Here is a 57,671-nt window from a genome sequence, read left to right on the forward strand (position 1 = left end):
ACCGACGTCGACGTCGAACGCGGACTCGCGGCGGCGGCGACCTACGGTGCAGCCGAACGGTTCCGAGTCCTCGACGTCCGCGACGAAGATGCATGGGAGTCGGTGGCCGCCGACATGGCCGCGGAGGGAACGCCCCTGACAGTCCTCGTCAACTCGGCTGGAGCGGCGATCAAGGCCCCGATAGCGGAGACGACGGTGGGCTCGTTCCGGCGCATGCTCGACCTCAACCTCGTCGGAACCTTCCTCGGCGTGCGCACGGCTGCACGACACATGAACAAAGGCGGTGCGGTGGTGAACATCTCGTCGCTGCGCGGCGTGCTCGCGACCGCCGAACTCGGCGCCTATGGCGCCTCCAAGTTCGGGGTGCGTGCTCTCACCCGGGTGGCCGCGATCGAACTGGCGGAACGCGGCATCCGCGTCAACGATGTCTGTCCGGGCAGCATCGACACCGAGATCACTGCGACACCCGACTTCGCCGCCGACGACATGGACAGCTATGTCCGAAGCATCCCGATGCAGCGACGCGGCACACCCACCGAAGTGGCCGAGGTGATCGTGTTCCTCGCGGAGCCCCGCAGCAGTTACATCACCGGGGTCGACCTCCTTGTCGACGGCGGCACCGGGGCCGGAGCACGAACACCCAAGAAGAATGCGGAGACCTCCTCGTGACATCACATTTCGCAGTGAACGGTCTGGTGAAGAAGTACGGCGAGAACGTCGTGGTCGACGATCTCGAACTACCCATCGAAGACGGCGAATTCCTGGTGCTGCTCGGCCCGAGCGGTTGTGGAAAGACGACGACGCTGCGCTGCCTCGCCGGCTTGGAGACGCCGCAAGGCGGAACCATCGCGTTCAAGGACAACATCGTCTTCGATGCCGACAACAAGGTGAATGTTCCTGCGCACAAGCGAAACATCGGCATGGTCTTCCAGTCGTACGCACTCTGGCCGCATATGACGGTGCGTAAGAACATCGGCTATCCGCTGAAGGTCCGCAAGATGCGGGACGCGTTGCGCGGCGGCTCGGTCGAGGAGGCCGCGCGCATGGTCGACTGTGAGGGGCTGCTCGACCGATATCCGTCCCAGCTCAGCGGCGGACAGCAGCAGCGTGTCGCGGTTGCCCGTGGGCTGGTCTCGCGTCCGGATCTGGTGCTCTTCGACGAGCCGTTGTCGAACCTCGATGCCCGGCTGCGTGATCAGGTGCGCTCCCAGATCCACCAGTTGCACCGCAGACTGGGCTTCACCGCGGTGTTCGTCACCCACGATCAGTCCGAGGCCTTCGCCCTCGGCGATCGCATAGCGATCATGAAGGCCGGCAAGATCGAGCAATACGACGAGCCCGATCAGGTCTTCGAGTTCCCGGTGTCGGAATACGTCGCGGCGTTCATCGGCATGGCCAACCGAATCGAACTCCGACGCAACCACAACGGGTGGGAAACCACCACGGGTGAACCTGTTGACCTGTCGCGTGCGATCGTTCGCGACGTGCCCGAGGGTGGTACCGAGGCCGTGGCGCGGCTACGTCCCGACGACCTCCATCTCCACAGCGGCGAGAACGAGGTACCTGCGGGAAACATCGTCTTGCACGCCGAACTCGTCGATTTCGAGTACGGCGGCCGCTACTACGACGTCGCCGTTCGCACCGGCGACGACCAACTCATGCTGCGTGCCCCGGCCACGGAACATGCCGGGGCGCTGAAGAAGAGCGCACCGGGTGACAAGGTGGTGGTCAGCTTCGCGCCGTCGGCGCTTCGTGTCTTCGCCGCGACAGCCGATGCCACGGTGGATCGGGTCTCGGCGACCGCGAAGTCCGCGTCGAAGGTCGCATCATGACAGTCGCGACGCCGACCGGTCCGGTCTCCTCGACATCGGCTCGGTCGTTTGCGATCCCCGCGCACTGGCGGTCCAGGATCGGCTACACGGTTCTGCTCGCCGTGCTGGCCTACCTCGTCGTGCTGCCGATGATCAGGCTGCAGGCGCTCGCCTTCGAGGATGGCGCACAGGGCTACAAGAGCGAATACGGTCGTTTCGACATCGCCGAGACGATCTGGACCACCATCGCCCTCGCGCTGGGGTCACTGATCATCGCCATGGTGCTGGGGACATTCCTCGCCTTCGCGGCCAGCCGGCTTCCCGCCCGGATGGGCTTCCTCAAGATCGTGCCCATCCTCCCGATCGTCATGCCGGCGGTCGCCAACATCGTGGGCTGGGCGTTCCTGTTGTCACCGGGACCGGGCTACCTCAACGTGCTCCTGCGAAAGCTGCCCTGGTGGAGCGGTTCCGACAGCGGACCCATCGACGTGTACACCGTGCCCTGGATCATCATTCTCACCGGCTTCGGGCTGACCTCTTTCGTCTATCTGTTCGTGAGCGCAGGCATGCAGAACATCAGTTCCGAACACCTCGAGGCCGCCCAGATCAGCGGGTCGTCGACCACGGGGGTCTTCTTCCGCGTGGTGCTCCCACTGCTACGGCCGTCCTTGATCTACGGCGGCGGAATCGCGTTGCTTCTCGGACTCGGGCAGTTCACCGGACCGCTGTTGTTGGGCCAGAACACCGGCGTCAACGTCCTGACCACCGACATGTACCGTCGGGTCTCGGAGTCGCCGAGCGACTTCGCCGCCGCCGCGGCCGCGGGATCACCCCTGGTGATCCTCGGGATCATCGTGGTCCTCGTCCAGAAGTTCCTCCTGGGCAACCAGAGTCGGTTCGTCACCCATGGCGGCAAGGCGTTCGCGCCGACCGGGGGAAAGGCGCGTTGGGCGACCGCGACGCTGGTGATCTACTCGCTGGTGGCGCTGGTGATCCCGCTGATCGGGTTGATCATCGTCTCCTTGACTCCCTATTGGTCTAGTTCGCTCTCATGGAGCCTGTTCACCCTGGACAACTTCCGAGATCTCTTCGACACGCCGGCGGTGATCGAATCCGTGATCACCAGTGTGGTGACCTCGTTCGGTGCGGTGATCATCCTGATCCCGATCGGCTACGTCATGGCCAATCTGCTGGTCCGCGGCAGGCGGCATCGGGTCCTGGGGATGATCGGCGACCTCATCACGGCGCTTCCCCTGGGCATCCCCGCGGTGATCTTCGGTGTCGGCTTCCTTCTCACCTACACCGAGCCGCCGCTGATCCTGTACGGCACAAGGACAGTCATCGTCCTGGTGTACATCGTGCTGATGCTGCCGTTCGCGACGCGCATGCAGATGACAGCGATGCTCGCACTGGGAAACACCTACACCGAGGCCTCGGCGACCAGTGGGGCGTCGCCGATGGTGACCAACATCCGGATCATGTTGCCACTCATGCGTCCTGCCATTCTCAGCGCCGTGGCACTGATGTTCATCCTGCTCACCCACGAGTTCGCGGCATCTCTGCTCGTCCGCGCATCCACCACGCAGGTCATGGGGACCCTGCTCTACGACATGTGGCAGAACGGGTCCTACCCGCAGGTCGCCGCGATGGCACTGCTGATGACGGCGGTGACCACGGTGGGCGTTGGTGCGGCCATGGCGGTCGGTGGTCGCAACGTGCTGAGCAAGCTCTAGGCCGACAACTCGCATACGCGGAAGGACGACATGGGTGTAGGGGCAAGCCGACTCGACGGGAAGGTCGCATTGGTGACCGGTGCGACCGGCGGTATCGGGGTCGAGATCGTGCGCAGATTGGCTGACGAAGGGGCATCGGTGATGATCAGTGATGTCGCGGGCACGGCGACGGACGCCTTGCGAGCCGGGTTGCAGGAGCCGGCACGTCACGATGTCGCCGATCTCGACATCGCCGACGAACTCGAGTGGCATCGAATCGTCGACACCGTCAGCAAACGCTTCGGGCGGCTGGACATCCTCGTCAACAACGGCGCGATCGGCAGTCTCGGGAGCGTTGTGGACGAGGATCTCGAGAAGTACCAGCGAGTCATCGACATCAGTCAGACGGGTACCTGGCTCGGCATGAAACATGCCGGCGCCCAGATCGAGAACACCGGCGGAGGATCGATTGTCAACCTGTGTTCGATCCTGGGCACGGTTGGCGGCCTGGGCAACAGCGTTGCCTACGCCGCGGCGAAGGGGGCTGTGCGAACGATGACGAAGAACGCGGCCCTGTACTGGGCCGAGAGAGGAGTCCGGGTCAACTCGGTGCACCCGGGCTTCATCGGAACCGAACAGTTGCTCTCCCGCTACGAAGGAACCGAACGGCACGCGGCGATGGTGGCCAAGACCCCGATGGGGCGACTGGGCACAGCTGCGGATGTCGCTGCGGCAGTAGCGTTTCTGTCTGGTGATGACGCTCTGTTCGTCACCGGTAGCGAACTCTACGTCGATGGAGGATGGACATGCGCGTGAAGTCTCTCCTCGGCGCTGTCGCCGCATCGGTGCTCATGGCTGCGACCGCGGCCTGCGGATCATCGGAATCGACATCCGTTCCCGTGGAGGGTGACTGGTCCCAGGTGGTGTCGGCGGCGGAGCAGGAGGGCAGCGTCTACCTCTACTCCACCCAGCATCCGGACAATCTCGCCAAGCTGAAGGCCGCATTCGAGGCGAAGTACCCGAAGATCACCCTCGACTACACGCGCGGCACCGACGTTGAGATCAATCCTCGGGTGGAGACCGAGAGCCGAACCGGCAAGGGCACCGCCGACGTTCACATGTCCTCCGACCCGGCGTGGATCACCGCCGCAGCCGAGTCCGGTGCGTATTCGACGCCGATCGTCGGACCCGCTTTCGATGATGCCGCCTACGAGCGCGACAAGAGCATCATCAACGACCGGTTCTTCCTCGTCAGTGCGGCCGTGTTCGCGCTGGGATGGAACACCAATGAACTCCCCGCAGGACTGAAGGCACCGGATGACCTGTTGAGCGAGTCGCTGCGCGGGAAGATCGGCGTCATCAACCCTGCCGGGTTCGCCGCTGTCGTCGACGAGTACCGGTTCTTCGACAAGAACTGGGGTTCGGACTTCAACGCACGCCTCGCCGCACTGAATCCCCGCGTGTATCCGAGCGCACTCGGTGTCGCGCAGGCGTTGAACTCCGGTGAGATCGCTGCGACGCCGATGGTGCAGCCGCTCGTGCGTGAACAGGCCGCCGGAGCACCCGTCGGCTGGATTCTGCCGAAACCTGCTTGGGGAACACCGTGGTACAGCCACGTACTCAGCGCGGCACCGCACCCCAACGCCGCACAGGTGCTGGCGGACTTCCTGGTAACGAAAGAAGGCCAGACCGCATTGTCGACCGGTTACGCGTCGGCGCTACCCGACATCCCTGGAGCAGTCGCGCGTGCGCAGGATATCCCGCTGCCCGACACTGCGACGCTCACCCCGGGGTCGATCACGAGGTTCCAGCAGGACTGGCGGGCCTCGTTCACCCCGTGAGGGGCATACGTGCGGCAGCCAGGTGAGCCGAGTCCTCTGGTGGAGCCGTCCGATCAGGAAAGGAAATAACACGATGGAAAGAATGATCACACCGGTTATCGACGACCGGGTGGCCATCGAGGACGTGCTCTACCGCTATGCATCCGCGGTCGACTCCGCCCAGATGGACCAACTGCACGACGTGCTGCACCCCGACATCTGGGCCCAGTACGGTAACGCCGACCCGGTGCAGGGCGCCGACACGGTGATCGGGTGGATGACCGACTTCACCAAGACCTGCGAGTGGCAGCACCACATGCTCAGCGTCTATCACGTCGATATCGACGGCGACCTCGCGAACGCCCTCGTGTACCACAATTCATACGAGAAGTTCGCAGGCGATGACGACGTGTGCTACCTGATCGCGCGGTATCACAACGAGCTGACCCGGCACGAGGGCACATGGAAGATCTCTCGCCTCGTCTTCGAGATCGTCTGGGGCGAAAAGCGTCCCGCCAACACCGAGTACATCACGGCAGTTGGCGGTCGCGGACCAGCAGTCCCGGGATGGCCGTGAGCTGAGTCCTGTTTCACCACACACCGTTGTCGGGGACCGAGAGGAGATAAAGATGACCATCGAGGAAATGCTCGAGATCGAGACCATCAAGCAGCTCCGCATCCGAGGTTCGGCCTACCTCGACGCGGGCAAACTCGACGAACTCGTCGAGTTGTACCACCCTGACGCCGTCTGCGAGTTCGGCCCGTACGGGAGTTGGACCGACCGCAACGAGTTCGCGTCGAACTTCGCCGAGGCCGAGAAGCCCTTCTACGCAAGCGGATACTTCTCCAATCTGCATGTGGTGGTGAACCACGTCGTCGAGCTGACCGGCGACGACACCGCCACCGGTCTGGTGTACCTGCTGGACTTCGTCACCGGCGACCAGATGCGTGAGGGCGGCAACCCTCTGTACTGGCTCGGCGTCTACGAGGAGTCATACGCGCGCACCGACGAAGGATGGAAGATCCTCCGCCAGAGCCTCAACTTCATCTGGCCGCAGCGCATGCTCGGCGACGGCTTCCTGGATCGCCAGGCCGGATGACCCCCTAGACCCTCATCGATCACCGGAACGGAATGACACCATGACAATTCAATCGATCCAGGTCGACCGCACCGCCGATGTCGAGGACATCCGGATGCTGTCGGCTCGGTACGCACGCGGCCTTGACACCTTCGACATGGACGCACTGATGGAACCGTATGCGCCTGACGCGGTCTTCGATGCCGGACCCATGGGTCTCGAAAGCTACGCGGGCACCGATGCGATCCGGGAGTTCTTCGCCCACAACCAGGAAGTGATGGCAGATCAGATGCATCTGTTCAGCAACTTCATCATCGAGTTCGACGGCGACGACGCCGCGCATGGCAGCAACTATCTCCTGCAGGACGGCCACAACAAGGACGGCGCCACCGTCAAATGCTTCTGCATGAACACCGACACCTACCGTCGCACCGCCGACGGGTGGCGCATCGCCACCCGACGCATCAGCCCGCTGATGCCGCCGCAACTCGACGCGTACTGAAAGACGGTCGCCGGCGGTCACGAGCACACCGTGAGCGCCGGCGACGTCGTAGGAGCAGATCCATGTCACCGAACAGTCAGTTCCCCGAAGTCTTCTCGCCCCTGCAACTGGGGGACATCTCGCTCAAGAACCGCCTCGTTGCTTTGCCTGCAGGTACAAGCCTCGTCGAGGGCGGCGTCCCCACGCATGGCGACGTGGAGCATTTCGACCGTCTCGCCGCCGGTGGAGTCGGTTTGATCGTCGGCGGTGCGACCGTGGTGCACCCCACGACCACGCTTCGGTCTCGCAAACTCGTGGAGGCCTACCAGGAGGCCGTGATCCCGGCAACGGCCGAAAAGGTCGCAGCCGTGCATCGGCACGGTGCGCGGATGATCACCCAACTGGTCCACCTCGGCAGGGAGTTCATCGGGGGCGAGTCCGACTCACCACCCGTTGCGCCGTCGCCGATCAAGACGGTTCGCGACGCCTATCCGCCGCACGAGCTGTCGATCGGCGAGATCGAGGACATCGTCGAGGGGTGGCGGCTGTCGGCGGAGAACCTGATGGCGGCGGGCGTGGACGGACTCGAGATCCATGCCGCTCACGGATATCTGGTCGCGCAGTTCATGTCGCCGCTGACCAACCGTCGCGACGACTGCTTCGGCGGGACATTCGAGAACAGGATGCGCTTCGGCCGGATGGTGGTGGAGGCGATGCGGTCGGCAATGCCGCCCGGCAAGGCGCTCGGCGTCCGGCTCAGCGGGGAGGAGGAGATCCCCGGCGGAATGACCATCGACGACTGCGTCCCGATCGCCGAATACTTCGCCAGCCTCGGCGTGGACTACCTCAGTATCACTCACGGCACCCGTGGTTCGTACGTCAAGGACTCGACACAGCCGGACGCGGTCGCGGTTCCCTCGGCGTCGCGCATACGAGCGGCGACCGGGCTGACTACGTTGGTGGGACAGCGAATCCGAGATGCGGCCACAGCAGAACACATCATCAAACACGGGCATGCCGATCTCGTCGGCATGGCGCGCGCGTTGATCGCAGACCCGGAGCTACCCAACAAGTCTGCCGGCAACCGCCTGCGGGAGATCCGCGGGTGTCTGGGTGTCAACCAGGATTGTCGGGCGTTCGATCCTCACCTGCATTGTGCGGTCAACGCCGAGGTCGGTCGGGGGCGCCATCCGAATGTGGGTTCGGTGGCCACCTCACCGAAGGACGTCTACATCATCGGTGGTGGTCCGGCCGGTCTCGAGGCAGCACGCGTCGCGGCCGAGCGGGGTCACCGGGTGTCGGTGTTCGAGAAGACGCCTGAGCTCGGCGGCTCGGTGCGGACCGCGGCCGCATCACCACATCGCAGCTCGCTCATCGATGTCATCGACTACCTGGGCAGCGAGATGCGCCGCCTCAAGGTCGACGTGAATCTCGCAGCGGGGATCAGCGCCGATGATCTCGCCGAGATCCGGTCCATCGCAGATCATGTCGTGCTGGCGACCGGATCGGTCGCCGCGCCACCGCCGCTCTGGCTCGATGGCTGCGTCACTGCGACGGTGGATGAGGTGATCGTCGGCGATCCACTCGGCGTCGACGTGCGCGACGTCGTCGTGGTCGACGACGGGGACGGCTTCTGGCCCGCGTACAACGCCGCCGAGGCCTTGGCCGCACGCGGTTGGCGTGTGACGCTGACGACCCCGTTGACAGCGCTCTGCTCGCGTGTCCCCGCGGAGAGTGCAGGTCCGCTCCTGCGACGACTCGGATCTGCCGGAGTGCGCCTGCGGGTTGCGCATTCGCTGACCCCGGTGACGGGTTCGGGTGCGCTCGAACTTGAGCCGGTCTTCGGGGGAGAGTCGACAGTGTTGCCCGAATCGCTTGTGGTCTGGCATCAGTCGCGCGTTCCGGTCCTCGATCTCGGAGTCACCAGCGCAGAGAAGTCGCTCGACGTGATCGGCGACTGCGTGACACCCCGCCGGATCGGGCACGCGATCGCCGAGGGCTACCGGGTCGGGGCCGAGATCTGACGGCCTGCCCAGCACTACGACATGGAAGGAGACAAGGTGTCGGAGTTCGCAGGCGTGTTCGCCGTGGTGACCGGAGCAGGATCGGGTATCGGTGCTGCGACCGCTCGTGCCCTGGCCGAGCGTGGAGCTGAACGCGTCTACCTGCTCGACGTGGTCGAAGAGGCAGTAGACGCAGTGGCCCGGGACATCCCCGCCTCGATCGCGTTGGCAGTGGATGTGTCGGACCCGGGACTCGTGGCGAAAGCGTTCGACACCGTGGTGGCTGACTGCGGCCGAATCGATGTGGTGGTCCACGCGGCAGGCATCGACGACCCGGTCAGCAAGCAATGGATCGCCGAAGCCGGCGACACGGGTGAACCTGTCGATGTCATCGGGCGCCTGACCGACGACATGTGGCGACGGGTGATGGCGATCAATCTCGACGGGACGTTTCACGTCCTGCGTGAAGCCGTGCGGGTGATGCGCGGCCGCGGTGGTGGTTCGGTCGTCACTGTCGGGTCGTCGTCGGCCTTCGACACCCTCATCGGCTATCCCCATTACTCAGCATCGAAGGCGGCCGTCCACGCATTGACCCAGTCGGTGGCCAAAGAGGTTCTGCCGTTCGGAATCCGGGTGAACACGGTGGCACCTGGTCCGGTCGACACCGGTATGGCCGCACGGACTCCGGCCCCTGTGCGGGCGTCGATGGCAGCCGGCCCTGCACGCGGATACGCCTCCCCGGAGGAACTGGCCGATACGATCCTCTATCTGGCGTCTGCCGGCGCGGCCAACGTCGTGGGGGCAGTGGTGCTGAGCAACGGCGGGCGATTCACGGTCTGACCGGATCAGACAACGGGCCGATCACTCTCGAGCGACCATCCGGAGAACACTGTCGGAGACCTGTCGGGTGAGGTCGTCGAGCGACAGCGGACCGCCGGGGCGGTACCACCGCCAGACACTGACCACGACACCGAGGACCAGGCGGGCGTACAAGACCGGATCGCCGTCGACGAAGACGCCGCTGTCCATTCCGCGTTTGATCAATGCGGCCCAGTTCTTCTCGATCTCGGCGACGACCTCACGGGAACGAAGCCGCTCGGCCTCCTCTTTGTCGGACTGGCGAGGAGTGCTGAGGATGTCCATGTGGTTCTGCAGGATTCGACGCTGTAGGGCATCGATGGGCTCGCCGGCGAGGGAGGCGGCCACTGCTGCGCGCAGGGCGCCCTCGGGGTCTGTGATCCCGGCGATCCCGGCCTGGAAGCGGCCGACCGAGTCGGTCAACTCGAGCCGCATGATGGTGAGGAGACAGTGGGCTTTCGACTCGAAGTAATGGTAGAGGGCCGTCTGGCCGATGCCCACCTCGCCGGCGACGGACGCCCACTTGGTGTGTTCGTAGCCGACCTTGCCGAACTGTTCGATGGCGACGGTGAGGATTCGTGCGCGCTTGGAGCGGGGGCCGTCCTCGCGCACCTCGGTGGCCACAGGCATGGCTACCTCCTTCTGCTGTCGATTGCCGCAGTATACGTCCAGTGAGGTGAATTCGGGTCAGGCTACTCCGGAGCGGTCCGGAAAAGCCAACGCCGCGATGCGTTGTCGGTGCGCGAACGGACCGTCGAGCAGACTCTCGTTGGTGAGGACGCGCCGGTAATAGCTGTGCGCCGGATGTTCCCAGGTGAATCCGATCCCGCCGTGCAACTGGATGGCCTCGGTGGCCACCCTGACAGCGGCGTCGCCCGTCACCGCCCCGGCGACGGAAGCAGCAACCTCCAGCCGTGCGAGAGCGGACGCGTCGGCACAGTCCGACGAATCGGACAATGCGGCAGCGTAACGAGCCGCAGACCGGGCTCGCTCGACATCGAGGAACATGTCGGCCAAACGGTGTTTGATCGCCTGGAACGACGCGATGGTCCGTCCGAACTGCTGCCGGGACTTCGTGTAGTCACACGTCATCTCGAACAACCGGTCGGCGATGCCGACGTTTTCTGCGGCGAGAGCGATGATTCCGCGTGTCCGGAGATATCTGATCACGGCCTCGTGATCGCCGGAAGCCGTCAGCAATGCCGCCGAGGCTCCGGCACATCGGAGTTCTGCCCGAGGTCGCGTCGGATCTATCGACGTCAGCCTGGTGACTTGTGCACCGCCACCTATCTGAACTGCGAACAGTGCACGGCCGGAGTCGATCTCGGCGGTCACGATGGCGACGTCGGCGCTCGGGATATCGATGAGGCGCGTGGTGCCGTCGACTGTCCACCCGGAGGAGGACCCCGAGGCCGTGAGCTGGTCGGAGGCAGTCGTCAACGGCGACGTTGTGACTATCGCTCGTCCGCTCAACGCGTCGCGACGCAGATCCGCGACATCGGATCCCGCATCGGTCAGCAACGCGGGCGCGCCGAGCACTGCCGAGGCCAGGACGGGTTCCGGCCTCAGTGCCCGCCCACATTCCTCGACGACGGCGCACAGGTAGCGGAATCCGAAACCCAGGCCACCGAACGTCTCCGGCGCCGTCATGGTGGTCACCGCGATCGAGTCGGTGAGTTGGCGCCAGACCTCCGCGGAGAACCCCTGCACGGTGTCGGCGACACGTCGAACATCCTCGATGTCACCGGCCGACGCGAGGAGTTCGCGTACTGCCGAGCGGAGGTCGGTCTCCTCGTCGTCGGGAAGGACGTGGACCGAGTTGTCGACCGCCCACGTCGCGGTCACGATGCGGGCCGCTCGGGGACGAGGGTCACGCGCTCGACCGGGTAGGTGTCGAAATGGCTGATGAAGCCGACGTTGTCGGCGACGGCCTCGGCCCATTCGGCTGTCGTCGACAGCTGGGCGAATGCGTCGGCGGACTCGAAACACATGACCGCGAACGCATCCGGACGGGGCGCACTGTTGCCGTCGCGCTGCGGATCGGTGTTCAGGAAGGCGTAGTACCAGGCGACTCCGGGAATCCTCTTGCCGATCCCGACGTGATGATCGAGATAGTGCGCACGGAACTCCTCGGGAGTGGTTCCGGCCCATCGGTACAGGCCGAAGAGTACGACGGGCTGATTGTCATTGGGGGGCATCGTGAGTCTCTCCTGGGTGGAATGTGGTCGGTGAGTCAGGCAAGCGACGAGCTGAGTGAGTCGACCGCGTATCGGAGTCGATCGTCGGGTCCGCGTCGGTAGACGATCGAGTACTTTCCCTCATCGCGGATGGGTTGGCCGTCCGGGCCGGTCAGTTCCATGCGGTAGCTGCCGAGCTCGACGACGAGCGCAGGCTGGTCCTCCACGATCCGGTCGGTGGTCATCTCCGCTGATCGGAAGCCGTTGTCGAAGAACGTCTTCCACCATTGGCCGAGGGCTTCCCGGCCGACGACGGCGGGACCGCCCGGTGCGAGGAGCGCTCCGTCCTCGGTGTAGCAGTCGAGTACGCCGTTGACGTCCTGTGCGTCGAGTGCCGCGATCAGTCGCCGGTTGAAGTCGTCGATGTCGTCCTGGGTGCTCATGGTCGAAGTACTCCCGGTGGTCGCAAGAAAACAAAATGAACTCACTTCAATATGCGCATGCACACGCGTGTTCGTCAAGGTTCGGATTGGTCCGTGATGGAAGACCGCCGTTGACTAAGGGAAAAACCTGAACTAACTTCAATTCATCGGAAGGAGTTCAGATGACCATCGAGGACGAGATCGCCACAGGAAACAAGGAGTTCTGCGCCGCTCTGGGTGCGCACGACCTCGACGGGCTGATGGCGTGCTACGACGACGACGTCGTCCTGTTGCTGCCCGGCGTGCCGATCATCCACGGCGCCGATGGGGCCCGCGCCTATTACGACCAGGTGATGAAGGCCGGGGTCACCGGTGCGACCATGACGACCGATACGGTCGTCGAGCGTGCGGACTGCGTTGTCGAGGTCGGCGGATACACGATGGATGTGGCACCACCGGAAGGTGACCCGGTCCATGACGCCGGAAAGTATCAGATCGTCTATCGCCGTGATGATTCCGGTCGATTGAGAATCTGGTTCGACATGTTCCATTCCGACGCCGCCGCGGCGAACTGATCGGGGCCGAAGATGTATCGCGTGCTGTTCGTCGTCCATCGCAAACCGGAACTGAGCCGCGCCGAGTTCTTGGCGCACTATCGCGACGTGCATTTCCCGATCGCGACGACCTTTCCCGATCTCCTGTCGTATGAGGTCTTTCCGCTACCGGCCACCGAATCCGACGACACCGACCCGGATGCGTTCGCGGTCATGACTTTCGAGAGCGCACAGGCGTTCGAGTCGGCCGTCGCGAGTCCGCAGTTCGCCGAGGCGGTCGCCGACAACGAGAGCTTCGTCGCGTCTTTCGATACCTTCACCGTCGACCACTACAAGGTGGTGTGATGACGCCGGCACCCTCGGGGGAGGCCACGTTCCTCGCATCCCGTGACGATCGTGAGCTGATCGCGCGCACCCTGTATGCCTACGCCGCCGGCTGTGACACCTTCGACCGGGAGGCGATCCGCGCCACCGTGGCCGACGATGTCTGGGCGCAGTACGGCAACGGTGAGCCGATCATCGGCGGTGACGCACTTGCGGACTGGATATCCGGTATGACGTCCGCGATCACCTGGCAGCAACACACCCTCACCGTCTACACGATCGATGTCGACGGTGATCACGCCGATGCCCTGACCTATCTGCACTCATATCAAGGGTTCGCCGACGACCCGGATACGGCGCTCGTGATGGCGGGCCGGTACCACGACGAGTTCCGTCGAACCGACGTCGGATGGCGGATCAGCCGGAGGACCATGGACTACCTGTGGGCCACGGAGTCCTCGATCAGTTCGACGTTCATGCCGCTGCTGGGCGGACTCGGGCCCGGTGTCTGGAGCCGCGACCGCTGAACCCGCTGCTCAGACCGCCAACACGCCCTTCATCAGATACGCCATCTGAGCGCCGAACTCGGGCCGGTGCACGCCGCGACGCATGCGGATCGCGTCGTTGACGATCGACAGCGCGGCGTGGACGGTGACCGCGGCCCGTTCGCGGGAGATGCCAGGATCGGCTTGCATGAGCAGGTCCATCCAGCGGGCCACGTAACGGCGCTGGATGTCCACGAGATCCGATGCGGTCGGCTGTCCGGCGAGCGCGTGAGAGTTGTTGAACGATGCCGACAGGTCCTGCGTGGAGGTGATCACGTTGACATACGAATCGACCAGCAGTGCAAGGAGTTTGGCCGGATCGGCGGTGGAGGTGTAGGCGGCCATCACACCGGCCTCGAGCCGGGCCGCGCTGCGATGGCCGATCCCGGCCAGGATCGCGAGCTTGGAGCTGAAGTGTTTGTACACGCTGGGGCCGGTGATGCCGACGGCGGCGCCGATGTCGTCGACGCCCACGTCGGCGTAACCGCGATCGGCGAAGAGTTCGGCTGCGGCGTCGAGGATCTCGTCGCGGCGGGTCGGCTCGCCGACGCCGGCGGGCGGCATGGTGGGCAGCGGTGGCGCGGAAGCGGGACGCAGGGCGATCACACGACGCACGAGCGTGTCGATCTCGCCGAGTGCGCGCGTCGTCGGGATCCGGGTGTTGTGCACCGACAAGCTGCCCGCCACGCTGAGAACCGCCCAGGCCAGGGTCACCGCCTCGCGTTCGGAGAGATCGGTGCCCTCGGCGAGTGCGCCGGCCCAGCGATGGAGGATGCCTCGGGTCCTCAGCACCACCTCCCGGTTCTGTTCGTCGGTCAGGTGCTGACTCGCCCAGCGCCACAGCGACGTGGACTGCGGTCGGCGTACACCGAGAGCGCAGACCGTCGAGATCAGATCCGCGGTCGGCGGACCGTCGTCCCTCAGTGCGCGATCCGTGCAGGCCTCGAGGTCGTCGACGCCGGCGAGAACGGCGGCGGCGAGCAGGGAACGCTTGTCGTCGAAGTGCCGGTACACCGACGGCGCGGTCACCCCGGCCGCGCGGGCGATGTCGGCCAGCGACACCTGCGTGTACCCGCGGTCGGCGAACAGCGCGGCGGCATGCTCGACGAGCTGCGCCTTGCGGTCGGCCGGCCGTGTGCGCCGGGTCGGTTTCTCGGAAGCCATGGTGAATCGACCATAGCGCATCTTCAGTGGTGCGAGTGACTACCTGACCACCCGGTATAGCCAAACAAGTTATTCCGCGTTAGCCTCGTGGGGTAACCACACATGGTTCATGCGAAAGGAACACTCAACGTGGCTGATCAAGCATTCATCTACGAGGCGATCCGTACGCCCCGTGGCAAGCAGCGCGGCGGCTCGCTGCACAGCATCAAGCCGGTCGACCTGGTCTCCGGACTGATCGACGAGGTCCTGTCCCGCCACGGCGGCCTCGACCCGGCCGACATCAACGACGTCGTCCTCGGCGTGGTGTCGCCGGTGGGTGAGCAGGGTGCGGTCATCTCCCGCACCGCTGCACTGAACAGTGGTCTGCCCGAGAGCGTCCCCGGCACCCAGATCAACCGCTTCTGCGCATCCGGCCTCGAGGCCACCAACCTCGCCGCCGCCAAGGTCGCATCCGGTTTCGACGACCTCGTGCTCGCCGGTGGCGTCGAGTCCATGTCCCGCGTGCCGATGGGCAGCGACGGCGGTGCACTGTTCACCGACCCGGCCACCGCGTACGACAACTACATCGTTCCCCAGGGCATCGGTGCCGACCTGATCGCCACCATCGAGGGCTTCAGCCGCGAGGACGTCGACGCCTTCGCTGCCGAGTCGCAGGCACGTGCCGAGAAGGCGTGGACCTCCGGCTATTTCGCGAAGTCCGTCGTCCCCGTGCGCGACATCAACGGCGTCATCGTCCTGGACCAGGACGAGCACCGTCGCCCCGGCAGCACCGTCGAGAGCCTCGGCAAGCTCAAGGCCGCCTTCCAGGCCCTGGCCGACATGGCCGGCTTCGACGACGTGGCGCTGCAGAAGTACCACTCGGTCGAGAAGATCAACCACGTGCACACCGGCGGCAACAGCTCCGGCATCGTCGACGGCTCCGGTCTGGTGCTGCTCGGTAGCGAAGAGGCCGGCAAGCGCAACGGGCTCACCCCGCGCGGCCGGGTCGTGACCTTCGCCGAGATCGGCAGCGAGCCGACCATCATGCTCACCGGCCCCACCCCGGCCACCGAGCTGGCGCTGAAGAAGGCCGGTCTGACCGTCGACGACATCGACGTCTTCGAGCTCAACGAGGCGTTCGCATCAGTCGTCATGAAGTGGATGAAGGATCTGAAGATCCCGCACGAGAAGGTCAACGTCAACGGCGGCGCGATCGCCATGGGCCACCCGCTCGGCGCGACCGGCGCGATGATCTTCGGCACCTGCCTCGACGAGCTCGAGCGCACCGGCGGCCGCTACGGCCTGGTCACCCTGTGCATCGGCGGCGGCATGGGCGTCGCGACCATCATCGAGCGTCTCTGATCTTCCACTTCGCCGTCTCCGACCCTTCGTGACGCCTCGCTCGTTCCTCGCGGGGCTCCTCAGGGATCGGGGAGGCACGACAGAAAGAATCTTCGAAACACCATGAGTGACAACATGTTCAACTGGGAGAAGGACGCCGACGGGGTTGTCGTCCTGACCATGGACGACCCGAACCAGGGCGCCAACACCATGAACGAACTGTTCATGACCTCGCTGCCGACGATCGTGGAGCGTCTCGAGGCCGAGAAGGACGACATCACCGGTGTCGTGCTGACCTCGGCGAAGAAGACCTTCTTCGCCGGTGGCGACCTCAAGGACATGACCGCCGAGCGGACCCAGTCCAAGGAGGAGATCGCGACCGCGATCACCGAGCGCACCAACAACATGAAGAAGGTGATGCGCCGGCTGGAGACCCTGGGCAAGCCGGTCGTCGCGGCCATCAACGGCGCCGCTCTCGGTGGCGGTCTCGAGATCGCCCTGCACACCCACTACCGCGTCGCAGCCGACGTCAAGGGTGTCCAGATCGGTCTGCCCGAGGCCACTCTCGGTCTGCTCCCCGGCGGCGGCGGCGTCGTCCGTACCGTCCGCCTTCTCGGCATCCAGAACGCCCTGATGGGTGTGCTGCTGCAGGGCCAGCGGTTCAACCCGACCAAGGCCAAGGAGACCGGTCTGGTCGACGAGGTCGTCGGTTCGGTCGAGGAGCTCCTGCCTGCTGCCAAGGCGTGGATCAAGGAGAACCCGGAAGCCGCGCAGCCGTGGGACAAGAAGGGTTACAAGATCCCGGGTGGTGCCCCCACCAACCCGGCGTTCGCCGCGAACCTCCCCGCGCTCCCGGCGCTGCTGCGCAAGCAGATCAAGGGCGCGAACATGCCTGCGCCGCGGGCCATTCTGGCCGCCGCCGTTGAGGGCGCGTACGTCGACGTCGACACCGCCGACATCATCGAGACCCGCTACTTCGTCTCGCTGGTGACCGGTCAGGTCGCGCAGAACATGATCAAGGCGTTCTTCTTCGATCTGCAGCACATCAACAATGGCGGCTCGCGTCCCGAGGGCTACCCGAAGTACCAGGCCAAGAAGGTCGGTGTCATCGGCGCGGGCATGATGGGCGCAGCCATCGCCTATGTGTCGGCCAAGGCCGGTATCGAGGTGGTACTCAAGGACATCGACATCGATGCGGCCAAGCGCGGCAAGGGCTACTCCGAGAAGCTCGAGGAGAAGGCACTCGCCAAGGGCAAGACCACGCAGGAGAAGAGCGACGCTCTGCTCGCGCGGATCACGCCGACCGTCGACGCCGCCGACTTCAAGGGTGTCGACCTCGTCATCGAGGCCGCCTTCGAGTCGGTCGAGGTGAAGCACAAGGTGTTCCAGGAGATCGAGGACGTCGTCGAGCCCGACGCCGTGCTCGGCTCCAACACCTCGACGCTGCCCATCACCAGCCTCGCGCAGGGTGTGAAGCGCCAAGAGGACTTCATCGGTATCCACTTCTTCTCGCCGGTCGACAAGATGCCGCTGGTGGAGATCATCCGTGGTGAGAAGACCTCCGACGAGGTGCTCGCAAAGGTCATCGACTACACCCTCGCGATCCGCAAGACGCCGATCGTGGTGAACGACAGCCGCGGCTTCTTCACCAGCCGCGTCATCGGCACCTTCATCAACGAGGCCGTCGCGGCCGTTGGCGAGGGAGTGGAGCCGGCGTTCATCGAGCATGCGGGCACCCAGGCCGGTTACCCGGCCGCGCCGCTGCAGCTGATGGACGAGCTGACCCTCACGCTGCCGCAGAAGATCCGCAAGGAGACCGAGGCCGCACTGAAGGCGGAGGGCAAGTCGATCCCGGAACACGGCAGCAACGCCGTCGTCGACTGGATGGTCGAGAACGGCCGCACCGCCAAGAAGGACGGCAAGGGCTTCTACGAGTACGACGAGAACGGCAAGCGTGCCGGCCTGTGGCCGGGTCTGCGTGAGCACTTCAAGTCCGGCACCACCGAGATCCCGTTCGAGGACATGCAGGAGCGCATGCTCTTCGCCGAGGCCCTCGAAACCGTGAAGTGCTTCGACGAGGGTGTGCTCACCTCCGTCGAGGACGCCAACATCGGTTCGATCTTCGGCATCGGATTCCCGGCATGGACCGGTGGCGTCATCCAGTACATCAACCAGTACGAGGGTGGCCTGCAGGGCTTCGTCGATCGTGCCAAAGACCTCGCGTCCAAGTACGGCAAGCACTTCGAGCCGCCGCAGTCGCTCGTCGACAAGGCAGCCAAGGGCGAGAAGTTCTGAGCTGAGGTCGAGCTGAGCTAGCTGATCTCGAGCTGACGAGGGGCCCCGACCGACATGGTCGGGGCCCCTTGCTAATTCGCTCCCGATCAGCGCTGCAGGAACGCCCGCACCGCGGACTCGAACGCCGCCTTGGCCTCGATCATCACCCAGTGGCCGCAGTTCGGGAAGATGTGCAGCTCGGCATTAGGGATGAGACGCATCGGCACCATCGCCATGTCGGGTGGGCTGACCCGGTCGTCGCGACCCCAGGTGAGCAGCGTCGGGCAGGCGACCTTGTGCATCATCGACCAGTAGGGCGGGGTGTCGGAGGCGGCCATGAACTGCTGCTGCATCTCGAAAGCCGCAGAGCCGTACATCATCTGGGCGGTCTTCTGGGCGTCGGGATGGATGGCGGCCTGCCAGCGTTCCTCGATCAGCTCGTCGGTGACGAGCGCACGGTCGTAGACCATGGCGCGCAACCAGCGCACTAACTTGTCCCGGTCGGGGTCGTCGGTGAACTCCTGCAGCAGCCGCAGGCCCTCGCTGGGGCTGGGGCTGAAGACATTCGGTCCGACGCCGCCGATCGTGACGAGCTTCTCCACGCGGTCGGGCTTCTTGATCGCCAGGTTGACGCCGACGACACCGCCCATGGAGTTGCCGATCATCGGCGCCTTGTCGATGTCGAGCGCGTCCATGAACCGGATCACCGACGACCCGGCGGTGAGCACGGGGTGCCCCTCGACCGGGTCGCTCACCCCGAAGCCGGGGAACTCGACGACGTAGCAATGGTGGGTCTCGGCGAAGACGCCGAGGTTGCCGCGGTAGTTGCGCCAGCCGGTGACGCCGGGGCCGGAGCCGTGCAGCAGGATCAGCGGCGGGGCGTCGGCGTCGCCGGCCTCGTGGTAACGCAAGGTGCCCTGGTCGGTGGTCAGTTCGCGTCTGGTCGCGTCGAAGGTCACATCCACCTGATCAGGTTAGAACGTGTTCTATTTTCTTGTCACCGGGTGGGTACCTATTGCTCTGGACGTGAGAGCCGGTCCAGGTCGGGTTCGTGGTGCGGCCGACATCTGTTCATGTGAACATATGTGGGGACAGACACTCGTGCGGTGTCGGACGGGATGGGGCAGCGATGACGATGCGACGGCCGCGGTGGATCGCGGGGACGGCAGTGGCCGCAGTGGCGGTGAGCGTGATCGCCGGGTGCGGAGGAACGAGCGGCTCGTCGTCGGGGTCGTCCGACACGATCGTGCTCGGCGAGAGTCAGGAACTCGGCGACTTCAGCCCGATCATGGGGTACGGCCAGCAGGGCGTGTCGCCGATCTACGAGGGTCTGCTCCGGCCCGCCGCCGACGGTGACTCACGCGTACCCGACCTGATCCCCGCACTCGCCGACGACGCACCGCAGCCGGTGGTCGATCGAGTGTGGCGAGTGCCGCTGCGGGCCGGGGTCACCTTCTCCGACGGCAGCGCCTTCGACTCCGCCGATGTCGTCGCCACCTATCGAGCGGTGCGTGACCCCAGGGTCGCGTCGGAGATCTCCACCGATTTCGCGCCGATCGTCGACGTCACGGCCGATGGACCCACGGCGGTCACCGTGCGCATGAACACCTCGGCCGATCCTTCCCCGTACCTGCTGCTGGGTATCGCGCCGTCGGAGAAGATCGAGGCGAAGCCGGCGGCCGAGTGGGCGCTGAACACCCGGCCGGTCGGCACCGGCCCCTATCGGCTCGACTCGCTGCAGCCGGACCAGGCCGTGCTGGTCGCACGGGACGACTACCGGGGTGGCACGCCGCAGGTGACGAGGATCGTCTACAGCTACGTCCCCGACGACAACACGCGTGCCCAGCGGATCACCGCCGACGAGATCGACGGCACCACATTGCCGCCGAAGCTCGCCCAGAGCCTCGACGGTCGGCCGGGAGTCGATGTGGTCGCCGTGAAGTCGGCCGATTGGCGCGGAGTGTCGCTGCCCTCGGCGAATCCCTTCACCGCCGACGTCCAGGCGCGCAAGGCCATGAATCTCGGTGTGGACCGAGCCGCCGTCGTCCGTGACGTGCTCGACGGCCGGGGTGAACCGGCAAGCACTCCGATCGCCCCGGTGTACGGGCCGGCCTACAACGCCGACGCCCAGTTCGCCTTCGACACAGCACAGGCCGGGCAGATCCTCGACCGCGCGGGATGGCGCGCGGGCCCCGACGGGGTGCGTGTGCGAGGTACCGATCGCGCGTCGTTCACCCTTCTCTACAACGCCGAGGACACGCTGCGACGGGACCTGGCCGTCGCGTTCGCCGCCTCGATGAGGCCGTTGGGTGTCGAGGTGAATCCCCGTGGGACCAGCTGGGACGAGATCGACACCCGCCTGAACTCCGACGCCGTGTTGCTGGGCGGGGGAGCGACGCCGTACAGCATCGACTCGCAGGTGTACGACCCGCTGCACACCCGTGTGGCGGATTCGTCGCCGTACTCCAATCCGGGCGACTTCACCGCACCCGGGCTCGACGCGCTGCTGGACGAGACCCGCCAGAGCGCGTCCGGTGCAGCCAACGATGCGCGCTACCGCGAGATCCAGACGGTCTACGAAACCGCGCCGTCGGCGGTGTATCTCGCGTTCCTGCACCACACCTACGCCGTGCGCAGTGACGGCTGGACCTACGACGCACCCATCCTCGAACCCCACTCGCACGGCGTCGCGTGGGGGCCGTGGTGGAACCTGCCCTCGTGGCGGAGCGACACGCCGTGACCCTGACCGTGTCGGCGCCGGTGGACACCGGAACCGCCGGCGGTCGACGATCCCGGCTGCGCCCGGCCGCACGGCTCCTCGGCCGCCGATGCCTCGTCGCCGTCCCGACCGTGGTCCTGGTGTCCCTCGGTGTCTTCGCGATCGCGGCGGCGTCCCCGTTCGAACCTCTCGCAGCGCATCTCGGTGCCAACTATCAGTCGGCGACCCAGTCGCAGCGCGACGCCGTCCGTGCGGCCTACGACCTCGATCAGAATTGGTTCCAGGCCTGGCTGAGCTGGTGGGGGCACCTGCTGACCGGGGACCTCGGCTGGTCGACGACTCGCAGTCAACCCGTCTCCGACGTGATCGCCGAGCGGCTGCCCTTCACCCTGGGCATGGCATCGGCCGCCTTGCTCAGCGCGGCGGTGATCTCGGTCGTACTCGGTGCGGTCATCGGCATGCGGCGCGGCGGGTTCCTCGACCGGTGTGTCACCGCGCTGGCCGCGATGCTCGCCGCGACACCACCATTCGTGGTCTCACTGCTGCTGGTGAGTGTCTTCGCGGTGTCTCTCGGCGCGTTCCCGACATCCGGCGCACGCCGCCCGGGCGATCCGTACACCGTCGAGGGCATCGTGTCCCATGCCGTGCTGCCGTTCATCGCGCTGACCGTGTCGATGATCCCGTGGCTGCTGCTGACGATGCGATCTGCCGTGGTCGAGGCGGTGGCGTCGGACGCCGTCCGCGCGGCGCGTGCGAGGGGGATCGGCGGATGGGTGCTGCTGCGCGGACACGTGGTCGGGGTCTCGGTGTTGCCGACGCTCGCCTTGCTCGGCACGCGACTCCCCGAGCTGATCGCGGGCGCCGCGATCGTGGAGACCGTGTTCGGGTGGCCGGGACTCGCACAGGCGCTGGTGGATTCCGCTGTTGCCCTTGACTTCCCGTTGTTGGCGGCGTTGGCCGTGGGTGCGGCCGTGCTAGTACTCGTCGGCTCCGCGCTCTCCGATGCCGCCGCCGTGTGGCTCGATCCCCGGATCGGGATGACGGCGTGATCGCCCGGCTGCCGACCGCCCGCTCGACGGACCGCCCGACCACCCGCCCGGCGGACCGCTCGACCACCCGCCCGACGTCCCCGCCCACCGCGCCGACGACCACGCGCCGCGCGACGTGGATCTTCCGCCTCGGAGTGCTCGCACCCTGGCTGGTGCTGGCCGTCGTCGCCACCATCGCCGTCGGATTGCCACTGCTGGCCGGCGATCAGGCCCCCGACTTCGCCGATTCGTTGCGTGGCCCGGGGGCCGACCATCTTCTCGGTACCGACCATTCCGGGTACGACCTCGCCGTGCGGACCGCCCAGGGGCTGCAGATCTCGCTGGTGATCGCCGCTGCATGCGCGGTGGTGGCGACCTTGCTCGGAGTGGTGATCGGCGTCGGTTCGATCTCGGTCGGCGGCTGGGTCGATGCCGTGGTCATGCGGGTCGTCGACGGGGTCAACGCGCTACCGCACCTGGTGGTGGGGGTCGTCATCGCCGCGATGTGGCGCGGCGAACCGCTTGCGATCATCGCGTCGATCGCGCTGACCCATTGGCCCGCGGTCGCGCGGGTGGTGCGCGCCGAACTGCTCGACAACACCTCGGCCGGGTGGGTCGAGACCGCACGGCTGGCCGGCGCGTCGCGGACCTTCATCGCGACCCAACACCTGTTGCCCGCGGTGATCGGGCAGGCGCTGGTCGCGATGACAGTGCTGCTCCCGCACGCGGTGTGGCACGAGACGACGCTGTCCTTCCTCGGCGTGGGGTTGTCGCCCGACGAGGCGAGCCTCGGCACACTTCTCGGCCAGGCTCGTGGCGACGTCCTGTCCGGTGCCTGGTGGACGCTGGCGGTCCCCGGCGTCGCACTCATGATCACGGCTCTGGCATGCGCCGCGGCGGCCTCCTCGCTGCGCCGGACGAGCCTGCCGCCGGCCGGGGAGGTGTGGCGGTGACCGGCGCGGATACGGTTCGTCGGTCCGCACCGGCCAGGATCGAGCACCTCACCGTCGACATCACGTCCCGACACCGGTGGCAGCGGAGACAGGTACGGGTCCTCGACGACGCCGATCTCGCCGTGCCCGCGGGATCGGTCACCGCTCTGGTCGGCGAATCCGGCTGTGGCAAGTCCATGATCGCCGCGGCGCTGACCGGTCTGCTGCCGCCGGGATCACGGACCGACGGGGCGGTCGTCGTCGGCGACGTGGAACTCGCCGCCGACGACGCGCGCTGGCCGGATGTGCGTGGACGCCGCATCGGTCTGGTGCCGCAGTCGCCGTCGACCTCGTTCACACCGGTACGGACCCTCGGTTCTCAGCTCGACGAGGTCGTCCGCCGGCTGCGCGGCCCACGGTCGGCGGCCGAACTCTGCCGCGATGTGCACCTGTCGTCGGCGATCCTCGACCAGTACCCCCATGAGCTCTCCGGTGGAATGGCGCAACGTGCCGCCGTCGCCGCGGCGCTGGCGGGCGACCCACCGATCATCGTGGCCGACGAGCCGACGTCGGCGCTCGACAGCGGGCTGGCCGGCGACATCTGGGAGCTCTTCGCCGCGGCCGCCGCCGACGGTAAGGCCGTTCTCATCATCACCCACGACATCGACACCTTGCGGCACGGGCGATGCGACTCGATCGCGGTGATGCGCGCCGGACGGATCGTCGCCGAAGACACCCCCGATGCGTTGCTCGCCGCATCGGATCGCTACGTCGCCGACTTCTTCGAGCCGGTCGTATGAGCTACCACTCCCGCGCCTCCCACACTCCCGCCCCGACCACACCGGTCTCCGTCGTCGGTCGCGGACTCGAAATGCGCTACGGCGACACCGTGGTGTTCACGGGCGTCGACGTGACGGTCGCACCGGGGCACATGACCGGTGTGCTCGGCCCGTCGGGCAGCGGAAAGACGACCCTGCTCCGCGTCCTGGCCGGACTGGCCGAACCGAGCGGTGGAATCGTCGAGCGGCCGACGTTGGCGCCGGGCGCGATGGGCATGCTCGCTCAGGTCCCGCGCACAGTCGCCAACCCACGGTGGCCGCTGCGGCGGATCATCGCCGAACCCGCCGCCATCGGTCGTCGCCGATGCGAGGTCGAACCGGTCGCCGAGCGTGTCGGACTCGACGTCGCGCTCCTCGATCGCTTCCCGGCACAGGTCAGCGACGGGCAGTTGCAACGGGCATGTCTGGGGAGGCTGCTCGTCCAGGCGCCCCGGTTCGTCTTCTGCGACGAGCCGACATCGATGCTCGACCCGGTGTCGGCGCGGATGGTCGTCGACGTGCTGCAACGGCTCGTCGACGACGGCACCGCCATGCTCCTGGTCAGCCACAACCGGCCGTTGATCGAGCGGCGGTGCGACCGGGTCGTCGAGTTGCGTCGACCGTCATGACGCGGTCACCGCAGGCCGCGGCGTCCGAACGGATCGACGACGGTCAGCCGCGACCCAGCGCGTTCAGGTCTTCCTCGCCGAACTGTTCCTCGAGGGCCTCCGGGGAGTAGTCGAGGTCGATCTCGGCGACCGGACGGCCGCGAGCCGACTCGATGGCACTGAGTCGGCGTTGCGCCCGGTCGGCGGCGTAGGCGATGAACTCGTTGTTGTCGAGGCCGAACGGCTGCTCGTCGAACTGCTCGTTGACCCAGTTGATCATCCCCAGCGCCAACGGCATGAGCTGTTCCATCCGCTCGGTGACGACCGCCCACATCGTGTCGTCGGCGGCGACGTGCCGACGACACGTGAAGGTGCCCCAAGCCATGTGACGTCGTTCGTCGTTGCCGATGAACCGGATCAGCTTCTGCATGCCGGGGAAGATGTCGTAGCGGGTGCACACGGTCTGCCAGGCGTGATAGCCGGTCAGGGCGAGGCTGCCCTCGATGACGTGGTTGTAGGTGACGCTGGCCCGGACCTGATTGCGTGGTGACGGGTCGTGATCGAGTGCGTGCAGCGACGCAGGCAACTCTTCGTAGAACAGTTGCCGATAGTAGGGGTTGTCCGCGACGAAGGCCTGCAGGTCGCCGGTGAGGCCCACCGAATCCATCCACATCCGGAAGACCTGCGTGTGCTTGGCCTCCTCGAAGCAGAACTGCGTCAGGTACATCTCGTCGCCGAAGCGCCCCTCGGCGGCCATCGCGTTCATGAAGGGTTGGATGTCCTGGGTGACGGCTTCCTCACCGGCGATGAACTGACTCACCAGATAGGTGGTGCTGCGACGCTGCTCGTCGGTGATCTCGGTCCAGTCCAGCGCATCGCGTCCGAAGTCGATCGCCACCGGATCCCAAAAGCGCGCATTGCCTTTGACGAAGAGCCGCAACGGAAACGAGTCCCAGTTGAGACCTCCGGTGCGCAAGGAGGCGAAGTCTTCACGTCCCTGGGCTTTGTGTTCGGCGAGAGTCATCGAGATCACCTGCTGACCATCATGTGGGTGCGATGAATCGACGCTAGTCCGTGCGAGGACGAAACATCTTGGATTCACCGAACTCTCAGGATCGCGATTTGGTTTCGGCAGTGGGTGCCGCGATGGCCGAGATGTCCGATTCGGCCGGCTTCGGTGGCGAAATGCTCAGCGGGACAACGAACTCGGCCACCACACGCGCTTGCCGATGTCCAGCGTGAGGGCAGGCACCAGCAACGTCCGCACGATGAGTGTGTCCACAAGGACACCGAAGGCGACCAGGAACGCGACCTGCGCCAGGAACAACAGCGGGATCACCCCGAGCGCGGCGAACGTGGCGGCGAGGACAACACCGGCCGACGTGATAACGCCGCCCGTGGCGGTGAGGCCGCGGATCATGCCCGAGTGCGTGCCGTGCACCTTCGCCTCCTCACGGACGCGGGTCATGAGGAAGATGTTGTAGTCGATGCCCAGGGCCACGAGGAACACGAACGCGAACAGGGGCACGACGGGATCGGCACCGGCGAAATCGAACGGACCGTTGAACAGCAGGGCCGCGACGCCCAGGGTGGTGCCGAACGAGAGCACCGTCGTCGCCAGCAGGATCAGCGGGGCGACGATGCTGCGCAGCAACAGCATCAGGACCGCGAGCACGACCAGCAGGACGATCGGGATGATCAGGTTGCGGTCGTGGATGGCGGTCGTCCGGGTGTCGAGGTCGATGGCCGTGGTCCCGCCGACCAGCGCATCGGCGCCGTCGATCGGGTGCACGGCGTCGCGGATGCGGACCACGGTGTCCTGGGCGGCCAACGAGTCGGCGTTGTCGGTGAGCGTCGCCTGAACTGCGACCTTGCCGTCGACGACGGCGGGCTGCCCGGCGCGTTCGACGAGCGCGGCGTCGGCGACCCCGTCGACGTCGCGGACGGCGGTCAGCACGGCATCACCCTGGGACTGGTCGGAGATGATCCAGGTCGGTGAGCCGCTGCCGGCGTCGAAGTGTTTCGCCTGGATCTCGGCACCCTCGACGGAGTCGACCGAGCCGAGGAAGTAGTCGGTCTGGGCGATGCCGTCGGACTTGAACGTCGGCGCGAAGGCGGCGCCGACCAGCAGGACGATCAGGGTGGCGATCCAGATCGTGCGCGGGCGTGCGGCGACGCGATCGGCGATACCCGCCCAGAAGCGGTGAGTACTGCCTGGCTGGACCGAGGACGTGTCGTCGGCGAGCTTGGGGCGCAGCGGCCAGAACGCGGTCCGGCCGAGCAGGGCGAGTGCTGCCGGGAGGAACGTCATCGAGGCGAGGAAGGAGGCGCCGATACCGATCGCGGCCACCGGGCCCAGGCTGCGATTGGAGTTGAGGTCGGAGAACAGCAGACACAGCACGCCCAGGATCACGGTGCCGGCCGACGCCGACACGGGCTCGATGGTCGCGCGCCAGGCCGAGCGCAGGGCCGCGTACTTGTCGTCGACGGTCGTGAGCTCCTCGCGGAATCGGGAGACGAGTAGCAGGGCGTAGTCGGTCGCCGCGCCGAACACCAGGATGAACAGGATGCCCTGGCTCTGGCCGTTGAGTTCGAGGACGTCGTTGTCGGCGAGCAGATAGACCAGGCCCGACGCCAGGCCGAGGGCGAACACCGCGGAGATGATCACCACGAACGGCAGGATCGGACTCCGGTAGACCACGATCAGGATCAGGATGACCACGGACCCGGCGACGAGCAGGAGCAGTCCGTCGATGCCGCTGAAGGCCTCGCCGAGATCGGCGATCTGACCGGCCGGACCGGTCACCTTCACTGTGAGGCCGTCCGGCGGCGAGCGCAGTGCGTCGCGCAGATTCTCGACGGTGTCCGCCGGCTCACCCGCCGACGAGATCGGGATGAACATCTGCGCGGCCTGCCCGTCTTGGGACGGAATGGGTGGCGAGAACTGATCGGCGAAGCCCTCGGTCCCCGCGAGCGGGCCGGTCGCCTCGGTGAGGAACGCCGTGTCGGCGGGGGTCAGTCCCGACGGGCGCTCGGCGATGACGACGGCGGGCACGCTGTCGGTGTCCGAGAATCCGTCGAGCATGTTGTTGACCTCGGTCGATTCGGCCGACGCCGGCAGGAATGCGCTGTTGTCGTTGGTGGCGACCCCCGACAGCTTGCCGGCGAACGGGCCGGTGATGCCACCGACGACGATCCAGACGAGCAGGAGCAGGGCGGGGAGCAGCCAGCGCAAGCGGGGCGTCGATGCCATGAAGCCATCTTGACACGAGCGTATGGTCGGTCGCTCGGCCGGAGGTGCCGGGATTGTCGGAGTCGGATCCGCACGGTGACGGCGACGGGATTTCTCATTTCATATGCACACGTGTGCATATCAGGCGACGATGTGAGTCAGATCTCCGTTGCCGTCAACAGAAAGGTGCACAGGGATGAAAACCAAGGGGGCAATCCTCCGGAATCCGGGCGAGAAGTGGCAGATCGAGGAGTTCGAACTCGGTGACCCGGTGGCCGGTGAGGTTCAGGTCAAACTGGTCAGCTCGGGGCTGTGCCATTCCGATCACCACCTGCGCACCGGCGACAGCCCGGCGCCGATGCCGGTGCTCGGTGGGCACGAAGGTGCCGGTGTGGTCACCAAGGTCGGACCGGGTGTGACCCGGTTGAAGGAGGGCGATCACGTCGTCACCGCCTTCATCCCCGCATGCGGGGTCTGCGAACCGTGCTCGCGCGGCGACCAGAACTTCTGCGACGAGGGCGCCCGACTCCTCACCGGACTGTCCATCTCCGACGACACCAACCGGGCACACACCAGCAGCGGTGAGGCGCTGACCCAGATGTGCATGCTCGGGACGTTCGCGCCGTACATCACGGTGAACCAGGCGTCGCTGGTGAAGATCGAAGAGGACATCCCGCTCCAGCAGGCCGCCCTGCTCGGCTGTGGTGTGGCGACCGGTTGGGGCTCCGCGGTGGAGATCGGCGGCACGCATGCCGGCGACGTCGTCGTGGTGGTCGGTATCGGTGGCGTGGGCATCAACTCGGTGCAGGGCGCCGCTGCGGCGGGAGCACGCATCGTCGTCGCCATCGATCCCGTTCCGTTCAAGCTGCAGATGGCCGAGAAACTCGGTGCGACGCACACCTTCTCGTCGATGGAAGAGGCGCTGCCGGTCCTGGGCGAGATCAGCTGGGGCAAGATGGCCAACACGACGATCCTCACCGTCGGTGAGATCGACGGCTCGATGCTGGCGCCGGCTCTCGCGTTGACCGGCAAGGGCGGTCAGGTCGTCGTGACGGGTATGGGCAACTTCGCGTCGATGGACGCGCAGATCAACCTGTTCGAGCTGACGCTGCTGCAGAAGCGCGTGCAGGGAGCCATCTTCGGTGGCGCGAGCCCGCGGACGCAGGTACCGACGCTGCTCAACGAGTACCGCGCCGGGAAGCTCAACCTCGGCGATCTGGTCACCCAGACCTATCGGCTGGACCAGATCAACGAGGCCTATGACGACATGCTGGAGGGCAACAACATTCGCGGCATGATCGTGTACGGCGACGACGACTACTGATCGGAACTGCTACTGGTCGGAACTGCGATTGATCGGACGCCGTCCGATCAGCGTCGGGCCGCGGCCCGGTGTGCACCACCCGTGCACGCCGGCCGCGGCCCGTCTCGTTCGGTGTGTGACCGTGCCGCGCGCTAGCGCCGGGCCCGGGCCGTGACGAGGATGTTCAGGAAACGGAGTCCGAGCCCGAGGAGCACCAGGGTGCTCGCCATCTGGATCGACACGATGACGCGGGCAGGCTGCGACACCGCCGAGATGTCGCCGAATCCCGTGGTGGTGAACACGGTCAGACAGAAATAGAGCGCGTCGATACGGGTGAGCCGCTCGTTGAAATTGTCATGCCCGTACTCCGACAGCAAGAAGTAGGTCGCCGCGAAGGCCACGATGTAGAACGCGGCCAACGCGACGAGCATCTCCACGGCGGTCGCGACCGGATACGGCGAATGCGCGAAATGCCGGACCTCCCAGACGACGAAGGCGACCAGCAGTGCCGACCCGATGATGAGGCCGGCCAGGTTCGCGCTGCTCGCCTTGTCGATCGGCAGCAGGAAGTACCCGGTCAGAAGGAGGACGGCCGCGAGGATCGGCCGGGCGATCGCCATCGCGACCTGACGGCGCCCCACGTGCGGCGGCAGCCCTCCCCGCGGCCCAGAGCCGATCCCCCCGACCTCGTGCGCCATGCCGGCGCTACCAGATCCGTACCCGCTCGGACGGCTCGAGGTAGAGCTCATCGCCCTCGGCGACGTCGAACGCGTCGTAGAACGCGTCGATGTTGCGGACGACGCCGTTGCACCGGAACTCGGGCGGGGAGTGCGGGTCGATCGACAGACGCCGGATCGCCTCGGCGTCGCGGGTCTTGGTCCGCCAGATCTGCGCCCAGCTGTAGAAGACGCGCTGCACGCCGGTCAGCCCGTCGATGACCGGAGCCGCTTCGCTCCCGGCGCCGTTATCACTCGGCCCGCTCGCTTCGCTCCCGGCGCCGGCCCGCGCGAGCTGGTAGGCGACCAGCGCGATCGACAATCCACCGAGGTCGCCGATGTTCTCGCCGATGGTGAAATCGCCGTTGACCTTGTACTCGTCGTCGAGGCCGTTCGGGGTGAACTCGCTGTACTGATCGATGAGTTTACGTGTGCGAGAGGAGAATTCGGTGCGGTCGTCGTCGGTCCACCAGTCGAAGAGATTGCCGTCGCCGTCATACTTGGCGCCCTGGTCGTCGAACCCGTGGCCGATCTCGTGACCGATCACCGCGCCGATGCCACCGTAATTGGCGGCGTCGTCGGCATCCGGGTCGAAGAACGGCGGCTGCAGGATGGCGGCCGGGAAGACGATCTCGTTCATACCCGGGTTGTAGTAGGCGTTGACCGTCTGGGGTGTCATGAACCATTCGTCGTGGTCGACCGGTTGGCCGATCTTCGCGAACTCCCGATCCTGTTCGAACGACGATGCGCGCGCGACGTTGCCGATCAGGTCACCGCGGTCGACCGTGAGGGTGCCGTAGTCACGCCACTTCGCCGGATACCCGATCTTCGGGGTGAACTTGCCGAGCTTGGTCAGCGCCCGCTCCCGTGTCGCCGGGGTCATCCAGTCGAGGTCGGAGATGTTGCGGCGGTAGGCGGCGACGAGGTTGTCGATGAGCTCGTCCATCCGGGCCTTCGCCTCGGGCGGAAAGTGATTCTCCACGTACAGTTTTCCGACGGCGAATCCCACGGCGTCCTCGACGAAGCCGACGCCGCGCTTCCACCGGTCCCGGATCGCCTCGGTGCCGGAGAGGGTACGGCCGTAGAAATCGAAGTTCTCGTCGACGAAGTCCGCGGAGAGGTAGGGCGCCGCCGAATGCAGCAGGCGCCAGGTCAGCCAGGTCTTCCACTCGTCGAGCGAACGGGATGCGATGAGGTCGGCGGCCCCGGTGATGAAGGACGGCTGTGCGACGACCACCTCGGCGAACGTGGCGTCGCCGGTCGTGCCCAGCCCGCCGAACCACTGATCGAGTTCGAAGGCGCCTGCCGCGCTGCCGAAGTCGGCCAGTGAGGTGAGGTTGTAGGTGAGCTCGGCGTCACGTCGGCGGACGACGTCCCAGTGATGGGAGGCCAGCGCGGTCTCCAGATCGAGGACGACCTGGCCACGTGCGTCGGCGTCGTCGACGCCGGCGAGTGAGAACATCCGTGCGACGTGGTCGCGGTAGGCGGCCCGCGTCTCGGCGTGCTTGTCCTCCCGGTAGTACGACTCGTCGGGAAGGCCGAGGCCGGACTGCACGACGTGCACGAGGTAGCGGTCGGACTGCTTGGCGTCGGTGTCAACGTAGAAGCCGAAGAGCCCGCCGACACCGTGGCGCTGTAGTCGGCCGATGCGTGCGCTCAGTTCGCCGATGGTGCTGATCGCGGCGATCTTCTCGAGCTCGCCGGTGATCGGACCGATGCCGAGGGCGTCGATGTGGTCGGTGTCCATGAACGACGCGTAGAGGTCGCCGATCTTCTGCGCATCGGACCCGCTGTCGGGATCCGACTCCGCACACGAGGTGATGATGTCGCGCACGTTCTCCTCGGCGCGGTCGCGAAGGACATGGAATGCGCCGTCGAGGGGGCGGTCGTCCGGGATCACGTGGCTCTGCAGCCACTTGCCGTTCACGTGGGCGAACAGGTCGTCCTGGACGCGGACGCCGTCGTCGACCCAGCTGAGATCGATCCCGGAAACGGTCGAGGTGTCAGTCTGCGAAGCGGTCACCCGTCCATCCTGGCACTCCCATCCTGATTCGTCAGCCGGCTCTGCTGTGGGCGCAATCGCATTACCGTGGACGCATGGGCGAGTCAGCGGACATCAATTCCTACGACGTGATCGTGATCGGTGGTGGTCCGGTCGGGGAGAACGCGGCGGACTACGCGATCCGGGGTAGCGACCGGACGGCGATCATCGTCGAACACGAACTCGTCGGCGGGGAGTGCTCGTACTGGGCGTGTATGCCGAGCAAGGGGCTGCTCGGACCGGGCGCCGCGCTCGCTCGGGCCGCCGGACTCGGTGGTGCCCGCGAGCGTGTCACCGGCACCGCGCCGGACCGCGACGCCACACTCGGCTGGCGCGATTCGATCACGCATTCCCGCGACGACAGCTCTCAGGTCGAATGGGCGCGAGGTGCCGGTATCGAGGTGATCCGCGGGCACGGGATGATCGTGGGCGATCGGGAGGTCGTCGTCGGCGATCGGCGGTTGCGGGCGACGCAGGCCGTGGTGGTCGCGACCGGGAGCACGGCGTCGATCCCGCCGATATCCGGTCTGCGCGAAGCCCGACCGTGGACATCGCGGGACGCCACCAACCTGGTCGAGATCCCGGAGCGGATGGTGATCCTCGGAGGTGGGGTGGTCGCCTGCGAGGCGGCCACCTGGTTGCTCGACCTCGGTGTCCGCGAGTTGGCCATGGTGGTGCGCGGGAAGTCGTTGCTGCCCAAGGCAGAACCGTTCGTCGGAGAGCGCGTCGCGGATGCGCTGACCGAGCGCGGTGCCGACATCCGGTTCGGCACGGAGATATCGGCGGTGGAGCGCTCCGACGTCGCCGACACCGGATACGGACGCATCCATGGCGGACCCGCCCGGGTGACGCTGAGCGGGGGATCGGGCGACGGCGCGGACGCATCGGTGCTCGAGGTCGACGAGATCCTCGTCGCCGCCGGCCGCGCGCCCGGGACAAGGGATCTGGGTCTGGACGCGATCGGCGTCGATGACAAGGGGCCCCTCCAAGTCGACGACCACATGACAGTGCCTGCCCATCCGTGGCTGTACGCCGTGGGTGACGTCAACGGGCGAGTCGCCTTGACCCACATGGGCAAATACCAGGGGCGGGTCGCCGGGGATGTGATCGCCGCGCGCGCGGAGGGCCGCTCGATCGATGGCTCGCGGTACACGGCGTCGGCCGACCGGGACGCGATCCCGCAGGTCGTGTTCACTCGGCCAGAGATGGCGTCGGTCGGGCGCACCGAATCGCAGGCACGCGAGGATGGCATCGATGTGGTTGTCGCGGAACAGGATATCTCGGTCGCCGGGTCGTACCTGGTCGATCCCGAGCACTCCGGCCGGGCGAAGTTGGTCATCGATCGCGGACGCGACGTCCTCGTCGGTGCGACCTTCATCGGTACGGACACCGCCGAACTCGTCCACTCGGCGACCGTGGCCATCGTCGGCGAGGTGACGCTGGATCGGCTGTGGCATGCGGTCCCGTCGTATCCGACGGTCAGCGAGATCTGGTTGAGATTGCTGGATTCGGTGCGCTGACCGTCAGTCGCCCTCGTCTCCTTCGCGTTCATTCTGTTCGCGTCGTCGGCGGTTGCGTTCGCGTTCTTGTTGTCGGCGTGCGTATTTCGCGGCCAGGCGGCTGCGGGGACGGGTGGGTGGTGCCTGATCATCAGGCGCCAGGTCATCCGCTCTCGGGTCGGCCGCACCTGCAGCTCGCGGCGGCGGTGCGAAGCGGATGCGTCGCAGGCCGGGAAACAACACTTCCAGGTTGTCGGGGTCGCCGGGGATCACCAAACCTTCCGGGGTGATGAACTCTTGCCGCAGCCGGCCGCGCCGATCCCGATACTGGTCATCGACCCAGGAACCGAACGTCTTGAGGATGTGGAAGAACCGGTCTTTGACGTTGAGATTCTCCGGCACCGTCTGCCCGCCGGCGGAAGGGTCGGCGTGGTGATACTCCACGACATGATCGACGTCGCCCACGAACGCTGATGTGGCATTACCGGGCACCACCGAGTGTCCGTCGCGCACCCGGATGTAGGTGTCCAACGCCGCCGACGGCCGATACGGATCGGCCGGTTGATGGGCGGGCACCGTCCATGTGCCATCGGGGTTCCGTGGGGTACCCGGCGGCACGATCGGCGTGACGACCGCATCCGGGCGGGCGGCCAGATCACGCACATGCTCACCCGAGATCACCCCGTGTCCCGCGACGAAACCGGCATTGTCGGCCTGACCGGCGATCGTGTTCTCATCGGCCACCACATGAATCACGATCCTCGACGCCGCACCACTGCCGGGTTCGGCAATCTCGGCCGGACAATCGTCACGCCCGCACAGGCACTCGAACCGGGTGTGCGACATCAGGGCGAACGCCGCATCCGAACGACGCTGGGCGATCGTGCGGGGATCCTCACCACACGCCGTGACCGCCAGCGCCACGATGCTGTCCCGGGAGATCCGAGCATTCTCCGCCGACATCGTCGCGGCGACCTTGGCCACCCCATCGGCTTTGGCCTCCACCCAGGCGTCGCGGCCATCCAACGCCCGACGGCGACGTTCACGCACCGCATCCGGATCGTGGCGGTAGACGATCCGATCGACCATGTCGCGTAGCCGTTCTGCCGACCACGGCCCATCATGCACATCCAACTCCGCCGCGATCTGGGCATCCACCTCGGCCGCGCAGTCCGCGCCGTCGATCAAATCGGTGCGCGCGATCACCGCGATCACCCGCTCCGGCGAGATCCGGCCCTCCCGCAACCGCTCAGACACCTGCGGCAGGCGATCCCGCAACGCCACCGCCTGCACTATCACCTGTTCGGCAGCGTGCTGGGTGATCGCCAACGCCACCGACACACGAGCCGCACAATCAGCGAACCCGTCCACCAGCAACACGTCGTGAACATCGCGATCACCGACCAGGCGGCGATGCAACTCTGCAGCCAACTGATAGTTGTGCCACGCCAGATACGAACGGGCACGCTGAGTCGAGGCCATCGACCCCACCAACTCGTTGACATGAGTGCCGATCAGATCAGTCACATCATCGGCATGCACATCACCGGTATAGAACGCCGGCAGATCCGGCCACGGCGACCGCGCACGCCACCACCGCGACATCTCCCACCCCGCGACAGCAGACACCACCAACACCTTCCAGAGACACCGACACCGACCGCAGCACCACCGGTCACACATATCTCTGGAACAAAGCCGCCACCCGAAACAACCGAACGCGGCCGACACATCATCATCTCGGTCCTGCAGAAACCAACCTACGACACCCCACCGACAAGAACCCTCGTCAGCGCGCTCGTCCACAACATCGGTTGATTTCTGTGAATCGCCCACCAAGGTGGACCGACAGTATTGTCTCTTCTCACGCGCGGCTATAAGGTTAGCCTTGCTTTATCCGCCAGATCTCCTCACTGCAGCACTCATGTTGTGCACCAGTCGATCTCAACCCGTGTTGAGTGTCGGCTGCCGATGCATTGCGGCGAAGAATGTTCTCTATGGTCCTGAGAAAGGCGTTGAGCATGGCGTTACATCTCTGCTTCGATCTGAAGGCCCGTCCTGTCGCTCTGGTGATGCATGACTCGAGCAACGGTGTACCTGCGCCGCCGAGTCTGGGCCCCTCGGTGGCCGAGGTGATGGCAGCAGTGGCCGAACATCGCTGGGCGGCAGGGTCGGCCGACTTCGCGATCGCCAAAGAGGTTTTCACGAAACATGATTCGACTCCGTCGACGTTCATGGTTCCTGCCGGACAGGACGACCCGGGCAGCGGTGGACTCTGTGCCCTCATCGGCGCACTGGAGAACGCACTCCGGGACGTACCTCCGCTGGCGGGATGGCGCTCGTACGACGACGGCACTCCCGGGCCCGCGCGGCTGACGGCGGCACTGGTTCGCTGCGCGATTCTTCACGCGACACTCGCACCAACCGTCTATGACCGGGTGATCGCCACGACGCGCGAAGGTGTCCACTACAGCACCGCACGCGTCCTGTACGACCACTGCGGCCGCAAATGGACGAGGTATCAGTACCGGTGCGGGCATGACGAACTGATTGCGGGGCCCCTCGTATGGCCACGAGAGGCGCGAGAGGCGGCAGTGGCTCCATAAAGCCCCCGCTGATCTGTCACTGGTCTGACCACTTGACCACCTGATCGCGCAGGTCCTAGGGTATGCGGCATGCCGTTCGAGCCCATCGCGCCACGGAGCGTGCCCGAAGACGTCTACGAGCAGATCGTGTCCGGCGTGCTGTCCGGCGACCTTCCCGCCGGGGACACGCTGCCGAGCGAGCGCGATCTGGCGCGGTTGCTCGGTGTGTCCCGGCCGGCAGTGCGGGAGGCGCTACGCCGGGTCGCTGCCGCCGGCCTGGTGTCGATCCGGCAGGGGCAGGGCACGCGGGTGCTCGACCCGGCTGCATCCGGAGGTCTCGACCTGCTGCCGCGGTTGCTCGTCCGTGACGGCCGTCTGGTGCCCACGGTCGCGCGCTCGATCGTCGAGGCCAGAGCGCTCGTGGGACCGAAGGTGGCCGAACTCGCCGCGGAACGCGCCGACGAACGCGCCGTGATGCTGCTCCGCGAGTGTGTGGCGGACCTGACCACCGACCTCGACCCGGTGCAACAGCAGGTGGTCGCTCTGGAGTTCTGGAGCCGAGTCATCGATGCGGCGGATTCGATCGCGTTTCGACTCATGTACAACTCGCTGCGTGCGGCATACGAGCCGGCGCTTCCGGCGCTCGCCGCGGTGCTGGAGCCGGAGGTCGGGAACGTGGCCGGCTACAGCGATGTCGTCGATGCGATCGAACACTGTCGGCCCGACGAGGCGGCTCGGGCGGCCCAGCACCTGCTTGCCCCGGCGACCGCCACGTTGCTCGCCATGTGCACCGCCCTCGCCGACGCCGAGGCGGCCGAGGCGGCCGGTGCCGACGAGTCGGAGCGCTGAGGACGGCAGACGAGCACGGCCGACGCGGCTTCGCGCCCACCTTCAGATCACAGCCCGGACAAGGGAGACAACAGATGTCAGAGACACCGCACACGGGCACAAGTGGGTCGGGGTCAATCGATGCGCGTGCCCGTCGCCGCGTCGCCGCCGACGAACGACGACTACGGACCTCGCGACGCAACGTCACCCTGCGATCGGCATTTGCCGAGTTCGTGCGGCATCCGTCGCCCTGGATGATCGGCGCCCTGCTGCTCGGGGCCGTCGTCTCCCGGATCTGGATCGGCGGTTGGGGACTCGCCGACCTGCTCGTGCCCGTGGTGATGGTGGCGGTCTTCCCGCTCGCGGAGTGGCTGATCCACGTCTTCATCCTGCACTGGCGTCCCAAGCGGATGGGGCCGGTGACTCTGGACACCCTGCTGGCACGCAAACATCGTGAGCACCACAACGACCCGCGCGACATCCCGCTGATCTTCATCCCCTGGCGTGCGCTGATCCCGGTTCTCATCGCCGCGCTTGTCGTGGCGCTGGTGGTGTTCCGCAGCGTCGAACGCGGGCTGACCTTCCTGGTGGTGCTCGGTCTCCTCGGCATCGTTTACGAATGGACCCACTACCTCATCCACACCGACTACAAGCCGCGCTCACGTTTCTTCCGGTCGACCTGGCGCAACCATCGATTCCACCACTACCGCAACGAGCACTACTGGTTCACGGTGACCACGTCGGGTACCGCCGATCGACTGCTGCGGACCCATCCCGACCCCGACTCGGTGGAGAAGTCGCCGACCGCGAAGAACCTGCACGCGCTCACCCCATCAGGTCCCGCAGATCGCGATCCATCGTCCAGATGAGGACCTCGGCGTCGGAGACGGCGGTGAGGCTCTCGCCGCCGAGATCCTCGCCGCGGACCGCGTCACCCTCATCGATCCGTGTACCGCCGATCTCGAGTCCGCCAGCGACGACGAAGAGGTGCGAGTACCGTCCCTCCGGCACCTTGATCGACGTCCCCGCACCCAGTCGCGCGACATGGAGGCTTGCCGACCGATTGGCGATGCGGATGGCCGAATCGACGCGCGGATCCCCCGATGCGATGGCGACCAGACCCCCGTCTCGTAACTGATCCGAGATGTCGGCGTGGGCATACGACGGCGTCAGACCGGACTCATCGGGCATGACCCACATCTGGACGAACCGGGCGGGGACCGTGCCCGCACCCGGCCGGTCGGGCCAGGTGTCGTTTCGCTCCGAGTGCTGCACCCCGGTCCCCGCGCTCATCCGTTGTGCCAGACCGGGATAGACGATCCCGGAGTTCCCCTCCGAATCCTGGTGAACCAGTGAGCCGGAAGTGACCCAGGTGACGATTTCGGACTCGCGGTGCGCATGTTGGTCAAAGCCCTGTAACGGAGCGACCACATCATCGTTATTCACCAACAGGACACCGTGATGGGTGTTGGATGGGTCGTAGTGATCGCCGAAGGAGAAACTATGGCGGGACGTCAGCCAGTCGGTCGTGGTCACCACTCGGTCCTCGGCCGCAATCACTCGAAAGCCCATGCCTCATTATGGGCCGGATCAACGGGTCCGGATGCCACGGACCCGCGGCGGTCCGAGCCGTCTTCGACGACCGACCCGGATGCTCGAGACAGGATCGTGACCGCTCTGATCCCCGAATGGAAGCTGGCGGGATCGATATCCGCTGTGACAAGAGTGAAAATTGTGAACATGAAGATCTGGGTGAAGCGTGCGCCGACGGTGGCCTGCGCTGCGGCCACATGCAGCATCGCCCTGGCGATCAGCGCGTGTGGGATCGGTGCGTCGACCGACAACGACGCCGCGGGTGCGGTGCGCGCCTTCGCTGCTGCGATGGAACGCCAGGACGCCGGCGGTGCCGCGAAGTACACCACCGCGCCCGGACAGGCGACCGAGGCGCTGACCCTGACGTTGAACGGCATGAACGCCGAGCACCTGGACATGGCGGTCGAGAAGCCCGTCGAATACAGCGACGGCACCGCCTCGTTCTCCCTGAAGAGCACGTGGCGCTGGGCCAAGGACCGGACCTTCGAGACGACGAGTTCGGGTACCGCGCGGCACCTGTCGACCGGCTGGAAGGTCACCTGGGAGCCGTCGATCGTCTACCCGGGCCTGCCCTACGGCGGTCAGCTCCGCGAGATCCGCACCGACGCCACCCCGCCCCCGACCGTCAACAGTCGCTCCGGCAAGACGTTCATGTACCTGCAGCCGGTCAACGAGATCATCCTCGACCCGGCGCAGACCAGGGACCTCCCGGCGTCGGCCCGGGCGCTGGCGCGCACGCTGGAGCCGATCGCGCCGCTGATCACCGCACAGGTGATCTCCGACGAACTGAAACAGGCGTCGGGCAAGCCGATCACCGCGGTCACCCTCCGTGACCCGGACATGCAGGTGCTGCAGTCGAATCCAGCCGCGGTGCCGGGCGTGACCGTCCGCAAGACGGGCAAGCTGGTGATGGCCGACCGTCGGCTGTCATCGCCGATGGAGCCCGGACTCACCAACTACTGGCAGGCCATCCGCGATGCCACCGCGGGATGGCAGGTCCAGATGCTCGGCCCGGGTCTCAAGCCGCGGAAACTCGCCGGTGAGCAGGGCCCGGCCGGCCCGGACGTCGAGACGACCGTGGACCAGAACCTGCAGCTGTCATTGGGTGACGCCGCCGTCGAGGTCGGCCAGCCGGCGACCATCATGGCGCTCGATGCGGGCACCGGCGCGATCCTCGGCATGGCCCAGAACAGCTATGCGATCGAGCGCGGTATCAACGCCAACACCCCGTATCCGGTGGGCAGCACGCTCAACCCGGTGCTCGCCGGCGTCGATCGCGTCGCGAACACGAATCAGGGTGCGGCAGAAACAGTTCTGGACCGACTGGGCCTCGGCGTCCAGTTCACCGTGCCCGGTCTGAGCACCCCGACCGCCGAACGGCCGGGCGTGCAGACCGTCGACTTCTCCCCGGGCGGGGCGAGCTATTCGATGACGAACATGGGCGCCCTGGGCGTCGCGATGGCGCGCGCGTCCGCCGGTCAGATGTCGTCGGTCGTCCCCTACGTCATCAAGGGCGTCCCGACGACTGTCGTCGGCGGGAAACTCGGCGAGCTCGACGGTGCGACGACCGGTCCGGTTCTCGCCGCGATGACCCAGACCGCGAAGACCGGAGACGCCAGCGACCTCACCGCGGCACCCGGGCTGAAGGCGCTGGTGGGCACCAACGGCCCGCAGGGCCCGGGCTGGTTCGTCGGCCTCCAGGGCGGGAAGGTGCTGGTGATCTACTGCGAGGGCGAGAAGTCGGGGACGGCCGCCCTGCAGGTCGCGCAGAAGTACTTCCGCATCAAGTGATCGACGGCTCCACCGTTCCAGTGAGGTGATCGGTCCGGCGAGGTGATCGGCGCGGTCGGGTGACCTACGCGGACCGTTTGGCGACGAATGCCGCCACCGCGCGCCATCCGATGAGGAAGACACCCAGCGAGATGGTCGCCACGATGATGAAACTGAACGCGACACCCTGGTGGAGCAGGTAACGCAGGATCATCGCGATCACGACGGCGCAGAACCACACGATCAGCCCGGCCGGCACGATCCGCTCGGGCCGGAAGTCGTGCCCGAAGCTATCGTCGCTGGAGCGGACGTGGGAGAGGACATAGGCGATCGACCATCCGGCCGCCGCGCCGATCGCGAACGGCCAGAGTGTCTGCAGGATGCCGACGACAGTCAGGCCTTCTTCGTGGCTGGACCGACCGATCATCACGAACACGGTGACCGCGATGAGATCGAGGAGCGCGGTCACGGGCATCGGCAGTTGACGCCGGACCGGGAGATCGCCGACCGCGGCGACGGCTGGGGACTCCGACATGGTTTTCTACGGTAGCGGGTCGTCGGGCCTGCGGGAACTCTCCGGCTCCCCGCCCGTGTCCACGGTGTCGTTCGTCGAGTCGCCCGGCGGGTCGTCGACGTGCCGGCCGTCGGACTCGTCGGCGGTGCGGCGCTCGATGTCCGGGGCGGCCTCGTCGGCCTTATCCTCGTCGATCTCGTCCTCGAGGGTGTCGCCCTGTTTGAAGCTGTTGCGGAACATCACCAGCACGACGACCCAGCCGACGGCGGCGATCAGGACATAGCTGATCAACCGGTACACGAGCACCGCGGTGATGGCGTCGGCGGCGGGCATTCCGGCGCTGGTCAGAGCGGGCACGAGGACGGCGTCGACCACGCCGATCCCGCCGGGCAGCAGCGGCACCGCGGTACCGACGGCCTTACCGGCCGCATAGGCGACCATCAGACCGGCGATGCTGGGGTGCGCGCCGACCGCCCAGCACGCGAAGGCGAGGCAGGCGACGTCGGCGACCCAGTTGAACAGGCTCCACCCGAATGAGATCCCCAGGTCACGCTGCGTGAGCTGGACCGCGCGAAGTTGCTCGAGCGTCTCGATGACCCGGCCGTGGCCGTGGTCGCGCGGCTTGTTGCGGATCTGGTTGGTCCACTCCACGATGCGCAGGACCGTGCTCTGCAGCGACTCCGGGTGGCTGGCCAGGTACTGGAAGACGACGGCGACGGCGACGAAACCGACGACGGAGAAGAAGACGGAGAAGGGGCTGGTCTTGGCGCCGGCCAGCAGCGCACCGCCGAAACCGAGGACGGCCAGGCCCACACCGGCCAGCAGGCCCGACATCACGACCTGCCACGACGCGACGACGGGGGTGGCGCCCCATTTGCGGGTCTCGCGGTAGACGAATGCGGGGGACAGCACTGGGCCGCCGGGCATCGTCTGGCTCACCGAGTTCGAGGCCAGGATCACCGACAACGACTGCCACTGCGACACCTTCACCCCGGCCGATCGCAGCAGAGCCCGCTGGACCTGCGCGAAGCTGTCCATCGACAGCAGGGCCGCACCGATGCTGGCGAGGATCCACACCCAGTCGAGGTCACCGATCCGGTGCCATGCCTCTTCCAGACTGGGTGAGATCAGGACGATCTCGGCGGCCAGGATGACCAGCACGATCGCCAACAGGAGCCATCGCAGCCACCAGAAGCGCGACCGCGTGGCCACACTCCCGGAACCGGTCCCCTCCGACGACATGTGCACACCATATCCACAGGAACGCTCAGGATCGGCATCCACGGCTACGCTGACAGGCGTGAGCGATGCCGACACCGACGGCCCATCGCGGCGCGAGGCTGCCCGCAGGGCCGTCGCCGTCGCGGACCGCGAGAAGGTTCATCCCCTGGTCCGGGCGACCGCCGAGTGGACATGGCGACTGCTCGTCATCGCAGCCGGCGCCTTCGTGTTGCTCCGCGTGTTCCACGAGTTCGAAGAGGTCCTGGTGCCGGTGGCGCTCGCGATCCTCGGTGCGGCGATGCTCGTGCCGGTCGTCGACGCGATGGATCGTCGGTCGGTACCGCGGTCGCTGGCGGTCCTCGTGACCATCATCGTCGCGCTCGGCCTGCTGTCGGCGGTCATGACCTTCGTCGTGCAGGAGTTCATCCGTGGATTCCCGGAGCTGACGAAGCAGATCACCGTCACCATCGACCGCAGTCGCGACTGGCTGGTGGACGGTCCGATCGGCGTCGACCGGGACCAGGTGAACAACCTCGGCAACGAGGTCACCACCTTCCTCGAGCACAACCAGGACAAGGTGACCAGCGGCGCACTGGCCACCGCCACGACCGCGACGGAAATCATCACCGGCGCCCTGCTGTCGGTGTTCCTGCTCATCTTCTTTCTGTACGGCGGCGGACAGATCTGGACGTTCGTCACCAAACTCGTTCCGCACGGCACCCGCGGCCGCGTCCGGGCGGCCGGTACCGCGGGTTTCGGCACGCTCGTCGGTTATGTGCGGGCGACCGTGGCGGTGGCCTTCGTCGACGCCCTCGGCATCGGTGTCGGTCTCGCGATCCTCGGCGTGCCGCTGGCACTTCCGCTCGCCTCGCTGGTGTTCCTGGGCGCCTTCATCCCGATCGTCGGCGCGCTCGTCACCGGCACACTGGCGGTGATGGTCGCCCTGGTGACGCAGGGCTGGATCGCCGCAGTCATCGCGCTGGCCATCGTGATCGGTGTCATGCAGCTGGAAAGCCATGTGCTGCAACCCTTCCTGCTGGGACGATCGGTGCGGCTGCATCCCGTCGCGGTGGTGCTGGCGATCGCCGCGGGAATCGTGTCGGCGGGGATCATCGGCGGACTCCTCGCCGTCCCGTTGATCGCTTTCGCCAACACCGCGATCCGCCATCTCGCGGACAGCGCAGCCAGCCTGGCCGAACGTGCGGCGGCCCGCGACGGGAAGATGTACGTCGCCGAACCGGACGAGCCGCGCTGGGACCGGATCGATGCGCCGGCGGAGGCCGACGAGGAAGCGCGCTCGGTGATCGCCGGGCGGGATGAGGCGGATCCCGATCCCGCCGCCCCGGATTCACCCGGCGCGACGGACGAATCCGACCGTCCCGGCGACGATCCTCGGGCGTGAGCATGGGCGGCGGGGCGCAGACGCACAGTCGGTCGAGTCCCAGCCGTGCGTCGCAGATCGCCCGAGCTGCCGACACCGATCCGGTCGGACCGCTGTGGCGCGCCGCGCAACTGTTCCGGTTCCTGTCCTACCTGTACGCGCTGGGTTTCCAGATCGCCATCAACGACGACCTCCTGCACGACGACGCCGCGTGGGTGCTGTTCGGTCTGCTGACCGCGTGGTCGGTGGCGTCCGGGATCGCCTACTACGTCGGATTCGGACGAAACGTCTACTGGGTGGTCGCCGACGTCGTCGTCGCCTGCGCGCTCATGCTGACGACATCGTATGTCGCCGAGACCTCATGGGCGCTGAACAACCAGACATGGCCGACGACCCTGTGGGCAGTGAACGCCGTCATCTCCGTCGCCCTGCTGGCCGGTCCGATCTGGGGGATCGTCGGCGGGCTCGTCGTCGGCGGGACGAGCTCTTTCGTCAAGGGGGCGTTCGACCTCAACTTCGGTCGCAACGCCACGATCATCATCATCGTCGCGACCGGGATGGCGGTCGGGCTTGCCGCGGTCATCGCGCGGCGCGCCCACGCCGTGCTCACCCAGGCTGCGGCCGTCGCCGCGGCGACCGAGGAACGCGAACGACTCTCGCGCGAGGTCCACGACGGCGTGCTGCAGGTGCTGTCGCTGATCGCCAAGCGGGGGCGGGAGATCGGTGGCGACACCACCGAACTCGCCGAACTCGCCGGGCAGCAGGAACGTGCCCTGCGCCGGCTGATCTCCGACGTCGACGACGACATCGACGTCGGGACCGCGGTCGTCGACCTCGCCGGTGTGCTGCGATCTTTCGCCGGTGAACACGTGTCGGTCAGTTCGCCGGGAGTAGCCGTCGGTGTCGATGTGGTTGTCGCCGAACAGCTTCGGTCCGTGGTGCGCAATGCGCTCGACAACGTCGCGCATCACGCCGGCGACGGCGCCCAGGCCTTCGTGTTGCTCGAGGATCTCGGTGACCGCGTGGTGGTCAGCGTGCGCGACGATGGTGTGGGCATCGCTCCGGGGAGGCTCGATGAGGCGCAACGGCAAGGTCGGATGGGGATCTCGAAGTCCATCGTCGGACGGGTCGAGGCGCTCGGCGGTACCGCGGTCCTCGATTCCGGGCCGGGGCTGGGCACAGAATGGGAACTGACGATTCCAGTGGAAAGGCAGGCCTGAACGATGGCAGGGTCGGATGGCGGGGACGGTGTGGCAGCGGATCGTCTGCGGGTGATGGTCGTCGACGATCATCCGATGTGGCGCGACGGGGTGGCCCGCGACCTCGAGGAGGAGGGGTTCGAGGTGGTGGCGACCGCCGACGGCGTGGGCAGCGCCGGACGTCGGGCGGGCGCGGTGACTCCCGACGTCGTGCTGATGGACATGCAGCTACCGGACGGCTCCGGGGCGGAGGCGACGGCAGCGGTGCTCGAGGCGTCCCCGGCATCGCGGGTGCTCGTGCTGTCGGCGTCGGATGAGCGTGACGATGTATTGCAGGCCGTGAAGGCCGGCGCCAGTGGCTATCTGGTAAAGAGTTCGTCGCGGTCGGAGCTCGTGGCGGCCGTCCGGGCGACCGCCGACGGTCAGGCGGTGTTCACGCCCGGGCTCGCCGGGCTGATCCTCGGTGAGTACCGGCGGATGTCCGCCGAACCCGATCCCGACCGGACCCGACCGTCGCTCACCGACCGTGAGACCGAGGTGTTGCGGTACGTGGCGAAGGGACTGAGCGCCAAGCAGATCGCTACCCGGCTGTCGTTGAGTCACCGGACCGTCGAGAATCACGTGCAGGCCACACTGCGAAAGCTCCAACTCGGGAACCGAGTGGAGCTGACGCGGTATGCGATCGAGCACGGACTGGACGGGTGAGCGGGACCTAGTCGACGAGGGTCGTCGGCGGCTCGACCTCCGCACGCGCCTGCGGGGTGGCCGATTCGGTGTCGTCGACGGTCTCGTTGCGCGGCACCAGCATCGTGGCCGCCGCCCCCGCCAGTGCGATGCCGGCGAAGATGTAGAAGGCGGCGTTCGACGAGATGCCGGCGCCGATGAGCAGACCTCCGATCACCGGTCCGACGATGCCGCCGAGCCGGCCGAATCCGGCGCACCAGGCGACACCGGCGGCACGTGCCGAGGTCGGGTAGTAGTTCGACACGTATCCGTAGATCAGGACCTGGGTGCCGATGGTGCCCGTCCCGGCGACGGCGACCGCGGCGAGCAACACGGGCAGCGGAAGTCCCAAGGTCAAACAGATCAGTGCGAATGTCGCCAGGCAGAACGAGGTGGCGACGATCCGCTGGGGCCCACGCCGATCCGCGAGGCGAGCAGCGATGAGACCGCCGACGATGGCGCCACCGTTGAGCACCAGCAGGAACGAGAGCGATCCTTTCGCGTTGAACCCGGCCGACCTCATGATCTGCGGGAGCCAGGTGTTCAGACCGTAGGTGAGCAGCAGTCCGGCGAAGCTCATCAGGCCCAGCAGCAGCGTCGGCATCGCGTAGCGGCGTGACACGAGAACCGCGAAACCGACTCGCTCCGTGGGGGTTTCCGTCCCCATCGGAGGCGCTGCGACGGTGGGTGCGGCGGTGAGGTCGACGGGGATACCGGTGCGGGTGCTGATGGCCCGGGCCTCGTCGATACGGCCCCGCGACACCAGCCAGCGGGGTGACTCCGGCATCTTGAGCAACGCCAGCGGGAGCAGTGTGACCAGCGGCAGTGCCCCGATCCAGAACAGTCCGCGCCAGCCGATGTGGTCGGCGAGCAGGAGGGCGAGTACCGCGGCGACGACACCACCGAGGGGGACGCCGCTGTAGACGATCGCGTTGAACAGATTGCGCTTCGACGTCGGCGCGAACTCCGCGACCAGCGCGCCGACGGTCGCGACCAGACCGCCGATCCCGATGCCGGTCAGGCAGCGCAGCAGGCCGAAGGTGACGATGTCGGTGGCGAGGGCGGTGGCGCCCATTCCGATGGAGAACCAGACGATGTTCATCAGCATCATCCGGCGTCGGCCGACGCGGTCACCGAAGGTTCCGGCGATGAAGGCGCCGATCATCACACCGATCAGCGCGTAGGAGCCCAGTGCACCCGCTGTGCCGGCGCTGAGCTGCCCGAGCTGGGTGGGGTCGTCGAGCAGGGTGGGCAGGACCGTGCCGTAGACGACCAGGTCGTACCCGTCGAACACGATGGCGATGGCGGCCAGCGTCACGATCCAGAGCACACTCCGTCTGTGCTCGGGTCCGGCCCACGTGGTGGGTGCCGTCGTCATCGGGGCCGGCGTCTGGGCTGTGGGCGATGGGTCGTTCATTGGCTGCCTCCTGGTGGTGTGCTGGGAGACAATCCTGCGGAAATGTGCCGCCGGTCACATCCGGTCTTTACCCAGTCTTGACCAAGGGGGTCATTGATACGGATCGCCGGTGGATTGATGGGGCGAGCGTGCCGCCCGCTCAGCTGTCCGAGCGGCTGCGACGCAGCAGATCCTGCACGCTGATCTGGCCGCCGTCGCCGTCGGCGTCCGACCGGGCGTGCCGATCGGTGCCGCGGCGCTTGCCGCCACCGTTACCCGACCCGTTGCCTGCACCGTTTCCGTTGCCGGCGCCGTCCGTGCCGTCAGGACCCGGGCGGTCGTCGGCGGTGCGGTTACCGGTCAACGAGGGGCCGGCGTCGCTCAGTCCGCGGTCCATCGGCGAGCCGCCGCTCCGGGGCGTCGGTGTCGGGCCGGGACGCTGATCCTCCGGCTCGAGCGATGCCGCCAGCGGACGTTTGCCGGTGCTGTCGAGCGCCGGGCGACGGCCGAGTGGGGAGTCGTCACGACGTCGCGGTGGAGGCGTCGGGGCCGACGGCGGTGTCGGCGGCGCGGGTGGGGCGGCGGGCGACGGGCCCGGTGCAGGAGTCCGTGGCGGCTCGTCGCCACCCATGCGAATCCCGCTGGCACCGAGGCGCCAACTGCCGGTGTCGGGTCCACCCGACCGGGAGCGAGACGAGCGACCGCGCATCGGCGCCGCCGTCTGCGGCGGGCCGGCGGGTCGCGGTGCCGCGGTGCCGGGGGTACCTGCTCCGGGGGAACCTGCTGGGGGCGTCGCGCCGGGCGCTGCCGGTCGCCGCTCGGGCGGCCGCTGGGTCGGCTGGCGGTCTGCCGGTACCGGGCCGGACCGCGCCGGGCCGGGTGCCGGCATCGGGCGATTCTGGGCCGACGTCCGATCGGGTGCCGGACGGTCGGGTGTGCGGCGCGGCTGTTCCGGCGGGCGGGGGCCACGGCTCTGCGGGGAGCGCGGGCCCGGACGGGGACCGGGCGCGGAAGGTCGTGTCGCGGTGGCGGTTCCGGCCGCAGCGGCTCCGGCGGCCGCCGTTGCGGCAGTTGCTCGCGGCGCGGCGGACATCGCCGACGTCGGCGCCTCGGCCACGATCGTGCCCGCCGAACGCGACCGGGCGGCCCGGGCGCTGTCGCGCATCTCGTCGGGCTCGTCGTCGAGGACGGTCTCGCCGAGTCCGATCTTGCGCTGCAGCGTCTGCATCCAGCGTGGCGCCCACCAGCAGTCGTCGCCGAGCAGCTTCATCACCGACGGCACGAGCAGCATGCGGATGATGGTCGCGTCCAGGATCAGCGCCGCGATCATGCCGTACGCGATGTACTTCATCATCACGATCTCCGACAGCCCGAAGGCGCCGGTGACGACGACGAGGATCGCGGCCGCCGCGGTGATGATGCGGCCGGTGTAGGCGGTGCCGACCCGGACGGCCTCGGTCGTGGTCGCACCCTTCTGTCTCGCCTCGACCATGCGGGACAACAGGAATATCTCGTAGTCGGTGGACAGACCGAAGATGATCGCGATGATCAGCACGAGGATCGCCGCGAAGAGCGGGCCGGGGGTGAAGTTCGCGAGTCCGGCGCCGTGGCCGTCGACGAAGATCCAGGTGAGGATGCCGAGTGTGGCGCCCAGACCGAGAGCGGTCATCAACGCCGCCTTGATCGGCAACACCAGAGAGCCGAACGCCAGGAACATCAGGAACCCGGTCACCAGGACCAGCAGGATCGCCATGATCGGCAATCTCGACATCAGCGCGTCGATGGAGTCCTGGGTCAACGTCGGCGTGCCGGCGACCCACATGGTGAGGCCCTGCGTGTCGATGGCACGAAGGTCCTTGATGGCCGCGGCCGCGGTGTCACGGTCGACCAGGCCCGCCGACATCTGCAGGATCTGCGGTCCGTTGTCGCCGTACTGTCCGGTCAGCGCGCCGCCGTCGGAGCTCGGGCTGAACTGCTTGGTGAACCCGGGGATCTTGTTGGCCTCATCGGCGATGGAGGTGATCTTGTCGCCGCTCGCGTTGTCGTTCGGGTCGTAGGCGATGACGAGCTTGATCTCTTCGGTGCGCTCGGTGGGGAAGTACTTGTCGAAGTTCTCCTGCGCGACCCGGTTCGGATTGTCGGGCGGCAGGTACGCCTCGCTGATGCCGCCGAACTTGATGCCACCGAACGGGATCGTCAGCACGAGCAGGATCAGCACGGTCGGCACCGCGGTCGCGACCGGATGCTGCATCACCCAGCCGGCGAGCCGGCCCCAGAACCCGTTCTCGATCTCTTCCTTGGTCTTGGTGCGTCGCAGGAAGGGCAGACCGAGTGCGTCGATGCGCGGCCCGAGGATGGACAGGATCGCGGGCAGCACGGTGATCGACAGGATCGCCGCCAACGACACCGACGCGATCGCGCCGTACGCCACCGACTTGAGGAAGCCCTGCGGCATGATCAGCAGACACGCGAGGGCCGCGACGATGATGGTCGCCGAGAACACCACCGTCTGACCCGAGGTCATCACGGTTCTTCGGACCGCGGCCTTGGTCGAATAACCCTCCGCGAGTTCCTCTCGGAACCGGCTGACGATGAACAGGCCGTAGTCGATCGCGATACCCAGACCGATCAGCGTGACCACCGACTGGGCGAAGATGTTCAGCTCGGTGACCTGGGCCAGCACCTTCATGATGCCGAGGGATCCGGCGATGGTGAGACCGCCGATGAGGACGGGCAGACAGGCTGCGACCACACCGCCGAAGATGAAGAACAGCATGATCGCCACCAAGGGCAGGGCGATCACCTCGGCTCTGTGGATGTCTTTGTCCATGCCGTCGGCCATCGATCCGGCCACCGGCTGGAGCCCGGCCATCTCGAAGGACGTGCCCTCGAGGTTGAATCTGTCCGGGATGTCGTCGAAGAACGGTTCGATGGTCTGGTAGTTCTTCAGGATCGTGGTGTCGTCGTCGCCCTTGACGCCGATGCTGATGAACGCGTGCTGGTTGTCGTCGGTGAAGGTGCGCGACCGGATGGTCTCCTGCGCGGCCTTCGATGTCGCGGTCTGATCCCGCAGATAGAACGGGTCGATGACACCCGGGTCCTCGCGGTTGACGATGTCGCCGTGCTGGGAGATCAGGTCGTCGACGAAGTTCTCCACCTTCGCGCCGAACTCGGGGTCGTCGACGGTGGTGCCCTGCGGCGGGGTGATCAGCAGGATCACGTCGGAGCGGTGATCGCGGCCGAGTGAGGTGTCGGCGACCTGCGATCCCTTCACCGACTCCGACGTCGGGTCGAACCAGCCACTCTGGCTGAGGTACTTGCCCAGGTCCAGTCCGTAGAGACCGAGACCGGCCATCATCGCGATGAGTACGGCGATGACCGCGAAGCGCATTCGATAGACGAAAGTGCCGATGGCTCCGAACACGCCTGGGTCCTTCCTCTCTTCGGGTGATGCCGATCGCGTGGTGCGGATCGTGCTGTGTCGATCTGTTGTGTACCGGGGTCGGTCGGTCCTGGGGCGCAGGATGACGGTTGATTCTCGCAGGTCGTCCTGATAGCTGGCTGAGTCGGCGCGCGCCGGTGTGTCCGTCGGTGCGCAGGCGGCGCGGACGTCAGTCCAGCAGAAGTCAGTGCAGCAGTGCGCGCAGCGGCCGGAACGGTGTGAGCCATGCCCCGTCGTCGGGCAGCGAGTCGAGCCCGATGCGTGGCAGCGGCTCCCGGAACACCGCCGGGATGTCCTCCAGGTCGACGAACTCCAGTTCTTCGGTGGTCAGGGCCCAGCTGGCGTGCTCCCGGAATCCGATCACGGTGACCGGGATGCCGTCGGCCGCCACCTCCAGCAACGGCTCGCGGAACGCCTGTCCGTCCGCCGAGGCGACGATGAGGCCAGCTAGTCCAACAGTGTGCCTGCGAAGTTCGATGTGGTCGAGCATGTCGGCGTCGACATCGCTGTCGTCGGTCAGCTTGGGCTTCGCGAAGACGGCATATCCGACGTTGCGCAAGGCGTCGACCCACGGCCGCACGACGTCGGCGCTGCCGGGGACGATGTTGGTGAAGACGGTCGCCTCGGGTTCCACGGGGGAGTCGGGGAGCCCGCCGGAGATGTCGGCGGTCCGCTGCAGCAGCCACCGGCCCAACGCGTCGAAGCGCGGTCGGTGCGCCGCGGTCGGACGACCACCGAGGATGGCGCCGAGGCCCATGTCCATGTTGGGTGCGTCCCACACCAGCAGAACCCGCGCCGAGCCCGAACGGCCGGCGATGGACTCGCCGAATCCGTTGGGGGAGGGCGTATCCGGGGTGTCGTCGGTCATGCTCGGTCGCTTTCGGTCGACGAGGCCGCCGCCGGTTGCGGCTTCACGTACACGAATTCGTTGACGCCGCGGCCCTCACGTTCGGCGCGGCCCTCGAACTTGGTGGTGGGCCGGGTCAGCGAGATCGGTGCGTCGAACGTCAGCGGGATCACGTGCGGACGATCGGCCCGCTGGGTCGCCAGACGTTCGGCGATCCACTCCGCATAGTCCGCGTGGTCGGTGGCGATGTGCAGGATGCCGCCGGGGGCGAGACGATCGGCCATGAGTTCGATGGTGCCGCTCTGCAGCAGCCGCCGCTTGTGATGTCGTGATTTCGGCCACGGATCCGGGAAGTACACCCGGATTCCGGTGAGACTGCCCGGCCCGAGCAACTCACGCAGCACGACGACGGCGTCGCCGCGCACCATCCGGATGTTGGTCAGGCCCTCCCGGTCGACGAGGCCGAGCAACTGGGCGAGTCCGGGTTTGTAGACCTCGACGGCGATGACGTCGACGTCGGGTTCCTCGGCGGCCATGGCCGCTGTCGAGATGCCCGTGCCGCTCCCGATCTCGAGGACACGCGGGGCCTCCCGGCCGAACAGTCCCGGCAGGTCGAGCGGGGGTTCGGGCACCTGGTCGGGACCGATCGCGAGGTCGCGTCCCAGGCGGGGCCAGAGCGTCTCCCAGTTGCGTTGCTGACCGGTCGTCAGGGTGCCCCGCCGGAACCGGAAACTCGTCACCCGCGGGTACAGACGTGACTGGTCGACACTGTCGTTCACCCGACCATCGTTGCGCATCGGGGGCCGTGGAGGACAGTCGGCGCGCCTGAGTAGCCGGTCAGCGGGGCGGGCAGCGCGGCGGGCACAGCCCAGTGACGCTAGATTGCGGGGCATGCCGCACGCTGCGTCGACCGCCTCCCCGGGTGCCCTGTCGGGTGTCTGGTCGAGCGCTCTCGCGCGTGCCGTCGACTCGGGTGACCTGGCCGCCGTCGTCGGACCGACCGCGCCGGTGCGCGCCGACCTCGCCGCCGCGGCCCACCGGTATGCCCGACCACTGCAGATCGCGGTCTGCGGCCGGCCCGGCACCGGGCGCGACACCGTCGCCCGGGCGCTGCGGGAACGGCTGTCGGTCACCGCGATCGGACCCGGTGAGGCCGGCGAGGAAGCCGCAGACGCCGATCTCTGGCTGCTCGTGTTGTCGGGACTCCCGCGGCGCGACGACCACGCCATCCTCGCGACGTTGCCGCGCGACCGGACGATCGTCGTCCTCGGCAAGGCGGACACGCACGGGCTCGGCGACCCCACGCACGCCGACGACATCGCCGCCGACTGCGCCGAGCGGATCGGACTACCCGTCCAGCCGGTGTCGGCGCTGCTGGCGTGTGCCGATCTGTCCGACGACGAGACCGACTTCCTGCGCAGGCTGGCCGCGGCGGGCGAGACGATGCCGTCGATGTCGGCGCAGTTTCTCACCGGCGGAGCAGACCGTCCCGAGACCCTCGGTGACGAGCGGACCGTGCGAGCCGGTCTGCTCCGCCGGATCGATCAGCGGGGCATCGACATCGCGCTCGCTCTGCTCGCCGAGGGCGACGAGTCGACGGCCGCCACGGTGAACCGGGAGCTGCACGCGGAGAGCGGAATCCACGCGCTCGTGCCGACGATCCGGGACCGGGTGGACATCGTGCGGTACTGGCGGCTGGTCGAACTGCGGACGCGTGTCGAGCTGCTGGCCGCCCGGGGTGCGGATCGTGACGCACTCGAGCATCTGCTGCAGATCGGCGAGGTGGCGTGATGGCGTCAGCTGGCCGAGCCGCGGACGCCGGACTGCTGTCGCGGGTGCACGGGCTCACCGGCTTCGACGCGGCCGCCGTCGCGGGTACCGGCACCACGGTCGCCGTGTTCGGGGTGGGCGGCAGCGGCGTGACGAGCCTCGTCGAGGCCTGCCACCTGCTCGACCCCTCCGCGCCCGTCGTCGAGGGCCGGTGGGGCCGGCACCACGATGACCGCGCCGTCGGCATCGCACTGATGGTCCTCGATCCGACGTCGTCGGTGGGTGATGAGGAGAAGGATGCCGTCGACGAACTGCGGTCGCGCTTCGGCATCGTGGCGCTCGTCGGCACCAAGATCGACGCCTTCTGGGAGTGGCCGCGCATCCTGCGTGCCCATCGCGCACTGCTCGACCCGCACGAGGAATTGCCGGTGTTCGCCGTGTCGTCGCTGGCCGCACTGTCCGGGGCGGACGACGAGTCCGGGGTGTCCGCGGTCCTCGAGTGGGCCGGCGACCACCTCGCGGCGCCCGACGACCTGCGGGCCGAGCGTGCTCGGATCGCGGCCGCGCTCGGCGCCGTCGAACACGCGGAGGTCGGCCTGTACCGCCAGACCGATACAGAGGCGTCCGCGACGGAGGTCGACGCGCTGACGCGTCGTCGGCGGCAGCTGCTGGAATCGCGCGACCGGGGACGCGGTGATCGGCTGAGCGCGGCCCGCACCGGCCTGGCCTCCGCACGCGGGCAGTCGCTCGCCGACGTCGCCGCAGGCACCCGCGCGCTGGCTGCCGCGGCCACCACCCGGTCGGCATCGCTGACCCGACGCACCCTCGACGACTACGTGCGGTGGCTGCGCGCCGAGACCGTCGCGCTCCGCGACCGCGTCGACGAGGCGACCGACGACCGCATCGACGAGGTCCGGGCCGCAGCCCTGCTCGGCCTCGACGCCGGGCCCGCCGAGTCGGGTGCACCGGACGCCCCACCGGAGGATCGCCGCCCGGAACCGCCGTTCTCCCGCCCGCTGCCCACGGGCAGGCGTGGCGGGGAGGATGCGCTGCTGGTGGTGATCGGGGCGTCGACCGGTCTGGGCCTGGGACGTCTGATCGTTGCACCGATGGCCTCGGTGCAGACGCTGCAGTGGATCAGCATGCCGCTGACCCTGCTGCTCGGGGTCGCGGCTGCCGCTCTGGTGATCCGGGTGCGGCGCGCCGCGGCGTTGCGCGCGGAGATCCGTGGCTGGAGCAACGACGCACTCGGGGAGACCCGGGGACGCCTCGACCATCGGGTGGGTGCACGGGTGGCCGCCGCCGAGCCGTACCTGACCAGCCAGATCACCCGCTACTACGATCGGCGGGCGAGGCACGTGGCCGGCCGGGTCGCCGAGATCGACGAGCGACTCCGGGCGCTGCGGTCCGGGACAGCCGACCAGGCGCGTCGAGAGCAGCTGGGACGGATGCGCAGCACTCGTCGAGAACTCGCCGCACTCGCGGACGCGCTCGTCGGGGAGGACGATCGACCGCAGCATTGATCGTTCGGCAGTGATCGTCAGTGGTGATGGTCGGTGGTGGTCGTCGCGGGGCTCCGACCGTCGTGAGCGCGGTCGCGGCGGATCGGAGGGAACCGATCGGTCCCCGCGTGCGTCTAAACAACACGGTGGTGTGCGGTGCCGGTAGGTACGGATGAGGGGAGTGCACGAGGTGGACATGTCGTTTCTGGGCGGTGATCCGCTGGAGAGCGGGCAGTCGGGCGACGCCGATCGCGTCTCGATCGATGCCGGTGAAGGCTTCACGGCCGACCCGGTCGGATATGTCGCACCCGCCGACGACGCACACGCCCCGGCATTCGCCGAGCCGACCTCACCCGAGGACCACCTCTGGATGCATTCCGACGGGCGGGTCTGGGACCTCGGCCCGGCCGACGTCGACACCGATGCCGACGGCGTCCCCGATTCACTGACACGCAGCGGCGCCGGCGGCATGACCGTCTACACCGACTCCGACCACGACGGTCAGGTCGACAAGATCACCGAGGTCGACGCCGACGGTATGTTCTCCTCGCGCACGCTCGACCCGACGAGCGGTACCTGGGTGCCGACCGACCGCGGTCGCCTCGGCTGACCTGCCACGCAGATCTGTCCGGGGGGTTGCGCACGCCCGGAGTGTGGGATATACCGCATCTCCATCACCCCGGTACCTAGCGGGCGCTCGGCGAACGTATCCTGTGGTGACGACGACATCGCGACGGCTACGCATCCCGCCGTCACCTCGGAGGAGACCCCATCATGACCTCAGCCACCATTCCCGGCCTCGACCCGAACACCGCCCCGACGAAGCACGCCGGATTGCTGGCGTGGGTCGCCGAGGTCGCCGAGCTGACACAGCCGGATCGGGTGGTCTGGTCGGATGGCAGCGATGCCGAATGGGAGCGCTTGACCACGCAGCTGGTGGACTCCGGCACCCTGATCAAACTGAACGAGGAGAAGAAGCCGAACTCGTTCCTCGCGCAGTCCGACCCCGCCGATGTCGCCCGTGTGGAGTCGCGTACCTACATCTGCTCGGCCACCAAGGACGACGCCGGGCCCACCAACAACTGGGTCGAGCCGGCGGAGATGCGCGCCACGATGACCGACCTGTACCGCGGATGCATGCGTGGCCGCACGATGTTCGTCATCCCGTTCTGCATGGGCCCCCTCGGTTCCGACGACCCGAAGCTGGGTGTCGAGATCACCGACTCCGAGTACGTCGTCCTGTCCATGAAGATCATGACCCGCGTCGGACCGCAGGTCCTCGAACTGCTCGGCGACGACGGGTTCTTCGTCAAGGCGCTGCACTCGGTCGGCGCTCCGCTCGAGCCCGGTCAGGCCGACGTCCCGTGGCCGTGCAACTCGGAGAAGTACATCTCGCACTTCCCCGAGGACCGCGAGATCTGGTCGTTCGGTTCCGGCTACGGCGGCAACGCCCTGCTCGGCAAGAAGTGCTACGCGCTGCGTATCGCCTCGGTCCTGGCCCACGACGAGGGCTGGCTGGCCGAGCACATGCTGATCCTCAAGCTCACCAGCCCGCAGAAGAAGGTCTACTACGTCGCCGCCGCATTCCCGAGCGCCTGCGGCAAGACGAACCTGGCGATGATCCAGCCGACCATCCCGGGCTGGGAGGCCGAAACGGTCGGTGACGACATCGCCTGGATGCGTTTCGGCGACGACGGTCGTCTGTACGCGATCAACCCGGAGTTCGGTTTCTTCGGTGTCGCACCCGGCACCAGCAACGACTCCAACCCGAACGCGATGAAGACCATCGAGGCCGGCAACACCCTCTACACCAACGTCGCGTTGACTGACGACGGTGACATCTGGTGGGAGGGCATCGACGGCGAGAAGCCGGAGCATCTGACCGACTGGCTGGGCAACGACTGGACCCCCGCCTCCGATGCGAAGGCCGCACACCCGAACTCGCGCTACTGCACCCCGCTGGACCAGTGCCCGTCGCTGGCCCCCGAGTGGGATGACCCGAAGGGCGTGCCGATCTCGGCCATCCTGTTCGGTGGTCGTCGCAAGACCACCGTCCCGCTGGTGACCGAGGCCCGCGACTGGCAGCACGGCGTGTTCATGGGCGCCACCGTCGGCTCCGAGCAGACCGCCGCCGCCGAGGGCAAGGTCGGCACCGTCCGTCGCGACCCGATGGCCATGCTGCCGTTCCTGGGCTACCACATCGGCGACTACTTCGCGCACTGGCTCGACCTGGGCAAGAACGCCGACGCCGACAAGCTGCCGAAGGTGTTCTACGTCAACTGGTTCCGTCGCGGCGACGACGGCCGCTTCCTGTGGCCCGGATTCGGCGAGAACAGCCGTGTGCTCGAGTGGATCGTCGGCCGCATCGAGGGTGAGAACGAGGGTGTCTCGACCCCGATCGGCATCGTCGCGAAGCCGGAGGAGATCGACGTCGACGGCCTCGGCGACGTACCCGCCGAGGACATCGCCGCCGCGCTCGCGGTCAACGCCGACGAGTGGCGTCAGGAGATCCCGCTCATCGAGGAACTCTTCGAGTTCGTCGGCGACAAGCTGCCGACCTCGCTGCGTGACGAACTCGATCACCTCAAGCAGCGGCTCGCCTGATCGCGGCCGCGGACCCAGGATGGCTCTGCGCGGAGGGCGAGACCGTCCGCGCGGGGTCGGCCGTCCGCGACGAGCTGTGACGGGTGATGCGGTAGGGTCATCCCCCATGAGACTTCGCTTGTGGGGGGCGGCGCTCGTGTCCGCTTGTGCCGTAGGTCTTTCCGTGGTGTCCGCCGGTGGGGCCGTCGCTGCGCCGTCGGATGTCGATGCGATGTACCGCGATTCCACGGTCATCAACGGCGCGCCCACCTTCGGCGCGATCTCCGGCATCGACCGGACCGACAATGGCAGCTACGCGCTCGTCTCGACGGACGTCGGACGGCAGGGCCCGGCCCGCGTCTACACCGCGAACCTCGCGTTCCGATCCGACATCGGTTTCCTCGGCAACGGCACGCTCAACGGCGGCGGCCCGATCCTCGGACCCTTCCAGATCCCGCCGCTGCCCGGTCAGGCGCAGTTCGAGGGCATCCGACGCGTCGGCCCGGACTACGTCGTCGCCAGTGGCGGTGCCAACCAGTTCGTCCGGCAGATCGGGCGTTTCGGCAACCACATCCGCGACCTCGGACTGCCGAAGGCCTATCGGACCACCGCGAAGACCGGGCTGAACGGCCAGCGCGGCCTCACCGGCGTCGCCGTCGGTCCGGGTGGCCGGGTCAGCGCCATCACCGCGGGTGGTCTGAAGCAGGACCCGCGCACCTCGGCGCGACTGATCACCTGGGCGGGCAAGGGCACCTCGGAGCACGTCTACCGCACCGACGGCGACAAGGTGGCCGCCGATGTCCTATCGGTCAACAACACCGATTTCCTCGTCCTCGAGCGGGGCAAGGGCCGGATCACGCGCATCTACTGGACCACC

At 67.2% G+C, this 57,671-nt stretch carries 52 protein-coding genes (2 of these 52 cut by a window edge); 34 read left to right on the forward strand and 18 right to left on the reverse strand.

Features of this window, described 5'->3' with window-relative positions; all coding sequences use genetic code 11:
- The 10 genes from EEB19_RS12960 to EEB19_RS13005 all read left to right on the forward strand — a co-directional run.
- Positions 1-669 carry the 3' portion of an SDR family NAD(P)-dependent oxidoreductase gene (locus tag EEB19_RS12960; protein ID WP_262365631.1) on the forward strand. The gene continues 132 nt to the left of window position 1, outside the view, so the window shows 669 of its 801 coding nt (coding positions 133-801); the start codon falls outside the window, past its left edge; it ends in the stop codon at positions 667-669.
- Positions 666-1,832: an ABC transporter ATP-binding protein gene (locus EEB19_RS12965; RefSeq protein WP_187586861.1), complete on the forward strand. Its 1,167-nt coding sequence runs from the start codon at positions 666-668 to the stop codon at positions 1,830-1,832. Before EEB19_RS12960 ends, EEB19_RS12965 begins: the two co-directional genes overlap by 4 nt.
- On the forward strand, positions 1,829-3,544 hold the full coding sequence (locus tag EEB19_RS12970; RefSeq protein ID WP_262365632.1) for an iron ABC transporter permease: 1,716 nt from the start codon (positions 1,829-1,831) through the stop codon (positions 3,542-3,544). Before EEB19_RS12965 ends, EEB19_RS12970 begins: the two co-directional genes overlap by 4 nt.
- A gap of 30 nt (positions 3,545-3,574) precedes the next feature.
- On the forward strand, positions 3,575-4,339 hold the full coding sequence (locus tag EEB19_RS12975; RefSeq protein ID WP_187586863.1) for an SDR family NAD(P)-dependent oxidoreductase: 765 nt from the start codon (positions 3,575-3,577) through the stop codon (positions 4,337-4,339).
- Entirely contained in the window at positions 4,330-5,364 is a 1,035-nt protein-coding gene (locus EEB19_RS12980) for an ABC transporter substrate-binding protein (protein ID WP_187586865.1), read from the forward strand. The genes EEB19_RS12975 and EEB19_RS12980 overlap by 10 nt, the downstream gene beginning before the upstream one ends.
- 82 nt (positions 5,365-5,446) lie before the next feature.
- Positions 5,447-5,920, forward strand: a complete 474-nt coding sequence (locus EEB19_RS12985) for a nuclear transport factor 2 family protein (RefSeq protein ID WP_187586867.1) — start codon at positions 5,447-5,449, stop codon at positions 5,918-5,920.
- Between the two features lie 52 nt (positions 5,921-5,972).
- Positions 5,973-6,443, forward strand: coding sequence for a nuclear transport factor 2 family protein (locus EEB19_RS12990; RefSeq protein WP_187586869.1), 471 nt, complete (start codon positions 5,973-5,975; stop codon positions 6,441-6,443).
- A gap of 40 nt (positions 6,444-6,483) precedes the next feature.
- Positions 6,484-6,924 carry a nuclear transport factor 2 family protein gene (locus EEB19_RS12995; RefSeq protein WP_187586871.1) on the forward strand — a complete coding sequence of 147 codons (441 nt, stop codon included), beginning with the start codon at positions 6,484-6,486 and terminating at the stop codon, positions 6,922-6,924.
- A gap of 62 nt (positions 6,925-6,986) precedes the next feature.
- A complete protein-coding gene (locus tag EEB19_RS13000) occupies positions 6,987-8,927 on the forward strand; it encodes an FAD-dependent oxidoreductase (RefSeq protein ID WP_187586873.1) in 1,941 nt (646 codons plus the stop codon).
- 36 nt (positions 8,928-8,963) lie between these two features.
- Complete coding sequence (locus tag EEB19_RS13005) at positions 8,964-9,746, forward strand: SDR family NAD(P)-dependent oxidoreductase (protein WP_262365633.1); 783 nt, start codon at positions 8,964-8,966, stop codon at positions 9,744-9,746.
- A 21-nt stretch (positions 9,747-9,767) separates the two neighbouring features.
- On the opposite strand, the gene EEB19_RS13010 is transcribed toward EEB19_RS13005, so the two are convergent.
- Genes EEB19_RS13010 through EEB19_RS13025 form a run of 4 tightly spaced genes read right to left on the reverse strand, consistent with a single transcriptional unit; the run spans position 9,768 to position 12,384 of the window.
- Positions 9,768-10,394 (reverse strand): TetR/AcrR family transcriptional regulator, encoded by a 627-nt coding sequence (locus EEB19_RS13010; RefSeq protein WP_187586877.1) that lies wholly within the window; start codon positions 10,392-10,394, stop codon positions 9,768-9,770.
- Between the two features lie 57 nt (positions 10,395-10,451).
- On the reverse strand, positions 10,452-11,609 hold the full coding sequence (locus EEB19_RS13015) for an acyl-CoA dehydrogenase family protein (protein ID WP_262365634.1): 1,158 nt from the start codon (positions 11,607-11,609) through the stop codon (positions 10,452-10,454).
- Positions 11,606-11,962 carry an EthD domain-containing protein gene (locus EEB19_RS13020; RefSeq protein ID WP_187586881.1) on the reverse strand — a complete coding sequence of 119 codons (357 nt, stop codon included), beginning with the start codon at positions 11,960-11,962 and terminating at the stop codon, positions 11,606-11,608. The genes EEB19_RS13015 and EEB19_RS13020 overlap by 4 nt, the downstream gene beginning before the upstream one ends.
- Before the next feature lie 35 nt (positions 11,963-11,997).
- Positions 11,998-12,384: a nuclear transport factor 2 family protein gene (locus tag EEB19_RS13025; RefSeq protein ID WP_187586883.1), complete on the reverse strand. Its 387-nt coding sequence runs from the start codon at positions 12,382-12,384 to the stop codon at positions 11,998-12,000.
- 161 nt (positions 12,385-12,545) lie between these two features.
- On the opposite strand from EEB19_RS13025, the gene EEB19_RS13030 reads away from it, so the two are divergent.
- The 3 genes from EEB19_RS13030 to EEB19_RS13040 are packed head-to-tail and all read left to right on the forward strand — an operon-like array spanning position 12,546 to position 13,768.
- Positions 12,546-12,938 carry a nuclear transport factor 2 family protein gene (locus tag EEB19_RS13030; RefSeq protein ID WP_187586885.1) on the forward strand — a complete coding sequence of 131 codons (393 nt, stop codon included), beginning with the start codon at positions 12,546-12,548 and terminating at the stop codon, positions 12,936-12,938.
- A gap of 21 nt (positions 12,939-12,959) precedes the next feature.
- On the forward strand, positions 12,960-13,262 hold the full coding sequence (locus tag EEB19_RS13035; protein WP_187586887.1) for an EthD family reductase: 303 nt from the start codon (positions 12,960-12,962) through the stop codon (positions 13,260-13,262).
- On the forward strand, positions 13,262-13,768 hold the full coding sequence (locus EEB19_RS13040) for a nuclear transport factor 2 family protein (protein ID WP_187586889.1): 507 nt from the start codon (positions 13,262-13,264) through the stop codon (positions 13,766-13,768). Before EEB19_RS13035 ends, EEB19_RS13040 begins: the two co-directional genes overlap by 1 nt.
- 9 nt (positions 13,769-13,777) lie before the next feature.
- Here EEB19_RS13040 and EEB19_RS13045 read toward each other — a convergent pair whose 3' ends face one another.
- Complete coding sequence (locus EEB19_RS13045) at positions 13,778-14,950, reverse strand: TetR/AcrR family transcriptional regulator (RefSeq protein WP_187586891.1); 1,173 nt, start codon at positions 14,948-14,950, stop codon at positions 13,778-13,780.
- 129 nt (positions 14,951-15,079) lie between these two features.
- On the opposite strand from EEB19_RS13045, the gene EEB19_RS13050 reads away from it, so the two are divergent.
- Together EEB19_RS13050 and EEB19_RS13055 are read left to right on the forward strand one after the other, a co-directional pair.
- On the forward strand, positions 15,080-16,291 hold the full coding sequence (locus EEB19_RS13050; protein ID WP_187586893.1) for an acetyl-CoA C-acetyltransferase: 1,212 nt from the start codon (positions 15,080-15,082) through the stop codon (positions 16,289-16,291).
- A gap of 102 nt (positions 16,292-16,393) precedes the next feature.
- Complete coding sequence (locus EEB19_RS13055) at positions 16,394-18,565, forward strand: 3-hydroxyacyl-CoA dehydrogenase NAD-binding domain-containing protein (RefSeq protein ID WP_187586895.1); 2,172 nt, start codon at positions 16,394-16,396, stop codon at positions 18,563-18,565.
- Positions 18,566-18,651: 86 nt separating this feature from the next.
- Here the strand turns inward: EEB19_RS13055 and EEB19_RS13060 are convergent, their stop codons facing one another.
- Entirely contained in the window at positions 18,652-19,509 is an 858-nt protein-coding gene (locus EEB19_RS13060) for an alpha/beta fold hydrolase (RefSeq protein WP_187586897.1), read from the reverse strand.
- A gap of 170 nt (positions 19,510-19,679) precedes the next feature.
- Between EEB19_RS13060 and EEB19_RS13065 the strand changes: the two genes are divergently transcribed.
- From EEB19_RS13065 to EEB19_RS13085, 5 genes are all read left to right on the forward strand, one after another.
- Positions 19,680-21,284 (forward strand): ABC transporter substrate-binding protein, encoded by a 1,605-nt coding sequence (locus EEB19_RS13065; RefSeq protein ID WP_187586979.1) that lies wholly within the window; start codon positions 19,680-19,682, stop codon positions 21,282-21,284.
- 20 nt (positions 21,285-21,304) lie between these two features.
- Complete coding sequence (locus EEB19_RS13070; protein WP_262365644.1) at positions 21,305-22,312, forward strand: ABC transporter permease; 1,008 nt, start codon at positions 21,305-21,307, stop codon at positions 22,310-22,312.
- Between the two features lie 119 nt (positions 22,313-22,431).
- A complete protein-coding gene (locus EEB19_RS13075; RefSeq protein ID WP_262365645.1) occupies positions 22,432-23,244 on the forward strand; it encodes an ABC transporter permease in 813 nt (270 codons plus the stop codon).
- The gene (locus EEB19_RS13080) at positions 23,241-24,023 is read left to right on the forward strand and encodes an ATP-binding cassette domain-containing protein (protein WP_262365635.1); all 783 of its coding nucleotides are present in this window, start codon (positions 23,241-23,243) and stop codon (positions 24,021-24,023) included. Before EEB19_RS13075 ends, EEB19_RS13080 begins: the two co-directional genes overlap by 4 nt.
- Positions 24,020-24,670, forward strand: a complete 651-nt coding sequence (locus EEB19_RS13085) for an ABC transporter ATP-binding protein (RefSeq protein WP_187586903.1) — start codon at positions 24,020-24,022, stop codon at positions 24,668-24,670. Before EEB19_RS13080 ends, EEB19_RS13085 begins: the two co-directional genes overlap by 4 nt.
- 43 nt (positions 24,671-24,713) lie before the next feature.
- Here EEB19_RS13085 and EEB19_RS13090 read toward each other — a convergent pair whose 3' ends face one another.
- Both EEB19_RS13090 and EEB19_RS13095 read right to left on the reverse strand, forming a co-directional pair.
- Complete coding sequence (locus EEB19_RS13090; RefSeq protein WP_187586905.1) at positions 24,714-25,673, reverse strand: R2-like ligand-binding oxidase; 960 nt, start codon at positions 25,671-25,673, stop codon at positions 24,714-24,716.
- Between the two features lie 165 nt (positions 25,674-25,838).
- Complete coding sequence (locus EEB19_RS13095; RefSeq protein WP_187586907.1) at positions 25,839-27,902, reverse strand: MMPL family transporter; 2,064 nt, start codon at positions 27,900-27,902, stop codon at positions 25,839-25,841.
- A gap of 175 nt (positions 27,903-28,077) precedes the next feature.
- Between EEB19_RS13095 and EEB19_RS13100 the strand changes: the two genes are divergently transcribed.
- On the forward strand, positions 28,078-29,205 hold the full coding sequence (locus tag EEB19_RS13100; protein ID WP_187586909.1) for an NDMA-dependent alcohol dehydrogenase: 1,128 nt from the start codon (positions 28,078-28,080) through the stop codon (positions 29,203-29,205).
- A 131-nt stretch (positions 29,206-29,336) separates the two neighbouring features.
- Here EEB19_RS13100 and EEB19_RS13105 read toward each other — a convergent pair whose 3' ends face one another.
- Together EEB19_RS13105 and EEB19_RS13110 are read right to left on the reverse strand one after the other, a co-directional pair.
- Entirely contained in the window at positions 29,337-29,804 is a 468-nt protein-coding gene (locus tag EEB19_RS13105; protein ID WP_262365646.1) for a potassium channel family protein, read from the reverse strand.
- Positions 29,805-29,889: 85 nt separating this feature from the next.
- Positions 29,890-31,923, reverse strand: a complete 2,034-nt coding sequence (locus EEB19_RS13110; RefSeq protein ID WP_187586913.1) for a M13 family metallopeptidase — start codon at positions 31,921-31,923, stop codon at positions 29,890-29,892.
- 74 nt (positions 31,924-31,997) lie between these two features.
- Here EEB19_RS13110 and EEB19_RS13115 point away from each other — a divergent pair, with 74 nt between their 5' ends.
- Positions 31,998-33,461 carry an NAD(P)/FAD-dependent oxidoreductase gene (locus EEB19_RS13115; protein WP_187586915.1) on the forward strand — a complete coding sequence of 488 codons (1,464 nt, stop codon included), beginning with the start codon at positions 31,998-32,000 and terminating at the stop codon, positions 33,459-33,461.
- 3 nt (positions 33,462-33,464) lie between these two features.
- Here the strand turns inward: EEB19_RS13115 and EEB19_RS13120 are convergent, their stop codons facing one another.
- On the reverse strand, positions 33,465-35,069 hold the full coding sequence (locus tag EEB19_RS13120; RefSeq protein ID WP_262365636.1) for a 13E12 repeat family protein: 1,605 nt from the start codon (positions 35,067-35,069) through the stop codon (positions 33,465-33,467).
- A gap of 392 nt (positions 35,070-35,461) precedes the next feature.
- On the opposite strand from EEB19_RS13120, the gene EEB19_RS13125 reads away from it, so the two are divergent.
- The 3 genes from EEB19_RS13125 (at position 35,462) to EEB19_RS13135 (ending at position 37,722) form a co-directional block, all read left to right on the forward strand.
- Positions 35,462-36,046: a hypothetical protein gene (locus EEB19_RS13125; RefSeq protein WP_187586916.1), complete on the forward strand. Its 585-nt coding sequence runs from the start codon at positions 35,462-35,464 to the stop codon at positions 36,044-36,046.
- 69 nt (positions 36,047-36,115) lie between these two features.
- Entirely contained in the window at positions 36,116-36,874 is a 759-nt protein-coding gene (locus EEB19_RS13130; RefSeq protein WP_187586917.1) for a FadR/GntR family transcriptional regulator, read from the forward strand.
- Between the two features lie 74 nt (positions 36,875-36,948).
- A complete protein-coding gene (locus EEB19_RS13135; RefSeq protein ID WP_187586918.1) occupies positions 36,949-37,722 on the forward strand; it encodes a sterol desaturase family protein in 774 nt (257 codons plus the stop codon).
- On the opposite strand, the gene EEB19_RS13140 is transcribed toward EEB19_RS13135, so the two are convergent.
- Positions 37,679-38,425, reverse strand: coding sequence for a pirin-like bicupin family protein (locus EEB19_RS13140; RefSeq protein ID WP_187586919.1), 747 nt, complete (start codon positions 38,423-38,425; stop codon positions 37,679-37,681). The genes EEB19_RS13135 and EEB19_RS13140 overlap by 44 nt on opposite strands.
- Before the next feature lie 168 nt (positions 38,426-38,593).
- On the opposite strand from EEB19_RS13140, the gene EEB19_RS13145 reads away from it, so the two are divergent.
- Complete coding sequence (locus tag EEB19_RS13145; protein ID WP_187586920.1) at positions 38,594-40,237, forward strand: NTF2-like N-terminal transpeptidase domain-containing protein; 1,644 nt, start codon at positions 38,594-38,596, stop codon at positions 40,235-40,237.
- Positions 40,238-40,301: 64 nt separating this feature from the next.
- Here EEB19_RS13145 and EEB19_RS13150 read toward each other — a convergent pair whose 3' ends face one another.
- On the reverse strand, positions 40,302-40,691 hold the full coding sequence (locus EEB19_RS13150; RefSeq protein WP_262365647.1) for a DUF3054 domain-containing protein: 390 nt from the start codon (positions 40,689-40,691) through the stop codon (positions 40,302-40,304).
- Between the two features lie 66 nt (positions 40,692-40,757).
- Positions 40,758-41,972, reverse strand: a complete 1,215-nt coding sequence (locus EEB19_RS13155) for a YbhN family protein (protein ID WP_187586922.1) — start codon at positions 41,970-41,972, stop codon at positions 40,758-40,760.
- 58 nt (positions 41,973-42,030) lie between these two features.
- On the opposite strand from EEB19_RS13155, the gene EEB19_RS13160 reads away from it, so the two are divergent.
- The 3 genes from EEB19_RS13160 to EEB19_RS13170 are packed head-to-tail and all read left to right on the forward strand — an operon-like array spanning position 42,031 to position 45,236.
- Complete coding sequence (locus EEB19_RS13160) at positions 42,031-43,353, forward strand: AI-2E family transporter (RefSeq protein ID WP_262365637.1); 1,323 nt, start codon at positions 42,031-42,033, stop codon at positions 43,351-43,353.
- Between the two features lie 2 nt (positions 43,354-43,355).
- The gene (gene macS / locus EEB19_RS13165) at positions 43,356-44,552 is read left to right on the forward strand and encodes a MacS family sensor histidine kinase (RefSeq protein ID WP_187586984.1); all 1,197 of its coding nucleotides are present in this window, start codon (positions 43,356-43,358) and stop codon (positions 44,550-44,552) included.
- 3 nt (positions 44,553-44,555) lie between these two features.
- Entirely contained in the window at positions 44,556-45,236 is a 681-nt protein-coding gene (locus EEB19_RS13170) for a response regulator transcription factor (protein ID WP_187586924.1), read from the forward strand.
- A gap of 7 nt (positions 45,237-45,243) precedes the next feature.
- On the opposite strand, the gene EEB19_RS13175 is transcribed toward EEB19_RS13170, so the two are convergent.
- From EEB19_RS13175 to trmB, 4 genes are all read right to left on the reverse strand, one after another.
- Complete coding sequence (locus EEB19_RS13175; protein ID WP_262365638.1) at positions 45,244-46,671, reverse strand: aromatic acid/H+ symport family MFS transporter; 1,428 nt, start codon at positions 46,669-46,671, stop codon at positions 45,244-45,246.
- Between the two features lie 139 nt (positions 46,672-46,810).
- Positions 46,811-50,074: an MMPL family transporter gene (locus EEB19_RS13180; RefSeq protein ID WP_187586925.1), complete on the reverse strand. Its 3,264-nt coding sequence runs from the start codon at positions 50,072-50,074 to the stop codon at positions 46,811-46,813.
- 202 nt (positions 50,075-50,276) lie between these two features.
- The gene (locus EEB19_RS13185; protein WP_187586926.1) at positions 50,277-50,960 is read right to left on the reverse strand and encodes an NYN domain-containing protein; all 684 of its coding nucleotides are present in this window, start codon (positions 50,958-50,960) and stop codon (positions 50,277-50,279) included.
- A complete protein-coding gene (trmB, locus tag EEB19_RS13190) occupies positions 50,957-51,736 on the reverse strand; it encodes a tRNA (guanosine(46)-N7)-methyltransferase TrmB (RefSeq protein ID WP_187586927.1) in 780 nt (259 codons plus the stop codon). The genes EEB19_RS13185 and trmB overlap by 4 nt, the downstream gene beginning before the upstream one ends.
- Before the next feature lie 94 nt (positions 51,737-51,830).
- Between trmB and EEB19_RS13195 the strand changes: the two genes are divergently transcribed.
- The 5 genes from EEB19_RS13195 to EEB19_RS13215 all read left to right on the forward strand — a co-directional run.
- Positions 51,831-52,730: a hypothetical protein gene (locus EEB19_RS13195; RefSeq protein ID WP_187586928.1), complete on the forward strand. Its 900-nt coding sequence runs from the start codon at positions 51,831-51,833 to the stop codon at positions 52,728-52,730.
- The gene (locus tag EEB19_RS13200) at positions 52,730-54,232 is read left to right on the forward strand and encodes a hypothetical protein (RefSeq protein WP_187586929.1); all 1,503 of its coding nucleotides are present in this window, start codon (positions 52,730-52,732) and stop codon (positions 54,230-54,232) included. Before EEB19_RS13195 ends, EEB19_RS13200 begins: the two co-directional genes overlap by 1 nt.
- A gap of 175 nt (positions 54,233-54,407) precedes the next feature.
- Entirely contained in the window at positions 54,408-54,821 is a 414-nt protein-coding gene (locus EEB19_RS13205; protein WP_262365639.1) for a DUF6802 family protein, read from the forward strand.
- Between the two features lie 164 nt (positions 54,822-54,985).
- Positions 54,986-56,815, forward strand: a complete 1,830-nt coding sequence (locus EEB19_RS13210; protein ID WP_187586930.1) for a phosphoenolpyruvate carboxykinase (GTP) — start codon at positions 54,986-54,988, stop codon at positions 56,813-56,815.
- A 106-nt stretch (positions 56,816-56,921) separates the two neighbouring features.
- On the forward strand, positions 56,922-57,671 hold the 5' portion of the coding sequence (locus EEB19_RS13215; RefSeq protein ID WP_187586931.1) for an esterase-like activity of phytase family protein. 258 nt of this gene lie beyond the right edge of the window; only the first 750 of its 1,008 coding nucleotides appear in the window; its start codon is at positions 56,922-56,924; its stop codon lies beyond the right edge, outside the window.

The organism is Gordonia sp. OPL2 (assembly GCF_003797825.1).
Lineage (GTDB): Bacteria > Actinomycetota > Actinomycetes > Mycobacteriales > Mycobacteriaceae > Gordonia.

What these genes read in the sequence shown, in the direction of transcription:
- EEB19_RS12980 (WP_187586865.1), top strand. Translation starts at nt 4,330, where the DNA reads ATGCGCGTGAAGTCTCTCCTCGGCGCTGTCGCCGCATCGGTGCTCATG.
- EEB19_RS13055 (WP_187586895.1), top strand. Translation starts at nt 16,394, where the DNA reads ATGAGTGACAACATGTTCAACTGGGAGAAGGACGCCGACGGGGTTGTC.
- EEB19_RS13135 (WP_187586918.1), top strand. Translation starts at nt 36,949, where the DNA reads ATGTCAGAGACACCGCACACGGGCACAAGTGGGTCGGGGTCAATCGAT.
- EEB19_RS13195 (WP_187586928.1), top strand. Translation starts at nt 51,831, where the DNA reads ATGCCGCACGCTGCGTCGACCGCCTCCCCGGGTGCCCTGTCGGGTGTC.
- EEB19_RS13000 (WP_187586873.1), top strand. Translation starts at nt 6,987, where the DNA reads ATGTCACCGAACAGTCAGTTCCCCGAAGTCTTCTCGCCCCTGCAACTG.
- EEB19_RS13130 (WP_187586917.1), top strand. Translation starts at nt 36,116, where the DNA reads ATGCCGTTCGAGCCCATCGCGCCACGGAGCGTGCCCGAAGACGTCTAC.
- EEB19_RS13175 (WP_262365638.1), bottom strand. Translation starts at nt 46,671, where the DNA reads ATGAACGACCCATCGCCCACAGCCCAGACGCCGGCCCCGATGACGACG.
- EEB19_RS13030 (WP_187586885.1), top strand. Translation starts at nt 12,546, where the DNA reads ATGACCATCGAGGACGAGATCGCCACAGGAAACAAGGAGTTCTGCGCC.
- EEB19_RS13205 (WP_262365639.1), top strand. Translation starts at nt 54,408, where the DNA reads ATGTCGTTTCTGGGCGGTGATCCGCTGGAGAGCGGGCAGTCGGGCGAC.
- EEB19_RS13200 (WP_187586929.1), top strand. Translation starts at nt 52,730, where the DNA reads ATGGCGTCAGCTGGCCGAGCCGCGGACGCCGGACTGCTGTCGCGGGTG.
- EEB19_RS13010 (WP_187586877.1), bottom strand. Translation starts at nt 10,394, where the DNA reads ATGCCTGTGGCCACCGAGGTGCGCGAGGACGGCCCCCGCTCCAAGCGC.
- EEB19_RS13150 (WP_262365647.1), bottom strand. Translation starts at nt 40,691, where the DNA reads ATGCCCGTGACCGCGCTCCTCGATCTCATCGCGGTCACCGTGTTCGTG.
- EEB19_RS13095 (WP_187586907.1), bottom strand. Translation starts at nt 27,902, where the DNA reads ATGGCATCGACGCCCCGCTTGCGCTGGCTGCTCCCCGCCCTGCTCCTG.
- EEB19_RS13210 (WP_187586930.1), top strand. Translation starts at nt 54,986, where the DNA reads ATGACCTCAGCCACCATTCCCGGCCTCGACCCGAACACCGCCCCGACG.
- EEB19_RS13185 (WP_187586926.1), bottom strand. Translation starts at nt 50,960, where the DNA reads ATGACCGACGACACCCCGGATACGCCCTCCCCCAACGGATTCGGCGAG.
- EEB19_RS13125 (WP_187586916.1), top strand. Translation starts at nt 35,462, where the DNA reads ATGGCGTTACATCTCTGCTTCGATCTGAAGGCCCGTCCTGTCGCTCTG.
- EEB19_RS12995 (WP_187586871.1), top strand. Translation starts at nt 6,484, where the DNA reads ATGACAATTCAATCGATCCAGGTCGACCGCACCGCCGATGTCGAGGAC.
- EEB19_RS13140 (WP_187586919.1), bottom strand. Translation starts at nt 38,425, where the DNA reads ATGGGCTTTCGAGTGATTGCGGCCGAGGACCGAGTGGTGACCACGACC.
- EEB19_RS13105 (WP_262365646.1), bottom strand. Translation starts at nt 29,804, where the DNA reads ATGGCGATCGCCCGGCCGATCCTCGCGGCCGTCCTCCTTCTGACCGGG.
- EEB19_RS12985 (WP_187586867.1), top strand. Translation starts at nt 5,447, where the DNA reads ATGATCACACCGGTTATCGACGACCGGGTGGCCATCGAGGACGTGCTC.
- EEB19_RS13145 (WP_187586920.1), top strand. Translation starts at nt 38,594, where the DNA reads ATGAAGATCTGGGTGAAGCGTGCGCCGACGGTGGCCTGCGCTGCGGCC.
- EEB19_RS13045 (WP_187586891.1), bottom strand. Translation starts at nt 14,950, where the DNA reads ATGGCTTCCGAGAAACCGACCCGGCGCACACGGCCGGCCGACCGCAAG.
- EEB19_RS12975 (WP_187586863.1), top strand. Translation starts at nt 3,575, where the DNA reads ATGGGTGTAGGGGCAAGCCGACTCGACGGGAAGGTCGCATTGGTGACC.
- EEB19_RS13085 (WP_187586903.1), top strand. Translation starts at nt 24,020, where the DNA reads ATGAGCTACCACTCCCGCGCCTCCCACACTCCCGCCCCGACCACACCG.
- EEB19_RS13065 (WP_187586979.1), top strand. Translation starts at nt 19,680, where the DNA reads ATGCGACGGCCGCGGTGGATCGCGGGGACGGCAGTGGCCGCAGTGGCG.
- trmB (WP_187586927.1), bottom strand. Translation starts at nt 51,736, where the DNA reads ATGCGCAACGATGGTCGGGTGAACGACAGTGTCGACCAGTCACGTCTG.
- EEB19_RS13090 (WP_187586905.1), bottom strand. Translation starts at nt 25,673, where the DNA reads ATGACTCTCGCCGAACACAAAGCCCAGGGACGTGAAGACTTCGCCTCC.
- EEB19_RS13020 (WP_187586881.1), bottom strand. Translation starts at nt 11,962, where the DNA reads ATGCCCCCCAATGACAATCAGCCCGTCGTACTCTTCGGCCTGTACCGA.
- EEB19_RS13025 (WP_187586883.1), bottom strand. Translation starts at nt 12,384, where the DNA reads ATGAGCACCCAGGACGACATCGACGACTTCAACCGGCGACTGATCGCG.
- EEB19_RS12970 (WP_262365632.1), top strand. Translation starts at nt 1,829, where the DNA reads ATGACAGTCGCGACGCCGACCGGTCCGGTCTCCTCGACATCGGCTCGG.
- EEB19_RS12990 (WP_187586869.1), top strand. Translation starts at nt 5,973, where the DNA reads ATGACCATCGAGGAAATGCTCGAGATCGAGACCATCAAGCAGCTCCGC.
- macS (WP_187586984.1), top strand. Translation starts at nt 43,356, where the DNA reads ATGGGCGGCGGGGCGCAGACGCACAGTCGGTCGAGTCCCAGCCGTGCG.
- EEB19_RS13100 (WP_187586909.1), top strand. Translation starts at nt 28,078, where the DNA reads ATGAAAACCAAGGGGGCAATCCTCCGGAATCCGGGCGAGAAGTGGCAG.
- EEB19_RS13155 (WP_187586922.1), bottom strand. Translation starts at nt 41,972, where the DNA reads ATGTCGTCGGAGGGGACCGGTTCCGGGAGTGTGGCCACGCGGTCGCGC.
- EEB19_RS13040 (WP_187586889.1), top strand. Translation starts at nt 13,262, where the DNA reads ATGACGCCGGCACCCTCGGGGGAGGCCACGTTCCTCGCATCCCGTGAC.
- EEB19_RS13170 (WP_187586924.1), top strand. Translation starts at nt 44,556, where the DNA reads ATGGCAGGGTCGGATGGCGGGGACGGTGTGGCAGCGGATCGTCTGCGG.
- EEB19_RS13115 (WP_187586915.1), top strand. Translation starts at nt 31,998, where the DNA reads ATGGGCGAGTCAGCGGACATCAATTCCTACGACGTGATCGTGATCGGT.